General features: G+C 66.8%; 52 protein-coding genes and 1 tRNA gene. 26 read left to right on the top strand and 27 right to left on the bottom strand.

Translation table 11 applies throughout. The annotated features are described in order from the left end of the window. On the top strand, positions 1-198 hold a 198-nt coding region (locus MKK75_RS19290; RefSeq protein WP_244044142.1), incomplete at its 5' end, for a hypothetical protein. A gap of 125 nt (positions 199-323) precedes the next feature. Here MKK75_RS19290 and MKK75_RS19285 read toward each other — a convergent pair. Genes MKK75_RS19285 through MKK75_RS19270 form a run of 4 tightly spaced genes read right to left on the bottom strand, consistent with a single transcriptional unit; the run spans position 324 to position 4,133 of the window. Then, complete coding sequence (locus MKK75_RS19285; RefSeq protein ID WP_244044141.1) at positions 324-1,352, bottom strand: SGNH/GDSL hydrolase family protein; 1,029 nt, start codon at positions 1,350-1,352, stop codon at positions 324-326. 41 nt (positions 1,353-1,393) lie between these two features. Next, positions 1,394-1,939 (bottom strand): hypothetical protein, encoded by a 546-nt coding sequence (locus tag MKK75_RS19280; RefSeq protein ID WP_244044140.1) that lies wholly within the window; start codon positions 1,937-1,939, stop codon positions 1,394-1,396. A gap of 12 nt (positions 1,940-1,951) precedes the next feature. Beyond that, a complete protein-coding gene (locus tag MKK75_RS19275; RefSeq protein WP_244044139.1) occupies positions 1,952-2,320 on the bottom strand; it encodes a hypothetical protein in 369 nt (122 codons plus the stop codon). Further along, positions 2,307-4,133 (bottom strand): carbamoyltransferase, encoded by a 1,827-nt coding sequence (locus MKK75_RS19270; RefSeq protein ID WP_244044138.1) that lies wholly within the window; start codon positions 4,131-4,133, stop codon positions 2,307-2,309. Before MKK75_RS19270 ends, MKK75_RS19275 begins: the two co-directional genes overlap by 14 nt. A gap of 476 nt (positions 4,134-4,609) precedes the next feature. Between MKK75_RS19270 and MKK75_RS19265 the strand changes: the two genes are divergently transcribed. The 3 genes from MKK75_RS19265 to MKK75_RS19255 all read left to right on the top strand — a co-directional run bounded on the left by MKK75_RS19265 (position 4,610) and on the right by MKK75_RS19255 (position 8,604). Beyond that, positions 4,610-5,035, top strand: a complete 426-nt coding sequence (locus tag MKK75_RS19265; protein ID WP_244044137.1) for a hypothetical protein — start codon at positions 4,610-4,612, stop codon at positions 5,033-5,035. A 604-nt stretch (positions 5,036-5,639) separates the two neighbouring features. After that, positions 5,640-6,539: an MBL fold metallo-hydrolase gene (locus tag MKK75_RS19260; protein ID WP_244044136.1), complete on the top strand. Its 900-nt coding sequence runs from the start codon at positions 5,640-5,642 to the stop codon at positions 6,537-6,539. A 1,051-nt stretch (positions 6,540-7,590) separates the two neighbouring features. Further along, on the top strand, positions 7,591-8,604 hold the full coding sequence (locus MKK75_RS19255; RefSeq protein WP_244044135.1) for a transporter: 1,014 nt from the start codon (positions 7,591-7,593) through the stop codon (positions 8,602-8,604). Between the two features lie 496 nt (positions 8,605-9,100). Here the strand turns inward: MKK75_RS19255 and MKK75_RS19250 are convergent, their stop codons facing one another. The 4 genes from MKK75_RS19250 to MKK75_RS19235 form a co-directional block, all read right to left on the bottom strand. Next, positions 9,101-9,247: a hypothetical protein gene (locus MKK75_RS19250; RefSeq protein ID WP_244044134.1), complete on the bottom strand. Its 147-nt coding sequence runs from the start codon at positions 9,245-9,247 to the stop codon at positions 9,101-9,103. Between the two features lie 1,936 nt (positions 9,248-11,183). After that, positions 11,184-12,182 (bottom strand): metallophosphoesterase family protein, encoded by a 999-nt coding sequence (locus tag MKK75_RS19245; RefSeq protein ID WP_244044133.1) that lies wholly within the window; start codon positions 12,180-12,182, stop codon positions 11,184-11,186. Positions 12,183-12,195: 13 nt separating this feature from the next. Continuing rightward, positions 12,196-13,098 carry a hypothetical protein gene (locus MKK75_RS19240; RefSeq protein WP_244044132.1) on the bottom strand — a complete coding sequence of 301 codons (903 nt, stop codon included), beginning with the start codon at positions 13,096-13,098 and terminating at the stop codon, positions 12,196-12,198. Next, on the bottom strand, positions 13,098-13,778 hold the full coding sequence (locus MKK75_RS19235; RefSeq protein ID WP_244044131.1) for a hypothetical protein: 681 nt from the start codon (positions 13,776-13,778) through the stop codon (positions 13,098-13,100). Before MKK75_RS19235 ends, MKK75_RS19240 begins: the two co-directional genes overlap by 1 nt. 493 nt (positions 13,779-14,271) lie before the next feature. Between MKK75_RS19235 and MKK75_RS19230 the strand changes: the two genes are divergently transcribed. From MKK75_RS19230 to MKK75_RS19220, 3 genes are read left to right on the top strand one after another with little or no spacing between them, the layout of a single operon-like run. Then, positions 14,272-14,904 carry a hypothetical protein gene (locus MKK75_RS19230; RefSeq protein ID WP_244044130.1) on the top strand — a complete coding sequence of 211 codons (633 nt, stop codon included), beginning with the start codon at positions 14,272-14,274 and terminating at the stop codon, positions 14,902-14,904. Next, positions 14,901-15,398 (top strand): hypothetical protein, encoded by a 498-nt coding sequence (locus tag MKK75_RS19225; RefSeq protein ID WP_244044129.1) that lies wholly within the window; start codon positions 14,901-14,903, stop codon positions 15,396-15,398. Before MKK75_RS19230 ends, MKK75_RS19225 begins: the two co-directional genes overlap by 4 nt. Beyond that, entirely contained in the window at positions 15,389-15,577 is a 189-nt protein-coding gene (locus MKK75_RS19220; protein WP_244044128.1) for a hypothetical protein, read from the top strand. Before MKK75_RS19225 ends, MKK75_RS19220 begins: the two co-directional genes overlap by 10 nt. Positions 15,578-15,869: 292 nt before the next feature. Here MKK75_RS19220 and MKK75_RS19215 read toward each other — a convergent pair. The 4 genes from MKK75_RS19215 to MKK75_RS19200 all read right to left on the bottom strand — a co-directional run bounded on the left by MKK75_RS19215 (position 15,870) and on the right by MKK75_RS19200 (position 20,223). After that, positions 15,870-15,959: transfer RNA gene (locus MKK75_RS19215), tRNA-Ser, on the bottom strand. Positions 15,960-16,100: 141 nt separating this feature from the next. Further along, on the bottom strand, positions 16,101-18,359 hold the full coding sequence (glgX, locus tag MKK75_RS19210) for a glycogen debranching protein GlgX (protein WP_244044127.1): 2,259 nt from the start codon (positions 18,357-18,359) through the stop codon (positions 16,101-16,103). Between the two features lie 276 nt (positions 18,360-18,635). Further along, positions 18,636-19,346, bottom strand: coding sequence for an NUDIX hydrolase (locus tag MKK75_RS19205; RefSeq protein WP_244044126.1), 711 nt, complete (start codon positions 19,344-19,346; stop codon positions 18,636-18,638). Next, a complete protein-coding gene (locus MKK75_RS19200) occupies positions 19,339-20,223 on the bottom strand; it encodes a PhzF family phenazine biosynthesis protein (protein WP_244044125.1) in 885 nt (294 codons plus the stop codon). The genes MKK75_RS19205 and MKK75_RS19200 overlap by 8 nt, the downstream gene beginning before the upstream one ends. Before the next feature lie 148 nt (positions 20,224-20,371). Here MKK75_RS19200 and MKK75_RS19195 point away from each other — a divergent pair, with 148 nt between their 5' ends. After that, positions 20,372-20,860 carry an OsmC family protein gene (locus tag MKK75_RS19195; protein ID WP_244044124.1) on the top strand — a complete coding sequence of 163 codons (489 nt, stop codon included), beginning with the start codon at positions 20,372-20,374 and terminating at the stop codon, positions 20,858-20,860. Positions 20,861-20,864: 4 nt separating this feature from the next. Here MKK75_RS19195 and pdxY read toward each other — a convergent pair whose 3' ends face one another. The 3 genes from pdxY to MKK75_RS19180 form a co-directional block, all read right to left on the bottom strand. Beyond that, a complete protein-coding gene (gene pdxY, locus MKK75_RS19190) occupies positions 20,865-21,713 on the bottom strand; it encodes a pyridoxal kinase PdxY (protein ID WP_244044123.1) in 849 nt (282 codons plus the stop codon). Between the two features lie 89 nt (positions 21,714-21,802). Then, entirely contained in the window at positions 21,803-22,228 is a 426-nt protein-coding gene (locus MKK75_RS19185) for a hypothetical protein (protein ID WP_244044122.1), read from the bottom strand. A 185-nt stretch (positions 22,229-22,413) separates the two neighbouring features. Beyond that, a complete protein-coding gene (locus MKK75_RS19180) occupies positions 22,414-22,722 on the bottom strand; it encodes a helix-turn-helix domain-containing protein (RefSeq protein WP_244044121.1) in 309 nt (102 codons plus the stop codon). Positions 22,723-22,946: 224 nt separating this feature from the next. Here MKK75_RS19180 and MKK75_RS19175 point away from each other — a divergent pair, with 224 nt between their 5' ends. The 4 genes from MKK75_RS19175 to MKK75_RS19160 all read left to right on the top strand — a co-directional run bounded on the left by MKK75_RS19175 (position 22,947) and on the right by MKK75_RS19160 (position 26,611). After that, positions 22,947-23,468 carry a DedA family protein gene (locus MKK75_RS19175; RefSeq protein ID WP_244044120.1) on the top strand — a complete coding sequence of 174 codons (522 nt, stop codon included), beginning with the start codon at positions 22,947-22,949 and terminating at the stop codon, positions 23,466-23,468. Then, entirely contained in the window at positions 23,468-24,244 is a 777-nt protein-coding gene (locus tag MKK75_RS19170; RefSeq protein ID WP_244044119.1) for a cobalamin-binding protein, read from the top strand. Before MKK75_RS19175 ends, MKK75_RS19170 begins: the two co-directional genes overlap by 1 nt. Positions 24,245-24,333: 89 nt before the next feature. After that, entirely contained in the window at positions 24,334-24,846 is a 513-nt protein-coding gene (locus MKK75_RS19165) for an MmcB family DNA repair protein (RefSeq protein WP_244044118.1), read from the top strand. A gap of 160 nt (positions 24,847-25,006) precedes the next feature. Next, on the top strand, positions 25,007-26,611 hold the full coding sequence (locus MKK75_RS19160) for a Na+/H+ antiporter (RefSeq protein ID WP_244044117.1): 1,605 nt from the start codon (positions 25,007-25,009) through the stop codon (positions 26,609-26,611). Positions 26,612-26,625: 14 nt separating this feature from the next. Here MKK75_RS19160 and MKK75_RS19155 read toward each other — a convergent pair whose 3' ends face one another. Both MKK75_RS19155 and MKK75_RS19150 read right to left on the bottom strand, forming a co-directional pair. After that, positions 26,626-26,901 (bottom strand): hypothetical protein, encoded by a 276-nt coding sequence (locus MKK75_RS19155; RefSeq protein ID WP_244044116.1) that lies wholly within the window; start codon positions 26,899-26,901, stop codon positions 26,626-26,628. Between the two features lie 147 nt (positions 26,902-27,048). After that, positions 27,049-27,507, bottom strand: coding sequence for a GNAT family N-acetyltransferase (locus MKK75_RS19150; protein WP_244044115.1), 459 nt, complete (start codon positions 27,505-27,507; stop codon positions 27,049-27,051). Between the two features lie 144 nt (positions 27,508-27,651). On the opposite strand from MKK75_RS19150, the gene MKK75_RS19145 reads away from it, so the two are divergent. The 4 genes from MKK75_RS19145 to glyS all read left to right on the top strand — a co-directional run bounded on the left by MKK75_RS19145 (position 27,652) and on the right by glyS (position 32,517). Then, positions 27,652-28,560: a glycine--tRNA ligase subunit alpha gene (locus MKK75_RS19145; protein ID WP_244044114.1), complete on the top strand. Its 909-nt coding sequence runs from the start codon at positions 27,652-27,654 to the stop codon at positions 28,558-28,560. A gap of 96 nt (positions 28,561-28,656) precedes the next feature. Then, a complete protein-coding gene (locus MKK75_RS19140) occupies positions 28,657-29,829 on the top strand; it encodes a Fic family protein (protein WP_244044113.1) in 1,173 nt (390 codons plus the stop codon). 101 nt (positions 29,830-29,930) lie between these two features. Then, positions 29,931-30,374 (top strand): hypothetical protein, encoded by a 444-nt coding sequence (locus MKK75_RS19135; RefSeq protein ID WP_244044112.1) that lies wholly within the window; start codon positions 29,931-29,933, stop codon positions 30,372-30,374. Between the two features lie 43 nt (positions 30,375-30,417). After that, positions 30,418-32,517 (top strand): glycine--tRNA ligase subunit beta, encoded by a 2,100-nt coding sequence (glyS, locus tag MKK75_RS19130; protein ID WP_244044111.1) that lies wholly within the window; start codon positions 30,418-30,420, stop codon positions 32,515-32,517. Between the two features lie 169 nt (positions 32,518-32,686). On the opposite strand, the gene MKK75_RS19125 is transcribed toward glyS, so the two are convergent. Both MKK75_RS19125 and MKK75_RS19120 read right to left on the bottom strand, forming a co-directional pair. Continuing rightward, the gene (locus tag MKK75_RS19125) at positions 32,687-33,367 is read right to left on the bottom strand and encodes an aldolase (protein WP_244044110.1); all 681 of its coding nucleotides are present in this window, start codon (positions 33,365-33,367) and stop codon (positions 32,687-32,689) included. Next, positions 33,364-34,371 (bottom strand): LacI family DNA-binding transcriptional regulator, encoded by a 1,008-nt coding sequence (locus MKK75_RS19120; RefSeq protein ID WP_244044109.1) that lies wholly within the window; start codon positions 34,369-34,371, stop codon positions 33,364-33,366. The genes MKK75_RS19125 and MKK75_RS19120 overlap by 4 nt, the downstream gene beginning before the upstream one ends. A gap of 352 nt (positions 34,372-34,723) precedes the next feature. Between MKK75_RS19120 and MKK75_RS19115 the strand changes: the two genes are divergently transcribed. From MKK75_RS19115 to denD, 5 genes are all read left to right on the top strand, one after another. Then, positions 34,724-36,046, top strand: a complete 1,323-nt coding sequence (locus MKK75_RS19115; protein ID WP_244044108.1) for an MFS transporter — start codon at positions 34,724-34,726, stop codon at positions 36,044-36,046. Positions 36,047-36,170: 124 nt separating this feature from the next. Further along, positions 36,171-37,073, top strand: a complete 903-nt coding sequence (ltnD, locus tag MKK75_RS19110) for an L-threonate dehydrogenase (protein WP_244044107.1) — start codon at positions 36,171-36,173, stop codon at positions 37,071-37,073. A 204-nt stretch (positions 37,074-37,277) separates the two neighbouring features. Further along, complete coding sequence (gene otnI, locus MKK75_RS19105; protein ID WP_244044106.1) at positions 37,278-38,060, top strand: 2-oxo-tetronate isomerase; 783 nt, start codon at positions 37,278-37,280, stop codon at positions 38,058-38,060. Beyond that, entirely contained in the window at positions 38,057-39,331 is a 1,275-nt protein-coding gene (gene otnK, locus MKK75_RS19100) for a 3-oxo-tetronate kinase (protein WP_244044105.1), read from the top strand. Before otnI ends, otnK begins: the two co-directional genes overlap by 4 nt. A gap of 171 nt (positions 39,332-39,502) precedes the next feature. After that, complete coding sequence (gene denD, locus MKK75_RS19095; RefSeq protein ID WP_244044104.1) at positions 39,503-40,480, top strand: D-erythronate dehydrogenase; 978 nt, start codon at positions 39,503-39,505, stop codon at positions 40,478-40,480. Positions 40,481-40,506: 26 nt separating this feature from the next. Here the strand turns inward: denD and rlmN are convergent, their stop codons facing one another. Beyond that, the gene (rlmN, locus tag MKK75_RS19090; RefSeq protein ID WP_244044103.1) at positions 40,507-41,781 is read right to left on the bottom strand and encodes a 23S rRNA (adenine(2503)-C(2))-methyltransferase RlmN; all 1,275 of its coding nucleotides are present in this window, start codon (positions 41,779-41,781) and stop codon (positions 40,507-40,509) included. Between the two features lie 99 nt (positions 41,782-41,880). Here rlmN and MKK75_RS19085 point away from each other — a divergent pair, with 99 nt between their 5' ends. Then, positions 41,881-42,537, top strand: coding sequence for a class I SAM-dependent methyltransferase (locus tag MKK75_RS19085; protein ID WP_244044102.1), 657 nt, complete (start codon positions 41,881-41,883; stop codon positions 42,535-42,537). A 153-nt stretch (positions 42,538-42,690) separates the two neighbouring features. On the opposite strand, the gene grxD is transcribed toward MKK75_RS19085, so the two are convergent. The 6 genes from grxD to recQ all read right to left on the bottom strand — a co-directional run bounded on the left by grxD (position 42,691) and on the right by recQ (position 49,453). Further along, complete coding sequence (grxD, locus tag MKK75_RS19080; RefSeq protein ID WP_243939722.1) at positions 42,691-43,029, bottom strand: Grx4 family monothiol glutaredoxin; 339 nt, start codon at positions 43,027-43,029, stop codon at positions 42,691-42,693. A gap of 39 nt (positions 43,030-43,068) precedes the next feature. Further along, on the bottom strand, positions 43,069-43,563 hold the full coding sequence (locus tag MKK75_RS19075; protein WP_244044101.1) for a DUF29 domain-containing protein: 495 nt from the start codon (positions 43,561-43,563) through the stop codon (positions 43,069-43,071). Between the two features lie 23 nt (positions 43,564-43,586). Continuing rightward, entirely contained in the window at positions 43,587-43,823 is a 237-nt protein-coding gene (locus tag MKK75_RS19070) for a BolA family protein (protein WP_007568343.1), read from the bottom strand. A 24-nt stretch (positions 43,824-43,847) separates the two neighbouring features. Continuing rightward, positions 43,848-46,073, bottom strand: a complete 2,226-nt coding sequence (purL, locus tag MKK75_RS19065; protein ID WP_244044100.1) for a phosphoribosylformylglycinamidine synthase subunit PurL — start codon at positions 46,071-46,073, stop codon at positions 43,848-43,850. A gap of 184 nt (positions 46,074-46,257) precedes the next feature. Further along, positions 46,258-47,436, bottom strand: coding sequence for a hydrolase (locus tag MKK75_RS19060; RefSeq protein WP_244044099.1), 1,179 nt, complete (start codon positions 47,434-47,436; stop codon positions 46,258-46,260). A gap of 175 nt (positions 47,437-47,611) precedes the next feature. Next, on the bottom strand, positions 47,612-49,453 hold the full coding sequence (gene recQ / locus MKK75_RS19055; RefSeq protein ID WP_244044098.1) for a DNA helicase RecQ: 1,842 nt from the start codon (positions 49,451-49,453) through the stop codon (positions 47,612-47,614). Between the two features lie 80 nt (positions 49,454-49,533). On the opposite strand from recQ, the gene MKK75_RS19050 reads away from it, so the two are divergent. Both MKK75_RS19050 and MKK75_RS19045 read left to right on the top strand, forming a co-directional pair. Continuing rightward, positions 49,534-49,773: a type II toxin-antitoxin system VapB family antitoxin gene (locus tag MKK75_RS19050; protein ID WP_244044097.1), complete on the top strand. Its 240-nt coding sequence runs from the start codon at positions 49,534-49,536 to the stop codon at positions 49,771-49,773. Then, a complete protein-coding gene (locus MKK75_RS19045; protein WP_244044096.1) occupies positions 49,773-50,174 on the top strand; it encodes a type II toxin-antitoxin system VapC family toxin in 402 nt (133 codons plus the stop codon). Before MKK75_RS19050 ends, MKK75_RS19045 begins: the two co-directional genes overlap by 1 nt. A gap of 512 nt (positions 50,175-50,686) precedes the next feature. Here MKK75_RS19045 and MKK75_RS19040 read toward each other — a convergent pair. After that, positions 50,687-51,121, bottom strand: a complete 435-nt coding sequence (locus MKK75_RS19040) for an RNA polymerase subunit sigma-70 (protein ID WP_244044095.1) — start codon at positions 51,119-51,121, stop codon at positions 50,687-50,689. A 196-nt stretch (positions 51,122-51,317) separates the two neighbouring features. Here MKK75_RS19040 and MKK75_RS19035 point away from each other — a divergent pair, with 196 nt between their 5' ends. Together MKK75_RS19035 and MKK75_RS19030 are read left to right on the top strand one after the other, a co-directional pair. Then, complete coding sequence (locus tag MKK75_RS19035) at positions 51,318-52,190, top strand: Kdo hydroxylase family protein (RefSeq protein ID WP_244044094.1); 873 nt, start codon at positions 51,318-51,320, stop codon at positions 52,188-52,190. Between the two features lie 16 nt (positions 52,191-52,206). After that, positions 52,207-52,506 carry an antibiotic biosynthesis monooxygenase family protein gene (locus MKK75_RS19030; protein ID WP_244044093.1) on the top strand — a complete coding sequence of 100 codons (300 nt, stop codon included), beginning with the start codon at positions 52,207-52,209 and terminating at the stop codon, positions 52,504-52,506. Positions 52,507-52,941 lie beyond the last annotated feature (435 nt).

The following is a 52,941-nucleotide window of genomic DNA, read 5'->3' as shown; positions in this document are numbered from 1 at the left end:
CAGCCGGCGCCGGTCGGGGCCAGCCCCGTGACGAACAACAGCACGTCGAGCAGCAGCCGGTCCCTGACCCAGCACAACAGCTTCAAAGTTGACATCACCGGCAGCCAGACGCCGCGGGAGCACGCCGACGCCTTCACCAAGCAGGCGGACGGGCTGTACGCGCTGGCCCTCAGGAACATGCAGACGGCGACGGTGTAGGTGGTCTTGTTGTCGGTGCTCCCCGACCTGCTGAAGCGGGCCTGATGCTAGGTCTGCTGGGGGTGGGGAGCGGAAGTTGGCTAGGCACTAGAAAGCAGATCTTTAACTCCCCGCCTGTTAGAATTTCATGAACGGGCATCCTGACAACTGAGAAGCAACTTCTGGACAATTGGTTTGAGCCGATCTGCTAAAAGTTCGTGCGCGGATACAGAGAGATGACCTGACCAGTTTGACCATAACTGTTGACGATCATCAACTGACCTGGGAAGATCAGATAAAAAGTCGTAAAGATGACAGTCCGTAGCATCAGCTAGTTCACGAAATCGTTTGCGATAACGGGTCGGATCGCGCGACGAAACAAATGAGATGTAGTGGGGAATTGTAACGAGTACTACTGGAACAGCACTCAGAGTTATCCATTCCTGCAAGATCGTACGCAACAATACCCAGCCCGAACTGCGCTGATCGTTGTACTCTGGCAACATACTAAAGCTTGGTAATTGAAGCACAAATTTTTTCGCAAATTCACGAAGCGGCGAGAGAGCCTTCGGTACCCGGGGCGCCGTGGCTTTTCTTCCAGTAACCTGAGAGAATAGATTGGTTTCATGAGGCGAATAGACGTAAGATTTGTACTCGTCTGGCAGCGTCTGCTCTGACCAGATCTGTTTCGGAACCGGAATATTCCGGACTTCTAATTTTCCATCCAAGTATTCGAAATATGGTTTTGCGTAAAATGCCGGCGACCCGCTCCCATCCTGTATCTCGATTACCCTGCGACATACGCGACGTATGTTTTCCACATATACCACAATGATGACTAGATCGTGCTCAACATTACAGTGTCTCTTGTAACTCAGGAAATGCTGATCAGGGCCCGTGCCACTAACCCCGTAGTTATACACCTCAAGATTGGGTATCTTTGACTCAATCCGATCACTAAATCTCTGCGAATTCGTTACTCCGTCCCCCGCCGTTTGCGAGTCACCGAACACAAGTGCCCTTAACTTCTTTGGCGTGCGTCCAGGTAGAAATTCGCGCTCTGATCGAAAGCCTGCGATGTTGGTCCGGACGAGACAGCCGCCCTTCTCTCCCGTCACACGAACTTTCAGACTCGGAATATAACGGGTCCCAATCTCGGGATCGTACTTCATCATCGTGCGCGTTTCGCGCGGATCACACTTAACTTGTTTGATTGTCATTCGCGCGCATCTTTCGATCGGCCATAACGCTTTGCCATATCGGCACGGCGATCGACGACGATCTTGCGGTGCGACGCCGGCCATTTGTCGTAATAATTGGTCTTCTGCAGCGACTTCGCGCCGCGCAAGACGGCGGTCAAGCTATTGACGACGACGATGAAATAGGGCTGCTCCGCAGAGCCGGGATATAAGCTCGTCGTCGTTTTCGCGATGCCCGTATTCAGGAAGGTATCACTGGAGATCAGCTCGGTATTGAGCGTATCGACATAATCGCTGATGCCGAGAGACCACTGGACCCGTGGGGGAAAGACGATGACACGCGTCTGGATCCCGGCGGAGTCGCGCATGGACGAGGCCTGCTCGCGGATGAAGCGGCGCGGGTCACCGGACTGCCACACGGCCACATCGACCGCGCGCGCCAGCATGGCGGCCTGGGCATAGGGACAGGGGGCGAATTTACCGTCGTAGAAATCATTCGGAACGACGATGAACTCCTTGATCCATTGTACGATCTCCTGCTCGATCTGCTCATGAAGCGTCATGATGAGAACCTACTAAAACATGGCGTAGCAGAAGACGCTGACCGACCCGTCGTGTTCGGCGGCTTCTTCCTGAAGAGCGGCGGCGATCTTTCTCATCATGGGGACGAGGGAGCACAGGTCTGCGTCACCTGAAGCCTCCCAATACGCGTTCAATCCATCGATGAGCTGTTCGGGTGAGCTAAACACCGACCGCTCGAAGTCGGCCGCCGCCATCGAGGCGCTGGATGGCCGTGAAAAGTAGGAACCCTGGTCTTCCTCGGGACCCCGTGGGTAATAGGCGGGCTCACCACGCATCTTGCGGGCTTTTGCGAGTGGGGCGAGGCTGCGATCGAATAACTCGGCGCTCAGGCGCTGGGAGGGGGTCGGGTCAGTCGAGTTCATACTGCGTCTGCCACTCGCTATCATCGCTGAATGCGGGCTGCTCCGATTTCCAAAGCAGCCTGTCTTCTAGAACGAGGAGGTCCACGTCGGTGCGCATAAAGCAGCGGTAAGCATCCTGCGGGCTGCAGACGATCGGTTCGCCGCGCACGTTAAAAGATGTATTGATCAGCACCGGACAGTCGGTACCCTTGTAGAACGCTTCCAGGATGCGTCGGAATTCGGGGTTTGCATTGTCGCCGACGGTCTGCACACGCGCCGTGAAGTCGACATGCGTGACGGCCGGTATGTCGCTCCGGACTTGGTTGACGATCGCGAGCATGTTTTCGTCATCGCCGAGGTTCGGCTCGACGGTCTGCTGCCGCTCCGTGCGGACCGGCGCCACGAGCAGCATGTAGGGACTTTCGCCCTCCAACTCGAAATAGTCCGCCGCGTGTTCTGCGAGCACCGCAGGAGCAAATGGACGGAAGCTTTCCCTGAATTTGATCTTGATGTTCATACGGCTCTGCATGTCGGGCACACGCGGGTCTCCCAGGAGGGACCGCGCACCCAAGGCGCGTGGGCCGAACTCCATGCGGCCGCTGAAGAGCGCCACGATTTGGCCCGCCGCGAGCGCGTCGGCGATCTTGTGCGCGCGCCCGACTGGATCGACGACGAGGTGGCTTGGGGCGTCCGTGCGATCGACGAAGGCGGCGATTTCCTGCGACGAGAAGGCCGGGCCGAGCAAGCTGCCCTTAAGCGTGTCGTGGGATCGTCCGGGGGTCCGTGGCACGCCGAATACGGTATGTGAGGCCAGCAGGGCTGAACCTAGTGCGCCCCCGGCATCACCGGCCGCGGGTTGGATGAACAATCCGTCCAGCCCGGCCTCGCGCCAGACGCGTCCGTTCGCCACGCAATTGAGGGCGACGCCGCCGGCCAAGGCCAGGTTTCTTGACTTCGTCTGGCGCTTCACGTGCTTGACGAGCTTGAGAACGATTTCTTCGGCGACGTGTTGAATGGACGCGGCCAAATCCATTTCGCGCCGGGTAATCATTGTATCCGGCTTGCGAGCCAGGCCGCCGAAGAGGTTTTCAAACCGCGCGTTGGTCATGACCAGCGAGTCGACATACCCGAACGCGCTCGTATCAAGCCGGAAAGATCCGTCCTCGCGAATGTCGACGAGTTCGTCGCGGATCAAGTCTGCGTAACGAGGCTCGCCATAGGGAGCCAAACCCATCAGCTTGTATTCGCCGGAGTTGACCTTGAACCCACAGTGGTAAGTGAATGCGCTGTACAGCAGGCCGAGGGAATGTGGGTATCGTAGTTCTTGGAGAAGCTCGATGTTCGAACCCTTGCCGAGCCCGAGCGTACAGGTGGCCCATTCTCCGACCCCGTCGATCGTTAGAATGCCCGCTTGGTCGAACGGCGAGGGGAAGAAGCTGCTAGCGGCGTGAGCCAGATGGTGCTGAGTAGCGAGCAGGCGCGGGACCTCCCCGAGGACCAGTTCCAGATCCCGTGCGAGCCAAGCTTTGGGACCTAGCAGGGCACGGGAGGATGCCATGAACTGATCGCGTCCCGCCGGCGCCACCGCCAGTGCACTCTTCATCGCGCGATCCAGCGTGAGCATCGAGTTGTCGTAAAACACTACGCCGTCCAGCTCAGACGGGTCGATGAAAGCTTCGCTCAGGCAGTAATCGACAGCCCGTCGAGGGAACTTCGAGTCGTGTTTTATGCGGGAGAAGCGCTCTTCTTGTGCCGCGGCAATAATCTCTCCGTCGCACACCAGCGCAGCAGCTGAGTCATGGTAATATGCAGATATTCCAAGTACTCTTGCCATGAAATATTTATCCCTGGCCTGAAATATCCCTACTTTAGGAGACTGACTGCAGTTTATTTCTTAAAACATCATCATCTCGATATCTAGTTATATAATATTTAATTATTGTAGTTTCCTAGTGGCAATCAAATGCCATTCCGAATGTAAACTTATTTGAATTTTGCTTCCAGATATGTCCTCACCGATTAAAAACCTGCATATTGTGGTGAGTACGGTGAGGGTTTTGCCAGGTATCAATCCTTCACCTATATCAGTATTGAAGGAAAAACTGCCGAATTTGACAATTTGCCACACCGTTTGACAGAAACCGCTCTCGATTGCGTGAACGCTTTTATCAGTAAACAGCCTTATTGAAGGTCTGACGAGAGTCGCAAGCTGCCCCTAATGATGAGCGGTCCACGTAAGAATTCGGCCGTCGGACGAGCAAGCGCCTTACCGCTACGCTTTCTTCATGCCCGGTGGCACAGTGCGATCCCATGCCGACCCGGCCCGAGCACCGCTTCTTCTACCCGATCGACCGGGCGCAGCTCTCGGCCCTGATTCGGTTCGGGCGGGTGCAGGGCTGCTGCGAAGGCTGCGGGCGACCGCATGGGCAGATAGTCTACCACCTCGGCGACGGGCGCTGGTGGGATGCGGATGCCGACCGGTGGCGCGATGGGTGGGGGCGTCGGATCCGGATCGCATCAGGGGCGGACATCCTCAGCCAGGTCCGCCGGACCTGGGTCGTTCTGGCTGCTGCCCATAGGGATCACGACACCTCGAACAACACCGACAGCAACCTCGCGGCCTTCTGCCAGCGATGCCACATGACTCACGATCGGCCGGAGCATCAGAGGCGTCGATGGCGCACGCTGTTCCGGCGCAAGGTGCTGGGCGACCTGTTCGGTGGTCCATACGGGTGAACTGTAGAATAGATGCGGAACACGGCGAGGAAGGCACCGTGAACGCCGGCATATGCCAGCCGCGTGTCACCGGCACCCAAGAACAGAGAGGGTCGCGGTAACCGACTGTTAGCCATACGGAGGCAGGATGGCCGCAGCGATCGGCCTGTGGGCCGAGCGCCGGAAGAGCAGCGCCGAGGCCTATTCCCCCCTGGCCTCGGTGCGGCCTCGCCGGAGCAGTCGCGCTTTCGGCAGCCGATCAGAGCTGCTTAACCCGCTTGGACGAGTCGCGGTGCCGGTAAAAATCCCAGAGTAAGAACGCAGGGAATGGGATCATGATAGCGAAGAAGATCCAATCGAACATCTGCGGCACAGTGTGAGTCTCCTGCGGTCTTAAATCGTAAACCCGCATTAGGCCTCGGCAGATCCGACTCCATTTTCTAATGGCCAACATCGCCCGAGCGTAGCGACCCGATCACGTGTGCGTTCGCTTCATCAGCTTTTGCCGCCACGACGCGCCTTCGACGACCTTGAGTGTTTGTGCGGGGCACGGCGGGGAACATGCTTTCAGGACTTAGGTTGCCGAAGGACGCGTATGGCGGGCTGAGTTGAGGACGCGGCGCTCATGGTCCAGCAGATCCCGGTCGACCCAAGAGTCCGCGCTGACGATACCGAGCGCGACGCATCACGCGACGACGCGACCCACGAGATCGCCCCGGACCTCGCCTATCGACGCCTGGCGATCGTCAACGTCGTCTTCCTTGGCCCTCCGAATGCGGGAGATCGCGGCTGGGTTCTAATCGATGCTGGTATCCCGGGAACGAAGGATCTGATCAAAGACGCGGCCGCGGCCCGTTTCGGCCCGGGCGCCCGACCCTCTGCGATCGTTATGACACACGGCCACTTCGACCACGTCGGGGGGCTGGAGGATCTGGCAGAGGATTGGGATGCGCCGATCTACGCGCACTCCCTGGAGCGCCCGTACTTGGATGGGAGCGCCTCCTACCCGCCGGCTGACCCGAGCGTCGGAGGTGGGGCGATGGCGCGGCTTTCCCCCCTATACCCGACCAAACCCGTCGACGTGTCGTCCCGTCTTTTGATGTTTCCAGCTGACGGTAGCATTCCGCCGATGGCCGGATGGCGTTGGATTCATACGCCAGGCCACGCCCCGGGGCACGTCTCGTTCTGGCGTGAGGCTGACCGCACTCTGATCGTCGGCGATGCCTTCGTGACGACAGCACAGGAATCGGCCTACGCCGTGGCGACGCAGGAACCGGAACTGCACGGCCCTCCGATGTATCTGACGATCGATTGGACAGCAGCGCGCGATTCGGTACGAACGCTTGCCGCCCTGGAACCTGAGCGCGTCATCACCGGCCACGGCAGGCCACTGCGGGGTCCTGAAATGCGCCGCGCGCTAAACATCCTCGCTGAGGACTTTGATCGCGTCGCGGTGCCGGAGCACGGTCGCTACGTGACAGACCCAGCTCGCCCTGAAGACGGATCCGCCTACCGGCGCCCGTGAAAAAGCGGGCGCACCTGCCGAACGCCCGCAGACTGTCACCGCATAGCTCGGCCCGTCCTACCGCCCGCGCGGATTCTCGATCATGCAGATCCGTCAAGGTCGATCATTGCCCCTCGGCAGCCGATCTCAAACTCCCGCCCGAGGCCTACAACGGCATGGGGCAGATCCAGGGCGGCGGCGTGCCGGATGGCGTGTACGGCAAGGGGACGTGAGAGTTGGCGTTTCCCCAAGTGTGAGCTAGTGGTCGAAATCTGACGCTTGGTACCCACCTGCGGGGTCTGCAACGGGTGGTTTTCCGCCGGTCCGCTTTCGGACAGCAATACATAGAAGCGGACGTCACTACCGCGCCCGCTAGCGACCCTCCTCTGACCTTCGGAAGGTCTGCTTTCAGGCAGTCCGGTGAATTGGCTTTGGTAGCTTGAGACCGAAAGCCGCTGCTGCGCACAAAGGTCGCGAAGCGTCTGGCCGTCCAGGCGGCGCTTCGCAGACCGGGCGCCGATTGACCGAATTTGTGTGACCTCTCCGAGAGGCCGGGGTTCGTCCAAAGCGGTCCGGGCCTTGAAGTACTCGATGAGCTAAAGGTTCAATCCGGCACTCAGCATCCAACCAGCCCCTGCGTTCCAGCTTGGTGCTGCCACATTCAATTCGCGCACGCGGCTACCTGCAGCTCAAACGCGCAAGCTCTCCATTGCCTATCACACGGGGGTATCAGCGAAATTCAGCACCTTTAAGGTTTTAGTAATAACTTCGAAACGATTGCGCAGCGCTCTACAGCTAGTGTTGGGGAGGTCTGGTCTGAAAGTGAGCAGGAACATACTGCAGCGCGAGAAGAATGGTGCATTTCTGCCACTACAGTCCACCGTCGCCTGTAACCTGAGCTGTTCCCGCTATCCATCAACCGCTAACTGTAGGATATTTCCTGCGTTGAGACGGGCAGGCTCTGTGGGGGCGCTCGGCAGGTCCAAAGCCGGCAGCCGCGATGGGCGAGCAGACCGGCAGGAAGTGCCGAATGCGGGACGCACGCCTTGGGACCTTGGGAAGGAATGAAAAAATGATGAAGCACTGGCTCGCGGCCGGCGCAGCTGCGCTGACGATGGGAATGACAGCCACGGCGTCGTACGCCCAATCGACTACGGTCCCGGGCGAGCAGGTCGGTCTCGCCGTCGGCGCGCCGCTGCCGGAAGGCCTATACGCCATCAACACGTTCACCTACCGCCGCACCGACGGCCGGAACGACGCCGACACGGCCGTCAACATCCCGGTCCTGGTCTACTCGACCCCGCTGGTGCCGCTCGGTGGCCGCATCGAGCTGCTCGTAGCGCCTCCGACCGTGTTCGTCTTCACCCGCAACGCGGCGGGCTCGCCCAATAAGGACATCTCGATCAACGTCGGCACCTTCGTCGGCGGCATCTGGGCGTTCGATCTAGGCAGCAACTTTGGCGTCAGCTTGCTCGGCGGCGTGTACCTGAACGACCTCGACGGCGACCGCGGCTCGCTGTTCAACGGCACTACCGCGGCCAACCCGATCTCTGGAGCGGGTCGGATCCCGGTCGGTACGCCCGTGCTGCCGCAGCTTGCCTCCAACACCTACCGCTTCGGCGTTGCCGGCAGCTATACCGGCGACGGCTACAACATCACCGCCAACCTGACCGCCAACATCTATGATTCACCCGGTCGCTTCGGTGGCTCGGTCGGAAACTTCATCGGCCCGATCCGCATCTCGGATGCCCTGAACTTCGACCTTACGGCGACGAAAAAGTTTGGCAACTTTGAGATTGGTGCCGTCGGCTACGGTACCTACAACTTCGACATTAGCCAGTTCAGCGCGGCAGCCGGGAACCGCGGCCGCTTCGCCCTCGGTGGTCTGGTTGGCTACGACTTCAAAATCTTCACCGTTCAGGCCTACGTCGCCCGCGACGTCGTGACCGGCGCGACTCTCACCAACGCGTTCGGCCGCACCCGCAGCGACTACTCCACGGACGGCTGGATCCGGTTCGTCGTGCCGCTGTACTCGCCGACTCCCGCCGCTTCGCCGATCCCGGCTCCGCTAGTCCGCAAGTACTGAGCGTTACTGAACAATAGTTCGGATCTACCCACGTTCGGCCCGCACTGGTGACAGTGTGGGCCGTTTACATTTCTAGTAGCAAGATTCATTTTGCTGTATGGAAAAGTGGCGGAAGGCTCGAATCGAGCGAGCAGCTCGGATTTCTTTCATAATGCAGGAGATCCGGTTGGCCGGGATTTCGGACCCGGCGGAAATCGCAAACCTCCTCAACGTGCGAGGGATGACAGACTTGCGCGGTAACGCATGGACATGGATCGAGGTACTTCGGTTCGATAAGCGTCCAAAGGAACGTCCAGAGCCCTCTAAACGAGCCGATTGGACTCAACGCTAGATCCGGGCTTAATTGCCTTGTTCTTGAGTGCGGCTTTGAGGCCCGCTTCGGAGAAACGCATTCGGCGTTCCTGGCGACTGGTATGGGTCGAAAACGGCTGGCGCGGCGGGTATCAAGCGTCAGATTTCGACCACTAGGTCGAGCAGGGCCGACGCTTGATCGCCGTCACTTCTTCGGAGTCTTGGCCGGATCGTCACCGCCGGGCTGGTCGGTGCCCTGGCCCGGCCGCTCCGTCTTCTCGCTGTCGCCCGTCGTCTTCCGGGCATCCTCGATCAGGTCTTCGTCCACGTCGCGATCGCGCTCACGGTCCATCGGTGCGTCTCCCTATCGTGGCGGATGACATGGCGCGCAGAGATCGAGCGGGAAGAGCCGGGACATGAGACCAATGTCCGCATCACGAGCGCAGGCAACCCGTTTAAGGACGTCGTTCAGCGCAGCGGCGCAGATGCGGCGGGCGGACTGAGGCTCGGAACCGCCCGCCCACTCACGCGTCTATCAGCACCCCAAGTGCAATCACCTTCAGCCCCGGCAGCCACGCGCTGACCGGGGCTTTTTCTTGCGCCGTCCCGGAAGCTCAGCCATGCGCTCGGCGCGCTGGTATGCCAAGCTCGGCCGCCGTAGGGTCGCGGCCTCCTCCCAAGGACTCCTTCAGCCCCGCCGGCTCAGCCGCGCGGGGCTTTTCTGATCGCGCGACGCATCACTCAAATGAGGGACGCGAATCGTGCCTGCTCGACCTACTCAAGAGCCTTCGAAACCCCAATGGCCACTGCGCCCGCCCGGTTCGCCGCGGCGGGCTTTTTCCTGGTTGGCTGGATGTCGGCGCAACCGCATCCGAGCGCAGCCACATCGGCCGCAGCGGTGGCGCATTGATCTGAAGCGGCCCCGCTACAGTTTCTTGGGACCCGATGCCATTTCTCGCGTCGCGGCAAGGAGATGTCTTATGCGTGTCCTGACACTAGCCGTACTTGCCGCTGCCGGTTCGGCAATGCTGTCTCTTCCGGCCGCCGCGGTGCCGGCCAGTCCAGTCGTCGGTCTCTCGTCACCATCCGACATGCTGACCACAGTGAGGATGAAGCGCCATCGCAAGAGGCGCTCGATGATGTCGAACTCCCAGATGATGAAGCCTGGTGCCAGCGGGGTAGCTAACAAGACCTCTGGTGCGCCGGCCGGAAGTGGCGGCGGCAACGGTGCAACGGGCAGCTATGCTGCGCCGAGCGGGAAGTGACCTTCTAGACCCAGTTAGGGAACAGACCTTGCTACAACGCAGGCCAGTTCGTTCCTGAGACCACGAACCTACTCAAGCCCGCTCAGTTCGCCGGCGCGGGCTTTTTCATGGCCCGGTTGCTGCTTCGTCGCCGACAGCCTCGGGTCCGCCGTGACAGTCTGCCCCGAGGCTGAGAGCCCGCCCGGCACAAGCCGCGGCGGGCTTTTTCGTGTCGCGATTCCCAGCGCGGGACGACTGAAGCGCTGACCCTGCACGGCCCAGTAATGGCCGGCTGCCATCTTACCCCCGAGCCGCGTTGCGTATCGGTTCGGCTCACGCGCTGGTTAGATCGGACGCTCCCCCGCCCCGTGAGCAGACTGCGACGCGGCTGATCGTCAGTTGTCCTCAGATCCAGGCGAAGACGGCCCGTATCGCTCTCGAAGCTCGGCACGGCCCCTGTCTGTGATCTCGTACTCGACGCTGTCGGCTGCCGGATCCGATCGGCCAGTGGACATGACTAGCCCGAGGGTCTCCAGCCGTCGCATGTAGGCGGAGACCTGGTAGAAGCGTGGCCCCAGCGTCGAGAGGGATCGTAGGCGAGAAAGGCTGCTGGGCGCGAGTTTGTGCATCGTCCACCAGTGTACCGATGGCTGCCTGCAACGTCATGCTCTGCCGACTGTCTGCGCCCCACCGGCAGCGACGACGAGAGCGAGGTCGGCGAGGGCTGTGCGCATGGGGAGAGGATAGCCGCCGGAAGGGCGTTATCGAAAGAGGGCGTCGCGGATACCCACGGCAACTGGCGCGCGCCCGGCACGCCCGTCACGGACGCGGCTTGACAAAGCACACAGCGTCGGCGGCACGGACAGCTACGGCAACTGGCACGGGCCGGGGACGGCCGGGACGATGGTGGCGTGAGAAGCGGCTATCCTCAATCTCGTGCAGGACCACGGGCGGCAGATGGCGAAGGCGGGATGATCCTACAGCCTCTCCGCGTCTAAACTGCAGGAGTCTTGCCAGAAGTTATCACGGAAATGCCCAAGCTATTTAGGACAAGATTTGTATAGATGATCCCACCGGAGAAAACTCACCGTTCCTCCAATCCCACTTATAATCGGTTTTTCTGATAGATGCGATCAAATCGTCTTCAATTTTTAAGTCCAGTAAATGTATCCAGCAATTCGGCGCTTCATCCGCGGCACAGGCGGTGCCAGCGCGAATAATAGTAGTTCCATACGACGTCTTTGAAATACTTGCATTGTGCAAATGTCCGCTCAGCACGAACGAAACGTTATATTTCTTTGCTAGCGATGCGACGTCATCAAAATTTAAAAGCTGCTCGGCAGATCCCGCGCCATCAGCAGGAGGGAAATGAATTACCCAAATAAAGTTCAAACATTTATCATTATCGACTAACTCAGTCATCAAATCATTTAGCCGCAATATGGTGTCACTATATACTTTGCCGCGGCCGTATCTATTCAATTGATATGGAGCGCCCGCATCTCTATTTGCTCTCAAACAAAAATCAATTGCTAAAATACAGATTTTTCGATCATCTTTGTTGACATATCTGTACGTTATATCAAGTCTCTGGGTAAGCCATATTTTTCTAAACTGTAGATTAAAATTTGCCGACCAAGGTTTTGCGAAGTTGTTCTTGTACCTATCATGGTTGCCTGGGCAGATAAAAAGCTTCTCGACGTGATCGCCAATAGAAGGTTTGCCATCTGCAGTAGAGCCATTGCAATTGGAAGCGGATAGAAAATGGAATGCGGCACCTAAATCATCCGGCCGGCCAGTCGTCGCTAGGTCACCGCTATGAACTATCAAGCTGAGGTCGGGAGCAACATCGCAAACAAAAGCAGCTAGCGCCTGCGCTGCATTGCTATCGAAGCTAGACGGAAAGAAACTACGTGAAATTCTCTTGCCTTGATTCGTGAGCGAAAGGGCGGGTGGGTTCTGCCACAGCTTTAAATGGTTATTCCTGTTTGGAAACTCACAGAAATGAGTATCTGATATGTGTAGCAACCGCCGATAGGGCATGCGGCGATCCGCTTTAGAAATCTAGCGCAGGGAGTACTATCGCGACACGGGGAGTGGTCAAAATTTCGATCGATAGATTGGTCATTACAACTTCTCCCCATTTCCCAGAGATAGAGCCCCCTTCGGATAGATAATCTCGAAGCTCTTGATGCAACCCAAACAAAAACGCAGTTTGGAATTTCGGTCGGATGGAAAATTGGGAAAACAGTTCGTGCTCAAACGCCAGCACGAACGACCCATCTCTTGAAAGAGTCGATGGAAATTTTTCGCCACGTTTGTGAAGATTAGCTATTTTTGCTATAGTCGAATGCAACTTTTCCGAAAATGCAATCTTCAAGTCGTCTACTGACTCAGAACGCAATGAACTGTGTATTAGCTCAGCTTGCGTCGAGTCTTCAATATAAGCAGTTATGCTATCGACTAAGAGAGATATGATATAATTGGACGGAATAAAATTTTCATGGTCAGCGTACCGGCGTGCTTGAAATTCCAATCGTTCGTAATGGTTATTAAATTTGCCTTCTATATCATCAAATGAAAATGAATACTGAACCGGAACCAAGTTTTCTGGGAAAGTTTCTGGATCATGAAAAATATTTACGCCAATGCCATCTCCGCTTTCTATAGTTTGATCAATACCAATCTCAATTAGATCGAGGCTGACTGATTTAATATTTATGATATCGGCAAGAACTTTTTCCAAGGTTGAATGGCGAGCCCGCAATCCATGACTCCACCTCAACGCGCGGTTTACATTCGGCCAATCAAAAGGATCTGAGTGCCCCCGCAGTTCCGCGGTAGCACGGACTTGACCCATCACTTCAGATTTCCATCCTGTGGGTGTTAGAAACTCATTCGCAGTATAGCTATCGCCAGTCGGCGCGCTTGCAGGTGCTTCCTCAGAGAAATGCGTCATTATTCTTGGACTTTATAAACAGGGGCAACAAGCGCGTCACCGCGCCGAAGGGTCTTTATCTTTTTTTCTGCGGCCTCTAGCGCTTGTCTAAGAGACCCCAACCCCTCCTCATCCACCTGAAATGTATGTTCCTTCTTACCGTCGCCCGCGCCATCTGTACTGACACGAAACTGCACCATCACTACAAAGCCCCGGATATGTTCGCCGTTATCCCCGAAATCCGGGCGCGCATCGACAAAGGATGAAAAGGCCGTAGCATTTTGTAAAAATCCACTCTTAAGCCGACGAATTTTGCGGGATTGCTCAATTTCGGGACTTATTACTAGCAGTTGCTTTAAACGATATGTCGCCTCGGCGCGTTTGTCTTTTTCTAATTCCTCCTCAGAGAACGTGGATATAAATCTTTCCACTATATCATCTAGCTTTACCTCACCGGCAACGATGGAATTTACCCTAGAATACAGGTATGAAAGCGCGCTCAATATTATAGAAATATTTTCAGCAGAGATTGGTATTTTTCGCGCAAGGGCATCACATCGAGTTTTATCGGACTCGAACCCTCTTAAACTTTGGATATCTGCCCTAAGAACATCATACGCATTGAGTGGTAGATCAGCTATCTGTGCGACCACCTCTTCAATGGTTGAGGGCAGGAAGATCGATTGGGGTTTCTCCGGCATGGAGTTAGGGAGCCTTATCGGAGCAAGGGGCGCACCCAATGGAGATGGTGTTATCCACGGTTGGTAAGAGATACGCGTGAAAGGTGGCCTTTACGTGTGACGCCTGCCAGACTGGATTGACCAATAATTTCAGATGGCTCTTCGCAGTCAAGCGCTCGGTTGATGGCCTCAGTCCGCATCCTCCAGATCCTCGCCGTGCCGCACGTGGCCTTGTCCGCTTAGCCAGTCCGTGAGGGCATGCCGCACCGCTTCTGGACGCGTAGGCTTGGGCTCGGGCTGAGCTTCGATCCAAGCATCAAGCGGTTGTAACTGCTCAGGCTGAATTCTGACCCCAATGAGGGTCCCCGTCTGCTTGGGCCGAGGCTTTCGCTGCATTTTCATGTTATCACGAGTTGACGCGTTCACACGCTAGTGATAACACGAGATCGGTCCGGCGGGAAGGTGGAAGCTCCCGCACCGGACCTAACCCCACCACTCTGTTGAGGAGAGCGGCATGGCTAGCCACGCCCATAGCACACGCACGCCCTTATTACGCCCGGTCCAAACCGCCCCTACCTTATTAGGCCAGGGGCTCGACCGGCAGCCGGGCCCCGTCACCGAGGCCATTCGCACCATGCGGGAGGCCGAAGCCGCTATCGCTGCGATTGAGGATGGCCTGGACCGGCATTTCGCCGCGGTCGATGCCGCCGACCCCACCACGCGGCCCGCCCTGGCAAAGCGCGCGGCCGCTCTGCGTCGGCGCTTGGAAGCTCGGAGCAGCCGCAAGTCAGCCGATCCGCACATCCCGCACCGGGATCGCCTGATCGCCGCCCACGCTGCCGCCATGGCCGTACGTTCGGTCTTCCAGGAGGAGCATCCCGATAGCCCGACCTACAAGGCGGCGCTCGCCGTCGACAACCGCATGTGGGCCCTGATCGCCGATGTGCTGTCCCTGCCGGCTCCTAAGACTGCGGCCGGCCTCGCTGTTGTTGGCCTCGCGTTGGCCTTCCAAGTCGAGGGCGCGCTCGCCGGCAGGCCCTGGGAGAACGAGGACAAGATCGCGGCCGCGGCCCGGGCGATCCTCGCGGTGACCGGCACGGTGCTGCCGCCGGCCTTTACTGGCTTCGGTGACGAGGTGGCGGCATGACCGCTTCCACTCGCCGCGCCGCACTCGGCGCCCTCCTCGCTGCCCCGCTGGCATCCGTGCCGGCTGTGGCTGCGGTGTCCCCACTTGGAGGCGGCCTGCCGGACCACGAGGTCCAGTTCCTCGCCCTCATCCCCCAACTTCGTAAGTTGGTCCTGCCTATCGAACGCGCCAAGGCGTTCGCCAAGGCTCTGTACGAGGACGGCGATCACAGCGCCGGAGAGCATCCTGGTTGGGACGATCCACCAGCCGCGAAGGCTTGGCGGCTGCGGGCCGAGGCTGCCCGTGCCCGCAACGGCTACCACGAAGCTTGGGAGGCATGGGCGAAGCACATCGATGCTGTCGACAAGCTCGTCACCGACTTCATGACGGAGCGCATGACCACGCTGCTGGCCATCGGCTGGAAGGCCCGTGTCGCCGACCTGCTGGACTGCTGGGAGGAGCAGGTCGGCTACGATCTTGCGGCGTGGGCTCGGGAGGACGCGCTATGCGCCTGATCCTCGGCTTCCTCGCCCTCGCGCAACTGCGCCTCGCCCGCCTCGACTATGCGCGAGGCGACATGCTGATGGACGACGCCGAAGCGGCCCTAAACCGGGCTCGCGAACGCATCGCTCTCGGCCATCGTCTCGCTGATCGCGCCGGCCAACCGCTGGCACGATTGCTCTCGCGCCGCTGATACCCCAGCCTGGCTGCTCGCGCGGTCGAAAGCGGACACGGTGTCCGTTTTGCCGAGCCTGGCCTGAGCATCCACGCCCGCCCTAGTGAATCTGAGGGGACACGACGGGCGGGCGTGGGTCGTCAGCGGTACCATCTCGACCCGCCGGCGGACACGATCGTGATCCGTCTCTCTTGAGAAACGATGACTTACGCTCGCACGTCCAGTGCGAGTGGATTGTAGGTTTTATTGTTGGTAGGCTGAGTATGCAAACCGCTAGCTTGTTGTTATTTAACGGTTTTTTCGGTCCAAATGGCGGAGGGAGCGGGATTCGAACCCGCGATACCGTTTCCGGTATACACACTTTCCAGGCGTGCGCCTTCAACCACTCGGCCACCCCTCCGTCCGCGGACCGGGCACCCAGGCGCGCAAGCGGGACCCGGGCGCAGCCAGGGCCGCGCGGTGCCGTGCTGTTAGCCGGGTGCGCCGCCGGGCGCAAGGCGCACGGGGCCGGGGTTTGAGAAAACCGCCCGGCCCACGTGCCTCACCCCTCCGCGTCGAGGTGGAAGCGGACGGTCTCGACATTCGCCCGCTCGAAGGCCTGCATCACGTGCTGGTATGAGCGCTCCATGGCGTTGTCGCCGTCGCCGGGGCTGTCTTCGGGCTTCAGGACGAACATCAGCAGCGACCGCCCGGTCACGGCGTAGCCCATGCCGAACTTGAAGCTCTCCACATCCTGGCTGTCGGGCAGGTTGGTGTCGAGGAGCCGCGTCCAGGCCATGCCGCCGACCGACTCGGGGAGCGTGAACGTCACGAGATCGTGGTAGGCGTTGAACATGATCAGCAGCGTCGCGTCGCCGCCGCGGCGGTGAAGCCCCGTCGCCTGAGCGCGGCCGTCGAGCTGGACCGCGAAGGCGCGGGCACCCCCGTCGGTCCAGTTCTCGGGGGTCATCTCGCTCCCGTCCGGGCGCAGCCACGCCACGTCCTTGACGCCGAACTCCTCGTCGTACTGGCCGGTCAGGAACCGCCCGCGGTTCAGGATCGGCAGGGCATTGCGCAGGAGGATCAGGCGCTGCGTGAACTCGGCGAGGTCCCGCTCCTCGTCGCCGATCGCCCCCCAGTCGAGCCAGGAGACTTCGTTGTCCTGGCAATAGGCGTTGTTGTTGCCCTTCTGGGTGCGGGCGAACTCGTCGCCCGCGAGCAGCATCGGCGTGCCGCGGGACAGGAACAGCGTCGCCAGCATGTTGCGCATCTGGCGCAGGCGCGTGGCCCGGATCTCGGGATCGTCGGTCGGGCCCTCGACCCCGTAATTGTACGACAGGTTGTGCGAGTGCCCGTCGCGATTGCCCTCGCCGTTCGCCTCGTTGTGCTTGTCGTTATACGAGACCGTGTCGTGCAGGGTGAAGCCGTCATGCGCGGTGAGGAAGTTCACCGAGGCCCAGGGCTTGCGCCCGCGCTTGTTGAACTTGTCGGCCGAGCCGGCGAGGCGCGCGGCGACGTCCGGCAGCAGGCCGGCATCGCCCTTCCAGTAGGCGCGGACATCATCCCGGAACCGGTCGTTCCACTCGGCCCAGCCGGGGGGGAAGCCGCCGACCTGATAGCCGCCGGGTCCGCAATCCCACGGCTCGGCGATGAGCTTCACGTTGTTGAGCACCGGATCCTGGCGGCAGGTATCGAGGAAGCCGCCGCCCTCGTCGAAGCCGTAGGGCTCGCGGCCCAGGATCGTGGCGAGGTCGAAGCGGAACCCGTCGACCTGCATCTCCTGCGCCCAGTAGCGCAGGGAATCGGTGACGAGCTGCAGCACCCGCGGATGCGACAGGTTGAAGGTGTTCCCGGTACCGGTATCGTTGATGTAGTAGCGCGGCTCGTTCGGCAGCAGCCGGTAGTAGGAGGCGTTGTCGACGCCCTTGAACGACAGGGTCGGGCCCTTCTCGTTGCCTTCGGCGGTGTGGTTGTAGACCACGTCGAGGATCACCTCGAGGCCGGCGCCGTGGAAGCGCGAGACCATCTCCTTGAACTCGGAGAAGGCGAAGTCCGGCACCGCGGCGTAGCGCCGGGCGGGGGTGAAGAACGAGATCGTGTTGTAGCCCCAGTAATTCACCAGGTCCTTCTGCTCAAGATAGTCATCCTGCACGAAGGAATGGACCGGCAGCAGCTCCACCGAGGTGACGCCCAGGCTCTTGATGTAGTCGAGCACGTCCCGGGTGCCGAGGCCGGCGTAGGTGCCGCGCAGTTTTTCCGGGACCCGCGGGTCGAGCTTGGTCATGCCCTTGACGTGGGCCTCGTAGAAGATGGTCTTCTCCCACGGGACGTGCGGCTTCTGATGCCGGCCCCAGGTGAAGGCCGGGTCGATGACGCGGGAGCGGCGGGTGTAGGGGGCACTGTCCCGCTCATCGAAGGTCAGGTCGTCGCCGGATTCCATCTGGTAGCCGAACAGGGCCGGGTTCCAGGTGATCGAGCCGACGAGCCCCTTGGCGTAGGGGTCGATCAGCAGCTTGTTGTGGTTGAACCGGTGGCCGGCCTTCGGCTCGTAGGGGCCGTGGACGCGGTAGCCGTAGATCGTGCCCGGGCGGGCGTCGGGCAGGTAGCCGTGCCAGATCTCGTCGGTGTACTCCGGCAGCTCGATCCGCTCGATCTCCCGCTCACCCAGGTCGTCGAACAGGCAGAGTTCGACCTTGGTGGCGTGGGCCGAGAACAGCGCGAAATTCACCCCGAGCCCGTCCCAGTTGGCGCCGAGCGGATAGGGTTGGCCTTCCTCGATGCGCGAGCGGGACTGCGACGAGGGACGTCGGGAATCGGACATGGACACTCCGGGACTCCACCCGCCCGGCGGGCGCCGCGTCGGGGGATGTCCCGGGTGAACGTGCCGGCCACGGCGAAGCTCCCCGGAGCTGGTAAAATTTGCTCAGGCTGGGGACGGGGCCGAGGCCCCCCGCCGCCCAGACCGCGCGGAGCCGGCGCAACTGCCCAACGCGGCCATTGCCAGGGGTGTTCAGGTCCGGCGCCGTTGCCGCGGCCCGCAGGCCTCGCGGGGGCGCCGAAGAAACGGCTTCGCCGAGCGCGACGCGCCGACGCGGTTTTAGGCCCGCGTCGGAAACGCGTCCCCCAGATAGGCCCGCACGAAGCCCGGCATCCGGGCCGGGTCGATCTCCGCCGCGCCCCGCACGCTGCGCATCCCGGCGAGTTCCGGCGCGGCCTCGCGCCGGAGATGGTCCGCGATGCGCGCCTCCAGCGCCGCCGCCGTCTCCGGGAAGCGCACCGGCCGCAGGAAGGCGAGCTGGTCCTCGCCCGCGAGCATGACCCACTCCGTTGCCGCATCCGCCGGCAGCGCGAGGCCGGTCTCCTCGGCGAGTTCCCGGGCGGCGCTGCCGGTGAGGTCGACGCTGGTGCCGCGCACGTCGTCCGGGTCCGGGGTGCCGCAGGGGAAGTAGAGCTGGCCGGCATTGGCTGTGTGGGCGCCCATCTCGCCCAGCAGAACGGCGCCGTCCGCCGTCCAGGGGACGATCGCCGCGAAGGCGTTGCGGATCCGCGGGTCGGCGTGCCGGACATGCCGGTAGTAGGTGAAGATGGAGTAGCGCGTCGCGAACAGGTCGAGCCGGGCGATCCCGTCCACGACATCGTGGGCGCAGCACAGCAGCACGGTGCCGTCGAACAGGCCGGGGCTGCGGGCGATCCGCGCCCGCCAATGGGCCGCGATGGCGGCTTCGTGCATGCGCGGGAACGCCCAGTCGTGCTCCACGAACCGCGCCGTCACGTCGGCCAGCTTCGTGCTGCGGAACCCCTCAGACATGGAGGCTGCCCTCCGAGACGATCACGGCTGCGCCGCCGATCTCGACGCTGCGCAGGGCACCCGACTCGATGGTGAGCTGAAGCGCGATCGCGCTCGGCCGGCCCATGACTTGGCCCTGGCGGATCGCCACGTCGTGGGTGCCCTCCCCCAGGGTCTCGAACTGCATCAGCACCCCCGCGAAGGCGGAGGCCGCCGAGCCGGTGGCCGGATCCTCCGGGATGCCGAACTCAGGCGCGAACATCCGCACGCGCCAGCTCTGGCCGGTCCCCTCGGGATCGGGCGTGTAGAGGTAGAGGCCGTCCCCCGGCTCGGGGGCCTGGGCCGGCCGGGCGGCGTCGAGGGCCGCCACGGACGCGATAGGCACGCAGGTGAAGCGGGGACCGATCCCGTGGCGGCTCGGCGCGTGCCGGCCGGTGCCGATGTCGCCGGGCTCCAGGCCCAGGATCGGCGCCAGGATCTCGGGTTCGGGCCCGGGGCCGAGGTATTCCGGCAGGATCGGCAGCCGGAACCGCGCCCGGCCGCCGCTGCCGTCGACGAGGGTCTCGACCACGCAGGGGACGATCCCGATCCCCTCCTCCAGGCCGAAGGCGCGGGCATCGCCCCGGGTGGGTTCCTGCAGCGCCAGCAGCACCGCGGTGCCCACCGTCGGGTGCCCCGCGAAGGGCAGCTCCCGGCCGGGGGTGAAGATGCGCACGCGCGCCCGGTGCCGGGCCTCTGTGGGCGGCAGCACGAACACCGTCTCGGACAGGTTGAACTCCCGGGCGATGGCCTGCATGGCGGCCGTGTCGAGACCCTCCGAATCCAGCACGACGGCGAGGGGGTTGCCGGCGAGCTGCTGCTCGGTGAACACGTCGAGGGTGACGAAGCGGCGTGCCATCGGGTCGGACCTTCCTGCTCGCGCGCCCGGCGGCGGAACGGCCGCGAGTCGGTGGCGAAGCGAAAGACTGGTACACGGTGCGGCGTGTCCGATCGACTCGCCCGGAGGACGCGGCGGCGGGTGGACCGGACGTGTCGCGGAGAGATCCATGGCCGAGACGCAGCACCGCTACGCCGTCACGGTGACCTGGACGGGCAACACCGGCACCGGAACCAGCAGCTATCGCGGCTATGACCGCGCCCACACCCTGTCGGCGCCCGGCAAGCCGCTGATCGCGGGCTCGTCCGACCCGGCCTTCCGGGGCGATGCCGCGCGCTGGAACCCCGAGGAGCTGCTGGTTGCCTCGCTCGCGGCCTGCCACAAGCTCTGGTATCTGGGCCTGTGCGCCCAGGCCGGCATCGTCGTTACGGCCTACGAAGACGCCGCCGAGGGGCATATGACCGAGGAGGCGGGCGGCGCGGGCCAGTTCACCGCGGTCACCCTCCGGCCCCGTGTGACGATCGCGGCCGGGTCAGACGCGGCGCGGGCCGAGGCGCTTCACCGCGACGCCCATGCCTTCTGCTTCATCGCGCGGTCGGTGAATTTTCCGGTCACCGCCGAGCCGACCTTCCTCTGCGAGGTGACCGGCGCGGACTGAACGCTCAGACCGCCTCGACCGGAAACCGCTCGCTCGGGATCACGTATTCCTCCTGCGCCGCCACGGTCAGGATCTCGCGGGACCCGGCTTCCGCGGTGCGCTTCAGCAGCCCGTAGACCGAGGCTGCGGCCGCCTCCAGGGCCGCCGCGGCCGAGCCGGTGCGGGCGTAGTGAACGAGGAACAGGGCCGCGATGCAGTCGCCCGCCCCGTTGACCCGGATGGCTAGCCGCGGGGTGCGGACCCGGAACAATTGCCCCTCCGCCCCGGCGAGCATGTCGATGCGGTCGGCGGGTGTGTCGGCGCAGAGCGCCGAGGTGACCAGCACCACCCGGGGGCCGCGCGCCCGCAGCGCCGCGACCGCCGCCCCGGCCTCCGCCACGGTGCCGCTCGGCAGGCCGGTGAGGAGACCGAGCTCGAACTGGTTGGGGGTGAGGATATCGGCCTCCGGCACCGCGCGCTCGCGCAGGAACGCCTCGATGCCCGGCCGCACGTAGACGCCCTCCTCGACGTCGCCGATCACCGGATCGCAGCAATAGAGCGCCTGGCGGTTCGCCGCCCGCACGGCGGCCACCGCCTCCAGGATCGCGGTGCCGATCTCGGCCGAGCCCATGTAGCCCGACAGCACCGCGTCGCAGGTGGGCAGCACCCCGCGCTCGCCGATGCCCTGCACCACGTCGCGGATCATCGCGGCCTCGAAGACCGGGCCGCGCCACGCCCCGTAGCCGGTATGGTTGGAGAACTGCACCGTGTGGACCGGCCAGACCTCGACGCCGAGCCGCTGCATCGGGAACACCGCCGAGGCGTTGCCGACATGGCCGTAGGCGACGTGGGACTGGATCGACAGGACGTTCAACGCGGGTGATTCCGGTTCGGCTGCGCCGGCCCGATGCTGTCGGCGATCCGGGGCGCGGGCGCAAGCGCGGGGGCATCACCCGTGTCCGGTCAGTCGAAGCGGCTGCCGTTCCAGCGGACGAAGCCGCGCCGCCCGCCATGGGCATACATGTGCACCTTCGGAATCCGCTCGGACCCGACGCTGAGTCCGGCGCCGAGCATCTCGTGGACCTTCTGCAACAGAGGGCCGCGGCGCAGGTAGAACGTCACCGAACACACCTGCATGCCGCAATTGACGCTGCGCGGTGATGGGCCGGAGCAGCGTAACCCGTCATCGGCGATGATCAGGTCCGGGGCACCATCGCCATCCAGATCCCGCTCGATGGCGCCGGACGCGTCCATCGTTCCGCGATGGCTCTCGCAGCCCTCCGAGATCGCCTGCTGAATGAGGTAACTGGCCGCCTTCGATTGCGCGCCGGCCGGCGATGTCGCGAGGATGGCGACGAACGGCGCCCAAAACAGTCCCGTCCGGATCACGGGCGGCCTCCTGGCGGATCACATCAGGCATCTTGTTGAATCAACTGGACGGTTTGCAATACATCGTTGCATGGATCGCCACGAAATCGGCCACGAAGACATGCGGATGTCAGGTGCGCGTGCGGCCGATGGAGACGCATCGGCTGGCGCAGCAACTTCGGGGCGCGGGCGCGCCATCCCGAGCCTCAGCCCTCCCCCACCAGCAGCTCCTGCACCACCCGCGGATTCGGGTCCAGCAGCGCCAGCAGCACCCGGGCCGGCCCCTCGGGACGCCTACGGCCCTGCTCCCAGTTGCGCAGGGTCGAGACCGCGATCCCGATGCTCTGCGCAAAGCGGGCCTGCGAGGCGCCGGTGCGCCGCCGGATCGCGGCCACGTCGAGATCGGCGGCCACGCGGGGCGCGTGCACCACGAGGCCGGGGACGTCCTCGCCGCGGGCATGGGCCGCCGCCTGGCTCAGAGCTGACATGATCGTCTCGAACGCGTCGTCGGTCATCGCACCCTCGTCCGTTGGCGATCTTGCCGCGTACCGGCGAGATTCGCCAAGCTCGCCTTCGACGCCCTGAACGACCGGGCGGGACGGTGGCACCGAAAGGAGCTGTTTTATTGGGAAGCGGAGCATTTTCCGGATGCGACGGCTTTGCTCGCAATCGCCCTCCCTTGTCCCCCACCCGCCCCCACCTCAGATGGGTCCGGTCGCCCCGCTGCACCCCGAGCCCCATGGACATCGAAGCCCTGCGCACCACGACCCTCGCCTTCGTGGAGGCGCACAAGGTCTGGACGCCGCTGATCGCGGGCGCCCTCGCCTTCTGCGAATCCATCGCGGTGCTGTCGCTGTTCGTGCCGGCCACCGTGATCCTGATCGCCATCGGCGCCCTGGTGGGCGGCGCCGACATCCCGTTCTGGCCGGTGCTCCTGGGGGCCGCCCTCGGCGCCGCTCTGGGCGACTGGGTCTCCTACGAGGTCGGGCACTGGCTCGGGCCGGGGGCGAAGACCCAATGGCCGCTGCGGCGCTACCCCGACCTCACCGCGAAGGCCGAGGCCTTCATCGGCCGCTGGGGCATCGCCGCGGTGGCGCTGGGGCGGTTCTTCGGGCCGGCCCGGGCCCTGGTGCCGCTGCTCGCCGGCATTTTGGGCCTGTCGCGGCTGCCGTTCCAACTGGCCAACGTCGCCTCGGCCCTGGTCTGGGCCTTCGTGCTGCTCGCCCCCGGGGCGGGCCTTCTCACGTGGCTCGACCGCTGATGCGCCGCTTCCCGCCGGAGCGCATCGTCTGCCTCACCGAGGAGACCGTCGAGACCCTGTACCTGCTGGGGCAGGAGGACAGGATCGTCGGCGTCTCGGGCTACGCGGTGCGCCCGCCCCGGGTCCGGAGGGAGAAGCCCCGGGTCTCCGCCTTCACCAGCGCCGACATCCCGAAAATCCTGGCGCTGGCGCCGGACCTCGTCCTCGCCTTCTCGGACCTCCAGGCCGACATCGTCGCCGACCTCGCCCGCGCGGGCGTAGCGGTCCACCTGTTCAACCAGCGGGATCTCGCCGGATGCCTCGCCATGGTGCGCACCGTCGGCGCGCTCGTGGGCGTGCCCGAACGGGCCGAGGCCCTGGCGGCCGGCTTCGCGGCGCGGCTCGCGGAGGCGGCGCGCGCCGCGCAGGCTCGGCCGCCCCTGCGGGTCTATTTCGAGGAATGGGACGCGCCGATGATCTCCGGCATCGGCTGGGTCTCGGACCTAATCGCCCAGGCCGGCGGCCGGGACGTGTTTCCGGAGCTGAGCCGTCAGGCGGCCGCGAGGGACCGGATCGTGACGCCCGAGCAGGTGATCGCGGCCGCGCCCGAGGTGATCCTCGCCTCCTGGTGCGGGAAGCGGGTCAACATTGACCGGATCCGGGCGCGGCCGGGTTTTTCCGGCATCCCGGCAGTGCGGGACGGGCGCATCCACGAGATCAAGTCGCCGCTGATCCTCCAGCCCGGCCCGGCCGCGCTCACCGACGGGTTCGACGCGATCCGCGCCTGCCTCGGATGACCGACGCGGGGCGATCCCGCGCCGCAGGTGACGGATCGCGTCCGGATTGGCAGGATGTCCCGATTCGGTACAGACACGCCCGTTGATTGATGTCCGCTTCCCTCGGCCTTCCCGCTTCCGCCCCCGCGGTCGTCGACGCGCTCCTGCCGCCCGACCGGCGGCAATCGCCCACGGCCCTGCGGATCCAGCGGGGCGTGCGCCGGCTGTTTTCCGAGATGGGCTGCGTCACACTGCCGGAATTCTCCCTCGTGAACGGCCGCCGGGCCGACGTGATCGCGCTCTGCGGGGCCGGCAAGCTCACGATCGTGGAGATCAAGTCGAGCGTGGCCGATTTCCGCGCCGACCGGAAATGGCCGGATTACCGGGACTTCTGCGACCGGTTCTTCTTCGCGATCCCCGAGGAGGTGCCGGAATCGCTGATCCCGGAGGAATGCGGCCTGATCGTCGCCGACGCCTACGGCGCCGGCATCCTGCGCGAGCCCCCGGAGCATCCGCTGAGCGGCGCGCGCCGCAAGGCCGTGACCCTGCGCTTCGCCCACAGCGCCGCGCGCATCCTCCATGCGCTGGCCGATCCGGGCGCGGTGCGGGAGGGGGCGCTGTAGATTGGGTTTCCAAAGGGCTTAAGCCCTTTGGCGGGTGATCAGGGCGGAGCCCTGATGCGTCGGGCCGCGAGCAAGAGCAGGGCTTTGCCCTGCACCCACACAAGGTCATTGACCTTTTGAAACCATGACTTTGCGGCGGCAAGTGCGGTATGGCCGCGCGATGACATCCGTCGCCCTGTTCGAGCTGATCCTGAGCCTTTTGGGCGCCGCCCTGCTGGTGTCGCTGGTGGCCGGGCGGCTCGGCTTCCCGCCGGCGGCCGCCCTCGTGCTCGGCGGCATGGCGCTCGCCGTGGTGCCGGGCCTGCCGGCCTTCGATCTCGATCCGGACCTGATCATGGTCCTGTTCCTGCCGCCGCTCCTGCTCGAATCGGCCTACTTCACCGTCTGGCGCGACGTTCGGGCGAGCCTCGGCCCGATCCTGTCGCTGTCGCTCGGGGCGGTGGTGTTCACGACCCTGGTGGTCGGGCTCGTCGCCCACGTGGTGGTGCCGGGCCTGCCCTGGGCGGCCTGCTTCGCGCTCGGCGCCATCGTGTCGCCGCCGGATGCGGTCGCCGCCAAGGCGGTGCTGGCCCGGGTCGCCCTGCCCCGCCGGATGATCACGGTGCTGGAGGGCGAGAGCCTCGTGAACGACGCGTCCGGCCTCGTGCTCTACCGGTTCGCCGTGGCGGCGGCGCTCACCGGCAGCTTCAGCGCCTGGGCGGCGGCCGGCAGCTTCGCGTGGCTCGCCGTGGCGGGCGTCGCGGTGGGGCTCGCCGGCGGGCTGGCGGTGAACGCCCTGGTGCGGCGGCTGCACGATGCCAACGCCATCACGGTGCTGAGTTTCCTCGCTGCCTACGCCGCCTACCTCGCGGCCGAGGAGGTCCACGCCTCCGGGGTGCTGGCCGTGGTGGCCTGCGGCCTGATGCTGGGCGGGCGGGAGCACGAGACCTTCGACGCCCAGGCGCGGCGCCACGCCGTAGCGGTGTGGCAATTCGTGGTCTTCGTGCTGGAGGCGCTGGTCTTCGTGCTGATCGGCCTCGCGCTGCGCGGCGTGCTGGTCCGGAATGGGGGTGAGTTCGGCTCGCTGTCGGCGGGGCTGCCCCTGGCGCTCGCCGTGACGGTGGCCTGCGTGATCGCCCGCCTGCTCTGGGTGTTCCCCGCCGTCTACCTGCGGCGGACCCTGTCGGCCCGGCTGCGCGCGGCGGAGCCGCCGCCGAACCCGGCCGTACCGCTGATCATCGGCTGGGCGGGCATGCGCGGGGTGGTGACCCTGGCGGCCGCGCTGGCGCTGCCGGTGGATTTTCCGGGCCGCGACCCGATCCTGCTGGCGGCCTTCGCGGTGATCCTGTTCACCGTGCTGGTGCAGGGAACCACGCTGGGGCCGCTGATCCGCCGGCTGCGCCTCGATCCCACCACGCACCTGCCCGACGGCCATCTCGACGCGCCCATGGCCCGGGTGGTGGTCAACGAAGCCGGCCTCGCCGCCCTGGAGGGGCTGGTCTTTCCCGAGACCGGGGCGCTGCAGCACCCGCGCCTCGTCGAGGAGTACCGCCGCCGGGTCCGGGCCACCTCCCGGGACCGCGACGAGCGGACGGCGCTGGAGGCCGAGAAATCCGAACACTTCGCCGCCGCACTGCTCGCGGTGCGGTCAGGCCGGTCGGCGCTGATCGGCCTGCACCGGGAGAACCGCATCCACAACGCGGTGCTGCGGCAACTGGAGGCGGAGATCGATCTGGAGGAACTCCACCTCAAGCGTCTGGCCGGGACCGCGCCGGCCCACGGCTGAGCCGGCTCCGTCCATCAATGGGCCGCGCAGCCATCCGCCGGCTGGCCGTAGCCGCTGTAGACCACCCGCACCTTGCGGGCGCAGCCCTCGGCCTTGGGAGCAACGGCGACGGGGGCGACCTCCACGGGCTCGACCCGCAGGGTCGCGGCCACCGGCTGGTCCTCGGCGGTGGCCAGCGCGCGGCTGGCGCTCATCACGAAGGGCGTGGCGACGAGCGACGACACCGCAAGCGCGGCGAGGACGGCGATGTTCTTGCGGCCGAAAGTGTTAACGGTGCGAGCATTGCGCATGGCTGGTGGTCCGACGTATTCGATTCGGCAGCACTGAGGTGCCGAGATCCCCTGTTGCGCTGATAACTTGACCGTCAGCTCGGCGGTTCCAGGTTATTGTCCAAAAACCGCCGCGCTTGGGTGTCGCCGCGCACGTCGGTGCTGACGTCAGAACAGCTTGCGGTACTGCACGAAGCCGGATTTTTCCGCGATCCGGTCGTAGAGCTGCATCGCGTCGGTGTTGGTCTCGTGCGTGAGCCAATGGACGCGCGAACACCCGGCGGCCTTCGCGGCCGCGTAGACGTGCTCGATCAGCCGCCGGCCGATCCCGAGACCGCGGATGCCGTCCGCCACGAACAGGTCCTGCAGGTAGCAGTAATCGCCCACCGTCCAGGCCGAACGGTGGCGGATGTGGTGGACGAGGCCGACCGCCTCGGCGCCGTGCCACGCCAGGGCGCCGTCGACCGGCTCGGCCCGGTCGTTGAGGCGCGCCCAGGTCGTGTCCGTGACGGCCTCCGACAGGTCGACCTTGTAGAAGGCCTGATAGCCGCGCCAGAGCGGCAGCCAGGCGTCCCGGTCGCCGGGGCCGATCGGGCGGATCGCGAGGGCTGCCGTGTCAGCGGTCATGAGATTCTCCGGTGCAAGCCGGCGGGATCGGACCATCGATCGGCCCGGACGCGCAAGCGGTGCCGCCTTGCACCCCCGCCCGCCCGCACCTAAACCGGCCCGCCGGCGGCCCGAACCGCCGCACGAGCCCGAGTCCCCGCCCCCATGCCCCACAAGAAATCGTTCCAGGGTCTGATCCTGACGCTGCAGGAATTCTGGGCGGCGCAGGGCTGCGTGATCCTCCAGCCCTACGACATGGAGGTCGGCGCCGGTACGTTCCATCCGGCCACGACCCTGCGGGCGCTCGGCCCGAAGCCCTGGAAGGCGGCCTATGTCCAGCCCTCGCGCCGGCCCAAGGACGGGCGCTACGGCGAGAACCCCAACCGGCTCCAGCACTATTATCAGTTCCAGGTGATCCTGAAGCCGAACCCGCCCAACCTCCAGGAGCTCTACCTCGCCTCGCTCGCGGCCATCGGGGTCGACCTGACGCTCCACGACATCCGCTTCGTCGAGGACGATTGGGAGAGCCCGACGCTCGGGGCCTGGGGGCTCGGCTGGGAATGCTGGTGCGACGGGATGGAGGTCTCCCAGTTCACCTACTTCCAGCAGGTGGCGGGCTTCGAGTGCGCGCCGGTGGCGGGCGAGCTGACCTACGGGTTGGAACGGCTGGCCATGTACGTCCAGGGCGTCGAGAACGTCTACGATCTGGACTTCAACGGTGCCGAGGGCCCGGACCGGATCACCTATGGCGACGTCTTCCTCCAGGCCGAGCAGGAATATTCCCGCCACAACTTCGAGGCGGCCGACACCGCGATGCTGTTCCGCCAGTTCACCGACGCGGAAGCCGCCTGCCGGACCTATCTCGACGCGGGGGCGCCGGCCTCGGACGGCGAGCGTCACCGCATGGCGCAACCGGCCTACGACCAGTGCATCAAGGCGAGCCACGTGTTCAACCTGCTCGACGCACGCGGGGTGATCTCGGTGACCGAGCGCCAGAGCTACATCCTGCGAGTGCGGGAGCTGGCCAAGGCCTGCGGGGCGGCCTGGCTGAGGACGGCGGCCGGGGGGGCGTGAGGCGGGACCGCGGATTGTCAGAACCGACAATCCGCCGCCGCCGGATTATCACAAAAGGAGTGTTTGTGATAATCCGGCGGCGGCGGATTGCACTTTATGAAACGCGCTGACTTCCTCGGATCGCCGAGCGGTAAACTGGTCCCGACCGTCGAGGACCAATGGGCCTTCGTGCCCCATCCCCTCCCGCCGCCGGATCTGGACCTGGCCCGGCTTGCGAACCTGATCGCGCGCGTTTCGCAGTTGCTGGGCGAGTTGAACGGCATCAGCCGGACCTTGCCCGATCCCGACCTGCTGATCCGTCCCCTCCAGGTGCGCGAGGCGCTGACCTCGTCCAGCATGGAGGGCACGTTCACGACTCTCGACGATCTGTTGCTTCTCGAGGCCGGCGCGGAAGAACGCGGCGGCGTCGGTGACACAAGAGAGGTCCGCAACTATCGCCGTGCCCTGTCGGCAGCGATCGATAGCCTGGATCGGGTTCCTCTCTGCCTACGCACGCTGCGCGACGCACATCGCGAGCTTCTGAGCGGCGTTGCTCGCCACCGCGGATCGAGGGCTGCCCCTGGTGAGCTGAAACGGAACCAGAATTTCATCGGCGCCTACGAGATTGCCAATGCCCGCTACGTGCCGCCACCGCCACGGGAAGCTCAGGCCGCCCTGGAGGCGCTGGAACTCTACATCCAGCGGGATGAGCGCGGCCTGATTCCCGATATCGTAGACGCGGCTCTGATCCACTACCAGTTCGAGGCGATCCACCCGTTCTCCGACGGCAACGGGCGGGTCGGCCGCATGCTCATCACGCTGCATCTGTTCATGCGGCAGGTCATCCGGCAGCCGATCCTGTATCTCAGCCCGGTCTTCGAGCGCCGTAAGGACGAGTACATCGACCGTATGTACGACGTCTCTCGAACCGGGGCATGGCATGCATGGGTCGCCTTCTTCCTAGAGGTCGTCGCGAAGGCCTGCGAGGTAACGATCGCCACGGCTGACGCGCTTCTGGCGCTTCAGGCCGAGTACCGCACGCGGATCCGAGCGGTCGGGCGTTCCGCCAACCTTGTCGCGGTTCTCGACCTTCTGTTCCAGCGTCAGGTCGTGACGATTCCCCAGGTCGCCGAGTATCTCCAGGTCCAGTATCGGTCGGCACAGCTGAACGTGGAAGCGCTGGTCCGGGCCGGCATCCTGGACGAGGTGAGCGACACCGCGAACCCGCGCTTCTTCATCGCCCGCGGCATTCGCGATCTGATCGACCAGCCGCCGCACCGCGGCCCCTGACTCCGTCGCCGCCTCTGCGGCGGAGCCCCTGGCGCCCTCGCGCGTTGCAACCCCCGCCAACCGGCGCGCCCCGGCGCGTCCGCAGACGCGGGAATCGTGTGATGAAACAGACCCTCCTCGCCCTCAGCCTGATCGGGCTCAGCCTCGCCCCCGCGCTGGCGGCCGATCCCGGACCGGAGGCCGTCGTCAAGAAGCTCTACGCCGAGCCGCACCCGAATCACTCCGCGGTATACTCGAAGCGCCTCCAGGGCCTGTTCGACGCCGACGCCAAGCAGGCCAACGGCGCCACGGGCAATCTCGATTTCGACTTCCGCCTCAACGGCGAGCCGATGAAGCCCGACACGGTGAAGAACCTCACCTTCAAGGAGGCCACCGAGGGCAAGGACCAGGCGAAGGTCACGGTGGAGCGCAAGGGCGGGGACGGCTCCAAGTCGATCGTCTACGACCTCGTGCGCGAGGATGGCGGCTGGAAGGTCTCCGACGCCCACGCGATCGGCGACCGGAAGTGGCAGCTCTCGACCATCCTCAAGGGCGAGGCGCACTGAACCGGCCCTCGACAGGTGTGCGGCGCGGCGATATGGCCGCCCCATGCCCGACCTCCTGCTCGAACTCCGCTCGGAAGAGATCCCCGCCCGCATGCAGCGGCGCGCGGCGGAGGATCTGAAGAAGCTCGTCACCGACGCCCTGGTGGCGCGGGGTTTCCTGTACGAGGGCGCCAAGGCGTTCTCGACCCCCCGCCGGCTGGCGCTCCACATCGCCGGCCTGCCCGCCCGGGGCGAAGCGGTGCGTGAGGAGCGCCGCGGCCCGCGGGTCGGCGCCCCCGAGGCCGCCGTCCAGGGTTTTTTGAAGGGCGCAGGGCTCACGAGCCTGGATCAGGCCACGACCGTCACCGATCCGAAGAAGGGTGAATTCTACCTCGCGGTGATCGAGCGCCCCGGCCGCGCGACGCTGGACGTTTTGGCCGAGCTTCTGCCGGAGATCATCAAGAGCTTCCCCTGGCCGAAATCCATGCGCTGGGGCGCGGCCTCGGCCGAGCCTGGCGCCTTGCGCTGGGTGCGCCCGCTGCAATCGATTGTCGCGACCTTCGGGCCGGAGACCGAGACGCCGGAGGTGGTGCCGTTCGCGGTCGGCGGGATCGCGGCCGGGACCACGACCTACGGCCACCGCTTCCTGGCGCCCGATGCGATCGAGGTGCGCCGGTTCGACGACTACATTCAGGCCCTGGAGCGGGCGAAGGTCATCCTCGACCCGGAGCGGCGCAAGGACGTGATCCTGCACGACGCCCGCGACCTCGCCTTCGCCCGCGGTCTCGACCTCGTGGAGGACGAGGGCCTGCTGGAGGAGGTGTCGGGCCTCGTGGAATGGCCGGTGGTGCTGATGGGCTCGTTCGACGAAGCCTTCCTCGACATCCCCGCCGAGGCGATCCGGGCGACCATCCGGGCGAACCAGAAGTGTTTTGTGCTGCGCAAAGGCGGCTCGGAGGATCTGGCCCCGGCCTTCATCCTGGTCTCGAATCTCGTGGCCTCGGATGGCGGGCAGGCGATCACCGCCGGCAACGAGCGGGTGGTCCGGGCGCGCCTCTCGGACGCGAAGTTTTTTTGGGAGACCGACAAGGCGGTGCGCCTGGAGGACCGGCTGCCGAAGCTCGATGCAATTGTCTTTCACGAGAAGCTCGGGACACAGGGGCAGCGGATCGCGCGCATCGCCGCGCTGGCGAAGGAGCTAGCGCCGCTGGTGGGGGCCGACCCGGCGCTCGCCGAGCGCGCGACGCGCCTCGCCAAGGCCGATCTCGTCACCGAGATGGTCGGCGAGTTCCCCGAGCTTCAGGGGCTGATGGGACGCAAATACGCGACGCTTCAGGGGGAACACGCGAGCGTATGCGCGGCCCTGGAGGAGCACTACAAGCCGGTCGGCCCCTCCGATCGGGTACCGAGCGATCCGGTCTCGATCGCGGTGGCGCTTGCCGACAAGCTCGATACGCTGGTGGGCTTCTGGGCGATCGACGAGAAGCCTACGGGGAGCAAGGATCCGTTCGCGCTGCGCCGGGCGGCTCTGGGCGTGATCCGGCTGATCCTCGACCGCGGCCTGCGCCTGCGCCTGCTGGAGCAGGTCGGCGCGGCGGATCGCGGCCTCGCGGGGCGGGCCGGCGCCGACGCGCAGGATCTGCTCGGCTTTTTCGCCGACCGCCTGAAAGTCTACCTCCGCGACCAGGGCGCCCGCCACGATCTGATCGACGCCGTCTTCGCCCTCCTCGGCCAGGACGACCTGCTGATGGTGGTCCGCCGGGTCGAGGCGCTCAGACAATTCCTCGACACCGAGGACGGAAAGAACCTGCTCGCAGGCTACAAGCGCGCGGCCAACATCCTGCGGATCGAGGAGAAGAAGGACGGCCGCGCCTACGCTTCCGAGCCCGACGCCGCCCTGGCCGCCGCGGGCGAGCCGGCCGAGCGGGCGCTCGCCGAGGCCCTGGCGAAGGCGCGGGAGACCGCCTCGGCTTCCGTCGCCCGGGAGGCTTTTGCGGAGGCCATGCAGGCGCTCTCGACGCTCCGCGCGCCGGTGGATGCCTTCTTCCAGGACGTGACCGTCAACGCCCCCGATCCAAAACTCCGCGAGAACCGCCTGCTGCTGCTCAACGCGCTCCGCGCCGCGACGCGCGAGGTGGCGGATTTCTCGAAGATCGAGGGGTGAGGCGCACGACGTACTCAATCCCACCCGCGCCCTCATCCTGAGGTGCCGGAGCGAAGCGGAGGCCTCGAAGGAGCCCTCCAGCCAGCCACGCGATCCCTGGAGCCCTCCTTCGAGGCTCGCTGCGCTCGCACCTCAGGATGAGGGGGTTTGGCGGGAGGGAGCGTCGCGCTCACCCGTGATCGTGCCCGGCATGATCTTCCAGCTCCGGCAGGCTCAAGCCGAAATGACTCACCAGATCGGCCACCTGCCCCGGGCTGAGCTGTCGCGGGTTGAGGTTGCGAAGTAGCAAATAAAGCTTGGCGGTCTCCTCCAGCTCCTCCGTGGCGAAGACCGCGCCCTCCAGGCTGTCGCCGGCCACGACAGGTCCGTGATTGGCGAGCAGCACCGAGCTGTACTGCCCCGCCAAGCCCCGGATCGCATCCGCCACCGCCGGGTCGCCGGGGCGGTAATAGGGCACCAGCGCCGTCCCGCCGGTGCGCATCAGGTAGTAGGGCGTCAGCGGCGGCAGCACCTGAAGCGGGTCGATCTCCGGCAGCATCGAGACCGCCACCGCGTGGGTCGAGTGCAGGTGGACGATCGCCTTGGCGCCGCTCCGGCTCTCGTACAGCGCCGCGTGCAGCGGGATCTCCTTAGTGGGCTTGTCGCCCGAGACGAGGCGCCCCGCATCGTCCAGCCGCGCGATCCGCGCCGGGTCGAGGAAACCGAGCGACGCGTTGGTCGGCGTCACCAGCCAGCCGCCATCGGGCAGGCGCAGGGAGATGTTGCCCGACGAGCCCGGCGTCAGGCCGCGCTCGAACAGCGAGCGGCCGTAGCGGCAGATATCTTCGCGCAGCCGGCTTTCGTCGCTCATGCGGTCGCTCCTTCGATCAGCTCGAATCCCAGATCGATCCGTTTGGGGCTCTCACCGGTCAGGCAGGCGGCGGCCTGCCGGCCGATCTCCAGGCGCGGCGTGCGCACCGTCGACAGGGGCTGGGGCATCGCGGCGGCGAAGTCGAGCCCGTTGAAGCCGAACAGCGCGAGCCGCCCCGGCACCGCCACCCCCGCCGCGAGGCACGCGAAGTAGCCGCCAAGCGCCATGTCGTCGTTGGAGAAGTAGACCGCGTCGAGGTCCGAATAACGCGCCAGCAGCACTTCGAGCCCCGCCCGGCCCGAGGCCGGCGAGGACGGCCCTGGCCGGATTTCCTTGGCCTGGACCGCCAACCCCGCCTCCCCCAGCGCTGCCTCGAACCCGGCGAGCCGCTTGCCCGCCCGGAGGTCGACCGCGAGATCGTGCCCGAGATAGGCGATCCGGCGGTAGCCCCGCGCCACGAGGTGGCGGGCGCTCGCCGCCCCCACCGCCCGGTTGGAGAAGCCGACGACCGCGTCGATCCCCTCCCCGTCCGTGTCGATCATCTCGACCACCCGCACCCCCCCGGTCTTCGCCAGGGCGACAGTGCCGGGATTGTGCTCCAGTCCGGTGAGCAGCAGCGCCGCCGGGCGCCAGGACAGGAGCGCGGCGACCAGCGCCTCCTCCCGGTCCGGATCGTAGTCGCTGACCCCGATCACGCAGGGGATGCCCGCGGCGTCCAGCGCCGCGGTCAGCCCGCGCAGCAGATCGGGGAAGACCACGTTGGCCAGCGACGGGATCACGACCCCGACGAGCCGCGCGCTCGCCCCCTGCCCCGCGAGGCTGCCGGCGAGCCGGTTCGGCACGTAGCCGAGGCGGGCGACGGCCTCGGCGACCCGCTCCCCGGCGCGCTTCGAATAGGAGCCGTGATTGCGCAGCACCCGCGAGACCGTGCTCTCGCCCACCCCCGCCGCGCGGGCGACGTCGGTGAGGGTCACGAGCCGCCCCGGCGGCTGGAATTCGTCCATGGCCCCGCTCTCTCCCGGCGCGGTTTTTCTTGCGACGCCAGTCGCTTCTCCCACTCACCCCCCTCATCCTGAGGTGCCCGCGTCAGCGGGCCTCGAAGGAGGGCTCCAGGGGTCGCGCGGCTGGCTGGAGGGTTCCTTCGAGGCCTGCGCTGCGCGCCGGCACCTCAGGATGAGGGGGGTTGATGGGACGACCGTCTTCAGCGCTCCGACGCCTGACATAGCGGCCTGCATTATCTCGCACAACCGGATTGGCAGCGCTGCCAAAAGGCGATATGGCACCGACCCAGCGCCGCCTGAGAGTGGCGAACATCATCGTCCGGCGGCCCCATGGCCCGGACCCGGGAGAGCGCCCATGCCGGTCCAAGCCGCCCCGCTCGGGGGCGCCACCGCACAAGCGGACCAAGAATCCTTCGCCGACCGCACCTATGCCAAGGTGTTCTGGCGCCTCGTGCCGTTCCTGATGCTCTGCTACGTGGTGGCGTATCTCGACCGGGTGAATGTCGGCTTCGCCAAGCTCCAGATGTCCCAGGAGCTGAAATTCTCCGAGACGGTCTACGGCCTCGGCGCCGGGATCTTCTTCCTCGGCTACTTCCTGTTCGAGGTGCCCTCGAACGTGATCCTGCACCGGGTCGGCGCCCGGGTCTGGATCGCCCGGATCATGATCACCTGGGGGCTGATCTCCGGGGCGTTCCTGTTCGTGAACTCCGAGTGGAGCTTCTACGGGATGCGCTTCCTCCTTGGGCTGGCCGAGGCCGGGTTCTACCCGGGGGTGATCCTGTACACGACGCAGTGGTTCCCGGCCCATCGCCGGGCCAAGGTCATCGCGGTGTTCATGGCGGCGATCCCGATCTCCGGCATCTTCGGCAACCCCCTCTCTGGCTGGATCATGGACGCGCTCAACGGCGCCCACGGCCTGTCCGGCTGGCAGTGGATGTTCCTCATCGAGGCGGTGCCGGCGGTGCTGGTCGGCGTCGCGGTGTTCCTCTACCTCGACAACCGCCCCGCCGCGGCGAAGTGGCTGACCGAGCGCGAGAAGCGGCTCCTCGAGCACGACATCGCCGCCGACAACCAGGGTAAGGAGGCGAGCCCGCACTCGATCGCCACCGTGTTTCGGAACGGGCGCGTGTGGTTCATGAGCCTGATCTACTTCGCCTTCGTCACCGGCCAGTACGGGTTGACCTTCTGGATGCCGACGATCGTCAAGGCGTCGGGTGTGCAGGGCAACTTCAACATCGGCCTGATCAGCGCGATCCCCTTCCTGTGCGCGGCGATCGTGATGGTCCTGCTGGGCCTCTCCGCCGACCGGATGCGCGAGCGCCGCTGGCACCTGATCATTCCGGCGCTTATCGGCGCGATCGGCTTCGTGGTCTCGGCCAATGCCGGCTCGACGGTGCTGGCCGTCGCGGCGCTCTCGGTGGCGGCGGCCGGGGTGCTGACCTGCTCGCCCCTGTTCTGGTCCCTGCCGACGGCGTTCCTGAGCGGCGCGGGGGCGGCGGCCGGGATCGCGCTGATCAACTCGGTGGGGAACCTCGCGGGCTTCGCCAGCCCCTACGTGATCGGGGCTTTGCGCGACGCCACCGGCAGCACCGCCGCCGGCCTCTACGCGCTCGCCGTCATGCTGGTGGTCGGCGCGGTCTGCGTGTTCGTCACGCCGGCCCGGATGGTCAACCGCTGAGGTCTGATTGAGGCGCGACGGTCTCCCTCCCCCGCAGAGGGGGGAGGGAGAGATGTGGCTCCGGATGCGCCCCACACATCGATGTACCGACCCCCTCCCCTCGTCCAGACAGGAGCCGCCCCCGATGACCAATCCAACAAACCGCGCCGCGGTGATCGGCCTGGGCTCCATGGGCTCCGGCATGGCCGGCTCGCTGCTGCGGGCGGGCTTTTCCGTTGCCGCCTGCGATGTGAACCCGGAGGCGGTGGCGCGCTTCGCGACCGCCGGCGGGCGGGCTGCCGCCAACCCGGCCGAAGCCGCGCGGGACGCCGACGTGGTGGTGAGCGTCGTCGTCAACGCCGTCCAGACCGAGGCGGTGCTGTTCGGCGAGGCCGGCGCGGCCGCCGCGATGCCGGAGGGGGCGGTGTTCGTCTCCTCCGCCACCATGGATCCGGCCATCGCCCGCGCCCTGGCGGCGCGGCTGGAGGCCACCGGCCGCCATTACCTCGACGCCCCCATGAGCGGCGGCGCCGCCCGCGCGGCCGACGGTGGGCTGACCTTCCTGGCCTCGGGCTCGGCGGCGGCCTTCGCCAAGGCGCGCCCTGCCCTCGATGCCATGGCGGGCACGCTCTACGAACTCGGCGATGAGCCCGGCCAGGGCGCGGCGTTCAAGATGATCAACCAGCTGCTCGCGGGCGTCCACATCGCGGCCGCCTGCGAGGCGATGGCCTTCGCGGCCAAGCAGGGGCTCGACCTGCGGCGCGTCTACGAGGTGATCACCAAGTCGGCGGGCAATTCCTGGATGTTCGAGAACCGGGTGCCGCACATCCTCGACGCCGACTACAGCCCGAAGAGCGCGGTCGACATCTTCGTCAAGGATCTCGGCATCGTGCAGGATATGGCCCGGGCGGAGAAGTACCCGGTCCCGGTGGCGGCGGCGGCGTTGCAGATGTTCCTGATGGCGTCCGGCGCCGGCATGGGCCGGGACGACGACGCCTCCGTGGCGCGGCTCTACGCGCGAGTCTCGGGGGCGAAGCTGCCGGGGTAGTCATGAAGGCCGATCCCATCCGCCACCTCATCCGGAGGCGCCCGCGTCAGCGGGCCTCGACGGAGGGCTCCAGGGATCGCGCGGCCGGCTGGAGGCCTCCTTCGAGGCGGCTTCGCCGCACCTCAGGATGAGGGATTTGGTTGGATGACGGTCCGCTGCGCGGATCGGACGGGATCGAAAACCGGGCGAGGAGTCCCAAAAACAATGCCGCGCTTTGCCGCCAACCTGAGCCTGATGTTCAACGAGGTGCCGTTCCTCGACCGGTTCGAGGCCGCCGCCCGAGCCGGCTTCGACGCCGTCGAATTCCTGTTCCCCTACGAGCATCCCGCCGAGGCCATCGGCGAGCGACTTCGGGCGAACGGCCTAACCCAGGCGCTGTTCAACCTGCCGCCGGGCGATTTCACGAAGGGCGAGCGCGGCTTGGCGGCGTTTCCTGAGCGGTTCGATGAACTGAAGGCCGGGGTCGAGACGGCTTTGCGCTACGCCGAGGCGACGGGCGTCGACCGCCTCCACCTGATGGCGGGCCTCGCCCCCTGGGACGACCCGCGCGCCATCGAATCCTACCGCCGGGCGGTGACCTGGACGGCAGAGCGGCTGGCGCCCGCCGGCCTCGACCTCGTGCTGGAGCCGATCAACGGCCGGAACATGCCGGGCTACTTCCTCAACGATTTCGGCCGCGCTGCCGACCTGATCGGCGAACTGGCGCTGCCGAACCTGAAGCTTCAGTTCGACCTCTACCACTGCCAGATCCTGCACGGCGACGTGACCATGCGGCTGCGCGCCCTGATGCCGATCATCGGTCATGTCCAGACCGCGAGCGTGCCCGAGCGGCACGAGCCCGGCACCGGCGAGATGAACGATGCCTTCCTGTTCGACGAGCTGGACCGGCTCGGCTACGCCGGCTTCGTCGGCTGCGAGTACATCCCGGCCGCCGACACCGTCGCGGGCCTCGGCTGGCTCGCCGCCTACAGAGGGAACGCCCGATGAGCCTCGCCCTGGGATGCGTCGCCGACGACTACACGGGGGCCTCGGACCTCGCCAACACCCTGACCAAGGCGGGCCTGCGCACGATCCAGACCATCGGCGTGCCGGCGGATGATCGCGCGCTGCCGGAGGCCGACGCCGTGGTGGTGGCTCTGAAGAGCCGCTCGATCCCGGCCGATCAGGCCGTGGCGCGTGCCCGCGAGGCTGAAAGCTGGCTGCGTGCCCGAGGCGCCGCCCACGTGATGTTCAAGGTCTGCTCGACCTTCGATTCGACCGATGCGGGCAATATCGGCCCCGTGATGGACGCCCTGCGAGCGGAGGCCGGCGAGCCGATCGCGCTCGTCACCCCTGCCTTCCCGGAGACGGGGCGCAGCGTCTATCAGGGCAACCTGTTCGTCGGTTCGGTGCCCCTGAACGAGAGCCCGCTCAAGGACCATCCGCTCAACCCCATGCACGACGCCAACCTCGTGCGCGTGCTCAACCGCCAGAGTGCGAGCCCGGTCGGCCTGATCGACACCGCCACGGTCGCGAGGGGGCCGGAGGCCGTGGCGGCTCGGCTCGGCGCGCTGGCCCAAGAGGGCAAGGGCGCCGCCATCGCGGATGCGATTTTCGACAGCGACCTCGAAGTCCTCGGCCGGGCGGTCATCGGCCAAAAGTTCTCGGTCGGTGCCTCCGGCCTCGGCCTCGGCCTCGCCCGGGCGCTGGCAGCCGACGGGCGCGGCACGACGGACGCCGCCGGGGCCGCCCTGGGCGAGCCGGTCGGCGGAACCTCGGCCTGCCTTGCCGGAAGCTGCTCGCAGGCGACGCTCCAGCAGGTCGCTGCCGCGGAGGCGATCATGCCGGTGCTCCGCCTCGACCCGGCGCGGCTGCTCGCTGGCGCCGACATGGTGGCGGAGGCCCTGGCGTTCGCGGCGGACCGCCTCGCCGCCGGCCCGGTGCTGATCGCCACCTCGGCTCCCCCCGAGGCGGTCCGCGCGCTGCAGTCCACCCACGGCGTCGATGCGGCCGGCCACGCCATCGAGGCGGCGCTGGCGGCGATCGCCGAGGGCCTCGTCGACCGCGGTGTCCGCCGGCTCGTGGTGGCCGGGGGCGAGACCTCTGGGGCGGTGGTCGACCGGTTGGGCCTCACCGCCTTCCTGCTCGGCCCCGAGATCGCCGCGGGCGTGCCCGTCCTGCGGACCGCCGGCCGGCCCGAACCGATGCTGCTGGCCCTGAAATCCGGCAATTTCGGCGGCCCGGATTTCTTCGGCCGCGCCCTCGACATGATGGCGTGAAGGGGCTTCCAAAGGGACCAAGTCCCTTTGGTGGGGTGTCGGGGTGAAACCCCGGCATACGGATCCTGGCCCCCCGAAAGGGGGCCCAGGATCCGTTCAGCAGGGCTCTGCCCTGCACCCGCCAAAGGACTCGTCCTTTGGGATCCCATGACTGTTCTCGGGAGGATTTCCATGCACGCCTTGATTCTCGGCGCCGCCGGCATGATCGGCCGCCGCCTCGTGGACGCCCTGGTGAAGGACGGCCGCATCGGCGGTGAGCCGCTCACTGCTCTCACCCTGCTCGACGTGGTGCCGCCGTCAGCGCCCGAAGGCTTCTCCGGCCCGGTGCGGGCCGAGGCCGCCGACCTCACGGCGCCCGGGGCCGCCGAGGCCGCCGTCGCCGGGCGGCCGGAGGTGATCTTCCACCTCGCCGCGGTGGTCTCGGGGGAGGCCGAAGCGAATCTGGAACTCGGCTACCGGGTCAATCTCGACGGCACGCGCCTGCTCCTCGACGCGATCCGGGCGGCCAACGCGGCGGACGGCTACCGGCCGAAGCTTGTCTTCACCTCCTCGCTCGCCGTGTTCGGGCCGCCCTTCCCCAAGGTCATCCCGGACGACCACATCCTGCGCCCCGCCTCCTCGTACGGGGTGCAGAAGGCGATGGGCGAGTTGATGCTCGCCGACTACGCCCGGCGCGGCTTCCTCGACGGGATCGGCCTGCGGCTGCCGACGATCTGCGTGCGGCCGGGCAAGCCCAACAAGGCGGCCTCGGGCTTCTTCTCGGGGATCATCCGTGAGCCGCTGGCCGGCCAGGAGGCGATCCTGCCGGTGCCCGACACGGTGCGGCACTGGTTCGCGAGCCCCGATGCGGCGGTGGGCTTCCTGATCCACGCGGCCGGGCTCGACCTTGCGGCGATCGGGCCGCGGATCAGCCTGACCATGCCGGGTGTCTCGGCCACGGTGGCGGAGGAGATCGAGGCCCTGCGCCGCGCCGCGGGCGACAAGGCGGTCGCGCTGATCCGGCGGGAGCCCGACGCTGCCATCGCGCGGATCGTCGGCTCCTGGCCGGAGGCGTTCGCGCCGGAGGCGGCGCTGTCCCTCGGCTTCCGGGCGGACGCGTCCTTCGACGCGATCGTGGCCCAGCACGTGGCCGCGTTCCACGGCGGCTGAGCCTCAGGGCCGGTTCGACCGAACCCTCAATCGTCGGCGCCGGCGTAGAAGCTTTCCACGCCGATGCCCTCCTCCTGCATCAGCCGGGCGCGGGCGCGCAGCTTCTCGGTCTCGCTCTTGAGTTGGCCGCAGGCCGCCAGGATGTCCCGGCCCCGGGGCGTGCGCACCGGCGAGGCGTAGCCGGCATTGAACACGATCTCCGAGAAGCGCTCGATCCGGTCCCAGTCGGAGCATGCGTAGCGGCTGCCCGGCCAGGGGTTGAACGGGATCAGGTTGATCTTGGCCGCGATGCCCTTCAGCAGGCGGACCAGTTCCCGCGCATCCGCGTCCGAATCGTTGACGCCTTTGAGCATCACGTACTCGAAGGTGATCCGGCGGGCGTTGCTCAGGCCCGGATAGGTGCGGCAGGCGGCCAGCAGCTCGGCGATCGGGTACTTGCGGTTGAGCGGCACCAGCTCGTCGCGCAGGTCGTCGCGCACCGCGTGCAGCGAGATCGCCAGCATGGCGTTGGCCCGCTCGCCGAGCCGCGGGATCTGCGGCACGACCCCCGAGGTCGAGACCGTGATCCGCCGCCGGGACAGGCCGAGCCCCTCCTGGTCCGACATCACCCCAACCGCGTCCACCACGGCATCGAGGTTGTAGAGGGGCTCGCCCATGCCCATGAACACGATGTTGGTCACGAGCCGGCCGACCTCGCCGGAGCCGCCCGCGTCGCGGCTCGGCATCTGGCCGGGCCAGTCGCCGAGCTCATCCCGGGCGGTGACGAGCTGCTGCACGATCTCAGGGCCCGAGAGGTTGCGCACGAGGCGCTGCGTGCCGGTGTGACAGAACGAGCACGTCAGCGTGCAGCCGACCTGGCTCGACACGCACAGCGTGCCCCGGTCAGGTCCCGGGATGTAGACGCACTCGATCTCGGCGCCGCGGTTGTGCTCCTGCGGGTTGGTCGGCGCCATGCGCAGCAGCCATTTGCGGGTGCCGTCCCGGGAGACCTGACGGCTCGCGACCTCCGGCCGCTCCAGGGTGAAGTGCTCGGCGAGCTGCGCCTTCAGGGCCTTGCCGACATTGGTCATCGCGCCGAAGTCGGCCGCGCCCCGGAAGTTGACCCAGTGCCAGATCTGGCCGGCGCGCATCCGGCTCTCGCGCTCGGGCACACCCATTCCGACGAGCTGTGCCTTGAGGGCGTCGCGGGTCAGGCCGACCAGCGAGGGGCGGCGGCCGGGCAGCGCCTCGGGGAGGAGATCGGGCGCCTTCTCGATCGCGGCATCGGCCGCGCGGGCGCTGTCGAGCGACGGGCTCGCCATGACGGTCAAACGATCCATACGATTGGAAAGTGTCTGATATAGGCGATTGCGCCGGTGAATGCGAATGCGCGGCGGCCACGGGTGACCCGACGGAGTTCGATGGCGACCGACACGCAAGCTGGACAGGCGATCTACAATCCACGGACGCTGCAGCTCTACGACCTCGTCGTGCTGCGCCTGTCGAACCCCCTGATCTGGCGCTGCCCCACGGCGCGGATCCTGGACCTCTACGACCGGCACGCCGGCTTGGCGCATCTCGATGTTGGGGTCGGGACCGGGTGGTACCTCGACCGATGCCGCTTCCCCGCGCCTGCGCCCCGCGTCGGCCTGATGGATCTCAACGCCGACAGCCTCTCCTTCGCGGCCCACCGGATCGTGCGTTACCGGCCGGAGACCTACCGGATCGACGTGCTCGGCACCCCCGTCGGCGGCATCGCCCCCTTCGACTCGGTCGGGATGACCTACCTGCTGCACTGCCTGCCGGGCGACATCGGCGCGAAGGCCAAGGCCTTCGACACGGTGCGTCCGTGCCTCGCCGACGACGGCGTGGTGTTCGGCGCCACGATCCTGTCGGGCGGCGTGCCGACCACAGCCGCGGCGCGGGCGCTGATGTGGATCTACAACCGCAAGGGGGTGTTCTCGAACGCCGCCGATTCGCTGCCGGCTTTGCGCTCGGCGCTGGACCAGCGCTTCCGGGCGGTGGAGATCACGGTCGTGGGCTGCGTCGCGCTGTTCGTCGCGCGGGAGCCGCGCTGATCGGGTTGTCGTCTTTGCGAGGGGAGCGAAGCGATCCAGCGGCGCCACGCTAACGGAAGTCGCGCTGCCCTGGGTTGCTTCGCTCCGCTCGCAAAGACGAGCACGAAAAAGGGCGCCCGCAGGCGCCCCGGGCCGTTCATCCGATCCAAAAAATCAGGCGGCGGCGGTCTTCACCGGCACGCCCTTCTCGGCCAGGAAGGTCTGCAGCTCGCCCGACTGGAACATCTCGCGGGTGATGTCGCAGCCGCCGACGAACTCGCCCTTCACGTAGATCTGCGGGATGGTCGGCCAGTTCGAGAAGGCCTTGATGCCCTCGCGGATGCCCTGATCGGCCAGGACGTTCACGCCCTTGAACGGCACTTCGAGGTAATTGAGGATCTGCACCACCTGCCCCGAGAAGCCGCATTGCGGCATCTGCGGCGTGCCCTTCATGAACACCACCACGTCCTGGGAGGCGATCTCGTTCTGGATGGTCGTGTTGGCGTCGGTCATCGCTCTGTCCTCGTTCGTTGGCCGTATGTGTGGTCTTATTCAGCGGTGCGCAACCGATGTCGCGATCGTGCGGAGTGCGCGCTCCATATCGAAAGTCTCGGTCAGAAGATCCTCAGGACAGATCGGGCAGGCTTCCGGTAGCCCTGGAAGCAGCGCGTTCCCATAGGCGCCGAGACCGGCCTCGGCGGCCGTCACGGCAGATTTCCAGATCCTGTTCCAGTTCAACCTCTGTCGCATCGACGCCTCGTAGGCGTTCCATGCGCTGATCTGGAAGGTCGTGATCTCCTCCCGCCAGTGCACGCTCGCCGGCGCGAGCGGGGCGGACGCGCGTTTGAGGAGATGAGCGAGCGTCTGGATCAGGAGGCCCTCCACCGCCCGCAGATGCGCACGACCCACGCCCTCGATCTCCTCGGCGACGTTCTCCCAATCGACCACGTTCGACAGGTCCGGCCGCTCGGCGAGCGCACGCAGGGCCGCCGCCTGCTCCTCGGCCCAGGTCACGATGTCGTCGTCGTAGAGACTCGGTCGGTCCATCGGGAGAACTCCCGCGAGAAGGCTCAATCCTGCGGCACGCCCGTGGTCAGCGCAAGGGCGTGGAGCACGCCGCCCATCCGGCCCTGGAGGGCGCCGTAGACCATCTGGTGCTGCGCCACCCGGGTCTTGCCCTTGAAGGCCGCCGAGAGGACGGTGGCGGCGTAATGGTCGCCGTCGCCCGCGAGGTCGCGGATCTCCACCTGCGCGTCCGGCAGGGCCTCGCGGATCATGCGCTCGATCTCGCCCGCATCCATCGGCATCGGGACATTCCTTGGGTCGGAGGTTCAGGACGCCGGAGCCGCCGGCTGGCTCGCCATGTAGGCGGGCAGCCAGCCCTCGTGCGCCGCGTTCAGGTCGGCGAGCGGTATGGTCTCGCCGCCGGGCAGGGTCAAACGGTCGGAACCCGCGACGCCGATCGAGGCCGCCGCCACGCCCTGGGCCGCGGCGGCCGCGAGGAGATCGGTGGCCGCCTCCGGCCGCACCGACAGCAGGTAGCGACCCTGGTCCTCGCCGAACAGGTAGGCGTGGGGCGGCAGGTCCACCGGCACGTCGGAGAGCGCCGCGCCGAGGCCGCCCGCCATTGCCATCTCGGTAAGCGCGACGGCAAGCCCGCCATCCGCGAGGTCGTGGACCGTGTCGACGGTGCCGGCCTGGATCAGGTTGCGGACGAAATCGCCGTTGCGGCGCTCCAAAGCGAGGTCGACCGGCGGCGGCGCGCCCTCCTCGCGGCCCGCGATCACCGACAGGTAGGCCGACTGGCCGAGCCAGCCCTCGCTGGCGCCGATCAGCACCAGCACGTCGCCTTCGCGCTTCAGGGCGATGGTGGCGTGGCGCGCCACGTCGTCGAGCACGCCGACGCCGCCGATGGTCGGGGTCGGCAGGATGCCCACGCCGTTGGTCTCGTTGTAGAGCGAGACGTTGCCCGACACGACCGGGAAGTCCAGCGCCCGGCAGGCCTCGCCGATGCCTTGGAGACAGCCGACGAGCTGGCCCATCACCTCGGGCTTCTCCGGGTTGCCGAAGTTCAGGTTGTCGGTGATGGCGAGGGGCTTTCCGCCCACCGCCGTGATGTTGCGCCACGCCTCGGCGACCGCCTGCCGGCCGCCCTCGACCGGGTCGGCCTCGCAGTAGCGCGGGGTGACGTCGCAGGTGAGCGCGAGGCCCTTCGGCCCGTCCTCGACGCGGACGATCGCGGCATCGCCCCCGGGCTTCTGGACGGTGTTGCCCAGGATGAAGTGGTCGTACTGCTCGAACACCCAGCGCTTGGACGACAGGTCGGGGGAGCCGACGAGGCGCTTCAGCGCGTCGGTCAGCGAGGCCGGGGCCGGGACCTCGGAGGCCGCGAGCACCGGCAGATGGGTGTTGGCCAGATGCGGCCGGTCGTAGAGCGGCGCCTCGTCGCCGAGCTCCTTGATCGGCAGGTCGGCCACGGTCTCGCCGTGCCACTTGATCACGAAGCGCAGCGTGTCGGTGGTCCGGCCGATCACCGCGAAGTCGAGGCCCCACTTCACGAAGATGGCTTCCGCCTCGGCCTCCATGCCCGGCTTGAGCACCATCAGCATGCGCTCCTGGCTCTCGGAGAGCATCATCTCGTAGGGCGTCATGCCCTCCTCGCGGGCCGGCACCCTGTCGATGTCGAGCTCGACGCCGAGGTCGCCCTTGGCGCCCATCTCCACCGCCGAGCAGGTGAGGCCCGCCGCGCCCATATCCTGGATGGCGATCACCGCGCCGGAGGCCATCAGCTCCAGGCAGGCTTCGAGCAGCAGCTTCTCGGCGAAGGGGTCGCCGACCTGCACGGTCGGGCGCTTCGACTCGGAGGCCTCGTCGAACTCGGCCGACGCCATGGTGGCGCCGTGGATGCCGTCGCGGCCGGTCTTGGAGCCGAGATAGACGATCGGGTTCCCGACGCCCGCGGCGGCCGCGTAGAAGATCCCGTCGGTGCGGGCGAGGCCCACCGCCATGGCGTTGACCAGGATGTTGCCGTCGTAGCGCTTGTGGAAGCCGGTCAGGCCGCCGACGGTCGGCACGCCGAAGGAATTGCCGTAGCCGCCGACGCCAGCGACCACGCCCGAGACGAGGCTGCGGGTGCGCGGATGGTCGGGGGAGCCGAAGCGGAGCGCATTGAGGGCGGCGATGGGCCTTGCCCCCATCGTGAAGACATCCCGAAGAATGCCGCCCACGCCGGTCGCCGCGCCCTGGTAGGGCTCGATGTAGCTCGGGTGGTTGTGGCTCTCCATCTTGAACACGCAGGCGTGGCCGTCGCCGATGTCGATCACGCCCGCGTTCTCGCCCGGCCCCTGGATCACGTGAGGGCCCGAGGTCGGCAGCCCGCGCAGGTGCTTGCGGGAGGATTTGTAGGAACAGTGCTCGTTCCACATCGCCGAGACGATGCCGAGTTCGGTCAGCGTCGGGTCGCGCCCGATCAGGCTGCGGAAGCGCGCGTACTCGTCCGGCGTCAGGCCGTGCTGGGCCACGAGTTCGGGGGTGATCGGAACGTCGTTGCGGAACATGCGAAGGGTCTCGGCAGAGGGCGGCCCGTCTGGGGAGACGCGCGCCGCGGCGAGCCCGAACCGGGCGGGGATCCAGGCTGCCCCGGCTCTAGAGCGGAAGCGCCCGCCCTGGCAACATCGGCCGGTATTCCCGCGCGGGGGCTCGGCCGCTGCCTGACCGGGCGCCGGTCTCCGATCCTGACGGTCAGAGACCAGGTTGGCGAACCAGCTCCCGGAAGAGGCCGCACTCCCGCCCCGCGGACGCGAGGGCGTGGATCGGCTCCGGTCCGGTCATCAGGTCGAGATAGTCGAAGCCGCCCGCGCTCTGGCTCGCCATGAGCAGCTGGAAATGCATCTGGAACAGGTTCCACTGGCGTCGGCGCACGTCAGTGCCCGTGATCAGGTCGCTGATCATCACCCCGAGCACGGCCGGGCGTTCGGGGTCCGGCGGGGTGAGCCCGCAGGCGGCGAGGGGATTCTGCCCATGGATCGACAGCCAGTCCCACGGGGCGCGCACGTCGAGCCAGCCGATCTCCCGCGCCCGCCCGAAGCGCAGGAGCGCATCGCGAAACCCTTGGGCGGCGCGGTCCAGGCCGAGCCAGGGGATGACGCTGCCGATACTCACGAACGTGACCGGCGTCCCGCGGGTGCCGAAGCCGGGATCGCGGGCGAGCACCCGATCCAGCACCTCGATCCCGAGGAAGCTCGACGAGGAATGCCCGACCACCACCACCTCGTCGGCCTCGCCCTCGGCGGCGCGGATGCGGGCCGCGAAGGCGTCGAGGCGGGGCGCGATCTCGGGCGCCTCGCCGGCCGCGTAGGCGTGGGTGAAGGCGGTGTCGTCCACGAGGTGGGGCACGTAGAGGGGCTTGCCGCGGGTCGCCCGCACCAGCCCGACGAGGAGCGCGTAGGCTACGGGCGGCACCGCCAGCAGAGGCCAGGGCTGCAGCGCGGCCGGCGCCAGGTCGGCAAGAGCCCCCGCCAGGGCGAGGCTGAGCAGGATGAGCGCCAGATAGATCGCGTGGACGCCGAAGATCACCGTGGAGAAGCGCCATCCCTCCCGCCGCAGATCGGACGCGTAGCCCGAGCGCCACAGCCGCCAGAGCAGGGCCGGGACGCCCTGTAGGCGCGCCCAGTCGGGTTGCGGGAAGCGCGCGCGGACGATGTCCTCCCAGCGCAGGAGGACATACCGCGTGGCGACGCCGCGCGACCGCGCGGTCCAGGCGAGTTCGAGCCCGTCGTCCGAGCGGACCGGATCGTCCACCGCGATGTCCAGCCCGCGCCGGGCCGCCGTGAGCCGGGCCTCGCGGCGGAACAGGCCCCAGTAGACCTCGGGATCCCGCGGGTCGAAGCCCGGCAGGTAGAACACGATGCGGGAGGTCACGGCCCGCGAACGCGATGCGCCGGATCGGGGCGTCCTCGCGTCCGCAAGATCCTGGGGCGGGGTGTCGGCGGTCGGCGCGGAAACGGAAATGATGTGTCCGATCGGTTCGGATGGGGGGCTCTCCCTACACGAACCGGTCCGCTGCGCCGAGGACGAGAATGACCCGGTGATCCGCTCACCGGGCCGGAGGATGCGCCAGGAACTCGGCGATCGCCCCCACGAACCGCTCGCCATAGGCCTCGCGCTTGCGCTCGCCGACCCCATGGATGGTGCGCAGGGCCCAGAGATCGACGGGCTTCTGCCGGGCCATCTCGATCAGCGTCCGGTCGGGGAACACCATGAAGGCCGCGATCCCCTCGGCCCGGGCGAGCGTGGCGCGCAGGCCGCGCAGGTGCTGGAACAGCGCCTCGTCGGTCTCCGACAGGGCGATCTCCCCGTCCTCCCGGGGCGCGGCGCGGCGGCGCTCGCGGGATTCGGCCTTCGGCTCCGGATCGGGCCGGAACTGGACCGGCTCCCGCCCGTACAGGATCGCCTCGCCCTTCGCGGTCATCGACAGGCCGCCGTAGCCGTCGGCGTTCTCGGCGATCGCCCCGGCGGCGAAGAGCTGGCGCAGGATCGCCCGCCACGCCGCCACCGGCTTGTCGGCGCCGACCCCGAAGGTCTTGAGCGTCGCGTGGCCGTTGCGGCGGATCGGCTCGCTCTCCTTGCCGTGGACCACGTCGCAGATATAGGCCGCGCCGAAGCGCTGCCCGGTGCGCACGATCGCCGAGAGGATCTTCTGGGCCGGGACCGTCCCGTCCACCAGGGTGACGCCGCCCCGGCACAGGTCGCAGCGGCCGCAGGGTTCGCTGATCTCGCCGAAATAGGCGAGCAGCGACTGGCGCCGGCAGGTGGCGCCCTCGCACAGGGTGATCATCGCCTCGAGCTTGCGGCGCTCGACCCGGCGGCGCTCGTCGGAGATCTCCTTCTCGTCGATCTGGCGGCGGCGCAGCGCCATGTCGTCGAGGCCGTAGAGGGTGAGCGTGTCGGCCGGCAGCCCGTCGCGGCCGGCGCGGCCGATCTCCTGGTAGTAGCCCTCGACGTTGTTGGGCATGTCGGCGTGGCAGACGAAGCGCACGTCCGGCTTGTTGATGCCCATGCCGAAGGCGATGGTGGCGGTCATCACCACCCCGTCCTCCTGCAGGAACCGGTCCTGGTTCCGCATGCGCGTCGCCTGGTCGAGGCCGGCATGGTAGGGCAGCGCGTCGAACCCGTCCTTCTTGAGGGTCTCGGCCAGTTGCTCGGTCCGCTTGCGCGACGAGCAGTAGATGATCCCGCTCTCCGCCCGCCGGTGCTTGAGGAAGCGCTCGATCTGCTGGGCCGGGTTGTCCTTGGGCTGGAAGGTCAGCCGGATGTTCGGCCGGTCGAAGGAGTGGACGAAGGTCTTGGGCGGCCGGCCCTGCGGGAACAGGCGCTCGGCGATCTCGGCGCGGGTCGCGGCGTCGGCGGTGGCGGTGAGCGCGAGCGTCTGGACGTTGCCGAGCGTCGTCCTGGCCCGGGCGATCTCCCGGTATTCGGGGCGGAAATCGTGGCCCCATTGCGAGACGCAATGGGCCTCGTCGACGGCCAGCCGCCGGACGCCGGCGCCGCGCAGGGCCTCGATGCAGCCCTCCATCAGCAGGCGCTCGGGGGAGACGAACAGCAGCCGCAACTCGCCCGAGCGCAGGGCGCGCCAGGTCTCGCGCGAGTCGGCCTCAGCCACCGAGGAATTTAGGGTGGCGGCCTCGATGCCGACGCTCCTCATCTGCTGCACCTGATCGTGCATCAGGGCGATCAGCGGCGAGACCACCACGGTCAGCCCCGGCTCGACCAGCGCCGGAAGCTGATAGGTCATCGACTTGCCCGAGCCCGTGGGCATGACGGCGAACACGTCCTCGCCGTTCAGAACCGCGCCGATCACCTCGTCCTGCCCGGGCCGGAAATCCTCGTAGCCGAAGGTTTTTTTCAGCGCGGCGCGGGCCTCGTCGAGGCGGGTCATCGGGATCCTTGGGGAAGGCCTGGCCGTCTTGTGGCGGCGCTGTGTAGACACGAGCCTCCCGTGTCTACACGGAGGCCGCCATGCCGCTCAACATCCGCAGCGAAGAGGTGAATCAGCTCGCCGAGACGCTGGCATCGCGGGCCGGCGTGAGCAAGACCGAAGCGGTGCGACGCGCGCTCACGAACGAGCTGGCGCGGCAGACCTCGGAGTGCGGGTCTTTCATAGACCGGGTCAAGGAAATCCAGGACCGGTTGGCATCGTATCCGGCGACGGGCCTCAAGGCGGACAAGGCGTTCTACGACAGTCTGAACGACGAGTGATGTTCAGCGACGCATCCGCCCTCGTCGCGATCGTCGCCTGCGCGCCGGGGCATCGGCCGCTGCTGGATCGGCTACGCGACGGTCCCGTGCGGCGCACGAGCGGCGTGGCCGTCTACGAGGCGGCGCTTGCCATCGCGCGGCTCAGGTCCGTCCCACCCGGAGTCGCTGAAGAGATCGTGGATGATTTTCTGGACTCCACCGGTGTCACCCGGATCCCCATTGCGGCTGCGGAGGCACGACTCGCCATCACAGCACACGCCCGCTACGGCAAGGGCCGTCATCCCGCCCGCCTGACCCTCGGCGACCGCTTCGCCTGTGCCTGCGCGCCGGTGCATGGCGTCCCGCTGCTCTATGTCGGCGGCGACTTCCCGCAGACCGATATCCGCCCGGCCCTCATCTGAGCGTCCGGCCGCTCGGAACGGCTCCCGCCGCCCGTCCGCCCGGCGCAGGTTCGGGCTCGGGGCGCGTTGCGGGTGCTGACCAGCATCCGGATCTCGCTGGTCGATTCCTTACGCGTCCGAGACTGACCACCCGGCCGTCCCAGAGCGGCGAAGCCCCGGCGACTTCGGTGAGCTTCTCGCGCATGGCCGCCACCGGCGCCCGGTGGTCGACGTCGAGCGTGTTATTGACTGCGATCGATGCCCGGATGTGTTTTCGAAAGGCATGGTTCCAAAAGGTCTGAGACCTTTTGCGGGTGCGGGCGGAGCCAGCGAACGGCCAGGGCTTCGCCCGCGCGACCCACCAAAGGGATCATCCCTCTGGAAACCCTTCACAGACGTTCAAACCAACCGATATCGACAAGCAACCCTATCGGATGACTCGATGACACGCTGCCGATCAGCGACGCGCCGCCCCGGGTCCGGAACGGCTTCCGGATGAGATAGGTCAGCGGCAGGACCAACCGGCCGCGTCCTCACAAATCCCCCAGCGCCAGCTGGCCCTGGTTGCGCGCCTTCGGCGGCGCGGCCTTGCGCTCCTTGGGGCGTGCGACCGCTGGCTTCTTCGGCTTCGGATCGCCGCGCATCCGGGCCACCGCCTTGTCGCGGGCGACCGCCTCGGGGGCGGCCGGGTCGTCGGACAGCCACTTGCCGCGCTTGATCACCTCGTTCACCCGGCCCTGATTCACCCCGACCTTGAAGGCGATCTCCTGCTGGGTCATGCCGGTCGTGGCATGCAGGTCCAGGATCGCCCGGGCGAGGTCCGGGGTCATCTTCTGGCCCGTGAGCCGCCGGGCGGGTTTGACCGTGCGGGTCGCGCGGTCGCGCTCGCGCAGGCGCTCGAGAAGCGCCAGCGCCATGTTCATGCCGTGCTCGCGCAGGGCTTCCTCGAATTCCTTCAGGGTCGCCATCGGCGCCATCCTCCGCCGGGCACTGAGGCCGGTCACTGGCGGGAGAACGTGCCGGGAACGGCTGGGTTTCGCAAGACGGGCCGGACCGGCCTCCCGGATGCGCCGGAATCATCCACCGGAAATGCGGGCCCTGGCCTCCCCGCGGCCGCTCCGCTACAGCGGACGGCATCCGACACGGCAGGGCCAGCCCGGCACGATGATCAGTCCGATCCGCAGAATCGCCCCCGGCGAGACGCCCGCCTCGATCGCCGGTTCCCTGGCCCGGGAGCTGGAGGCCGGGGCGGTGCTGCTGTTCCCCGATCTGCCGTTCCCGTTCACCGACTTCGAGCGCCGCTTCACCGAGCGGCCCTTCGCGGATGGCAAGGCCAAGAACGTCAACATCCGCGGCGAGGCGGCGCATCTGCGCGGCGCGGCCGGCACCCCGGAGGAGCAGGAGGCCCTGCGCCAGCTCCTGATCCGCTACCGCGCCTTCGCCCGGGACCTGATCGGCACCTACCTGCCCGACTATGCCGACCGGGTGAGCCTCGCCGGCACCTCGTATCGTCCGTTCGACGTCGATCGGCGCAAGCTGAGCTGGCGGCGCGACGACACCCGGCTGCACGTCGATGCCTTCCCGTCGAACCCGATCGGCGAGAAGCGGATCCTGCGGGTCTTTCGCAACATCAACCCCGCGGGGGAGTCGCGCCGCTGGCGGGTCGGCGAGGATTTCGGCTCGATGGCGGACAAGTTCCTGCCGCGGCTGCCGGGCTACTCGCCGCTCTCGGCGCGCCTGCTGGCGGCGCTCCGCCTCACCAAGGCCCGGCGCTCGGAATACGACCACCTGATGCTGCACCTGCACGACGCGCTCAAGCAGGACGAGACCTACCAAGCCTCGGCCCCCCAGGCCGACGTCGCGTTCCGCCCCGGCGAGACCTGGGTGACCTTCTCCGACCTCGTGATGCACGGGGCGATGGGCGGCCGCTACATGCTGGAGCAGACCGCCTACCTGCCCGTCGCCGCCCAGGCCGACCCGTCCTTGAGCCCGCACCACATCCTGGCGGCCAAGCTCGGCCGCGCCCTTCGGACCTGAGAGGGATTTGACGACCATGATCCTCGAAATCGCGCAGATCGAGATCAAGCCCGGCCTGGAGGCCGCGTTCGAGAACGGCATCACGGAGGCCTCGGCCATCTTCAAGCAGGCCAAGGGCTGCCGCCACTTCGAGGTGCGGCGCTCGATCGAGCATCCGCAGCGCTACCGCCTGCTGATCCACTGGGACACGCTGGAGGCCCACACCAAGGACTTCACCGGCTCCCAACCCTGGCAGGATTACCGCGCCCTGGTCTCGCACTGCTTCGCCGGGCCGGTCTCCGTGGAGCACGCCGAGCAGGTGCTGAAGGCGTTCTGAGCGCAGCCGCGATCGACGGGCACAGGTCCGAAGCGTTGCGGCCAGCCCCTTCGAGGTGTTTGGCTGGACGCGCGGCGCGAGATCGGTCCCCCAGGGTGATGATACGCTCCTCTTCCCCGGACAGGTGAAGCGAAGCGGAACCTGATCCGGGACCCCGCACGAAGAGCGCCGCGCCAGCGGCACAGGTTGATCCGGATCGACGCTTCGCGACACTCTGTGCTGGGTCCCTGTATCTCGGTGTGGCTGCTGTAAGGTAGCTGAGCAGGCGTAGCTCGGTTGGTCCCCGATCCGTCGTGCGATCGCGAGTCCGTCGCGGGCGCGCCTGCTCGAGAGCCCTCGATCGAACAGTCGCTGTGGCCCCGCCCGGCTGGCGGCGAGCCCGCATACAGGACCGGTCCCATGGCTGCCCTTCTCGCTTCCGGCATCGATGGCGGC

Origin of the sequence: Methylobacterium sp. J-030, assembly GCF_022829545.1 — a bacterium.
In the GTDB taxonomy this organism is placed as follows: domain Bacteria; phylum Pseudomonadota; class Alphaproteobacteria; order Rhizobiales; family Beijerinckiaceae; genus Methylobacterium.
Note: the sequence above shows the minus strand (reverse complement) of the source record. Positions and strands in the feature narration are given on the sequence as shown.

Excerpts from the sequence above, each read along its gene's own strand:
- denD (WP_244044104.1), top strand. The coding sequence starts at position 39,503 with ATGCACGCCTTGATTCTCGGCGCCGCCGGCATGATCGGCCGCCGCCTC.
- MKK75_RS19140 (WP_244044113.1), top strand. The coding sequence starts at position 28,657 with ATGAAACGCGCTGACTTCCTCGGATCGCCGAGCGGTAAACTGGTCCCG.
- MKK75_RS19200 (WP_244044125.1), bottom strand. The coding sequence starts at position 20,223 with ATGGCACGCCGCTTCGTCACCCTCGACGTGTTCACCGAGCAGCAGCTC.
- MKK75_RS19170 (WP_244044119.1), top strand. The coding sequence starts at position 23,468 with ATGCGCCGCTTCCCGCCGGAGCGCATCGTCTGCCTCACCGAGGAGACC.
- MKK75_RS19250 (WP_244044134.1), bottom strand. The coding sequence starts at position 9,247 with ATGGACCGTGAGCGCGATCGCGACGTGGACGAAGACCTGATCGAGGAT.
- MKK75_RS19280 (WP_244044140.1), bottom strand. The coding sequence starts at position 1,939 with ATGACGCTTCATGAGCAGATCGAGCAGGAGATCGTACAATGGATCAAG.
- MKK75_RS19270 (WP_244044138.1), bottom strand. The coding sequence starts at position 4,133 with ATGGCAAGAGTACTTGGAATATCTGCATATTACCATGACTCAGCTGCT.
- MKK75_RS19145 (WP_244044114.1), top strand. The coding sequence starts at position 27,652 with ATGCCCCACAAGAAATCGTTCCAGGGTCTGATCCTGACGCTGCAGGAA.
- MKK75_RS19155 (WP_244044116.1), bottom strand. The coding sequence starts at position 26,901 with ATGCGCAATGCTCGCACCGTTAACACTTTCGGCCGCAAGAACATCGCC.
- MKK75_RS19045 (WP_244044096.1), top strand. The coding sequence starts at position 49,773 with ATGTTCAGCGACGCATCCGCCCTCGTCGCGATCGTCGCCTGCGCGCCG.
- MKK75_RS19160 (WP_244044117.1), top strand. The coding sequence starts at position 25,007 with ATGACATCCGTCGCCCTGTTCGAGCTGATCCTGAGCCTTTTGGGCGCC.
- purL (WP_244044100.1), bottom strand. The coding sequence starts at position 46,073 with ATGTTCCGCAACGACGTTCCGATCACCCCCGAACTCGTGGCCCAGCAC.
- MKK75_RS19260 (WP_244044136.1), top strand. The coding sequence starts at position 5,640 with ATGGTCCAGCAGATCCCGGTCGACCCAAGAGTCCGCGCTGACGATACC.
- MKK75_RS19070 (WP_007568343.1), bottom strand. The coding sequence starts at position 43,823 with ATGCCGATGGATGCGGGCGAGATCGAGCGCATGATCCGCGAGGCCCTG.
- MKK75_RS19245 (WP_244044133.1), bottom strand. The coding sequence starts at position 12,182 with ATGCCCTATCGGCGGTTGCTACACATATCAGATACTCATTTCTGTGAG.
- otnK (WP_244044105.1), top strand. The coding sequence starts at position 38,057 with ATGAGCCTCGCCCTGGGATGCGTCGCCGACGACTACACGGGGGCCTCG.
- MKK75_RS19220 (WP_244044128.1), top strand. The coding sequence starts at position 15,389 with ATGCGCCTGATCCTCGGCTTCCTCGCCCTCGCGCAACTGCGCCTCGCC.
- MKK75_RS19075 (WP_244044101.1), bottom strand. The coding sequence starts at position 43,563 with ATGGACCGACCGAGTCTCTACGACGACGACATCGTGACCTGGGCCGAG.
- MKK75_RS19040 (WP_244044095.1), bottom strand. The coding sequence starts at position 51,121 with ATGGCGACCCTGAAGGAATTCGAGGAAGCCCTGCGCGAGCACGGCATG.
- MKK75_RS19085 (WP_244044102.1), top strand. The coding sequence starts at position 41,881 with ATGGCGACCGACACGCAAGCTGGACAGGCGATCTACAATCCACGGACG.
- MKK75_RS19175 (WP_244044120.1), top strand. The coding sequence starts at position 22,947 with ATGGACATCGAAGCCCTGCGCACCACGACCCTCGCCTTCGTGGAGGCG.
- MKK75_RS19230 (WP_244044130.1), top strand. The coding sequence starts at position 14,272 with ATGGCTAGCCACGCCCATAGCACACGCACGCCCTTATTACGCCCGGTC.
- MKK75_RS19195 (WP_244044124.1), top strand. The coding sequence starts at position 20,372 with ATGGCCGAGACGCAGCACCGCTACGCCGTCACGGTGACCTGGACGGGC.
- MKK75_RS19255 (WP_244044135.1), top strand. The coding sequence starts at position 7,591 with ATGATGAAGCACTGGCTCGCGGCCGGCGCAGCTGCGCTGACGATGGGA.
- MKK75_RS19035 (WP_244044094.1), top strand. The coding sequence starts at position 51,318 with ATGATCAGTCCGATCCGCAGAATCGCCCCCGGCGAGACGCCCGCCTCG.
- MKK75_RS19120 (WP_244044109.1), bottom strand. The coding sequence starts at position 34,371 with ATGGACGAATTCCAGCCGCCGGGGCGGCTCGTGACCCTCACCGACGTC.
- MKK75_RS19165 (WP_244044118.1), top strand. The coding sequence starts at position 24,334 with ATGTCCGCTTCCCTCGGCCTTCCCGCTTCCGCCCCCGCGGTCGTCGAC.
- MKK75_RS19135 (WP_244044112.1), top strand. The coding sequence starts at position 29,931 with ATGAAACAGACCCTCCTCGCCCTCAGCCTGATCGGGCTCAGCCTCGCC.
- MKK75_RS19275 (WP_244044139.1), bottom strand. The coding sequence starts at position 2,320 with ATGAACTCGACTGACCCGACCCCCTCCCAGCGCCTGAGCGCCGAGTTA.
- glgX (WP_244044127.1), bottom strand. The coding sequence starts at position 18,359 with ATGTCCGATTCCCGACGTCCCTCGTCGCAGTCCCGCTCGCGCATCGAG.
- MKK75_RS19030 (WP_244044093.1), top strand. The coding sequence starts at position 52,207 with ATGATCCTCGAAATCGCGCAGATCGAGATCAAGCCCGGCCTGGAGGCC.
- MKK75_RS19125 (WP_244044110.1), bottom strand. The coding sequence starts at position 33,367 with ATGAGCGACGAAAGCCGGCTGCGCGAAGATATCTGCCGCTACGGCCGC.
- MKK75_RS19265 (WP_244044137.1), top strand. The coding sequence starts at position 4,610 with ATGCCGACCCGGCCCGAGCACCGCTTCTTCTACCCGATCGACCGGGCG.
- MKK75_RS19235 (WP_244044131.1), bottom strand. The coding sequence starts at position 13,778 with ATGCCGGAGAAACCCCAATCGATCTTCCTGCCCTCAACCATTGAAGAG.
- MKK75_RS19285 (WP_244044141.1), bottom strand. The coding sequence starts at position 1,352 with ATGATGAAGTACGATCCCGAGATTGGGACCCGTTATATTCCGAGTCTG.
- otnI (WP_244044106.1), top strand. The coding sequence starts at position 37,278 with ATGCCGCGCTTTGCCGCCAACCTGAGCCTGATGTTCAACGAGGTGCCG.
- glyS (WP_244044111.1), top strand. The coding sequence starts at position 30,418 with ATGCCCGACCTCCTGCTCGAACTCCGCTCGGAAGAGATCCCCGCCCGC.
- ltnD (WP_244044107.1), top strand. The coding sequence starts at position 36,171 with ATGACCAATCCAACAAACCGCGCCGCGGTGATCGGCCTGGGCTCCATG.
- MKK75_RS19150 (WP_244044115.1), bottom strand. The coding sequence starts at position 27,507 with ATGACCGCTGACACGGCAGCCCTCGCGATCCGCCCGATCGGCCCCGGC.
- MKK75_RS19115 (WP_244044108.1), top strand. The coding sequence starts at position 34,724 with ATGCCGGTCCAAGCCGCCCCGCTCGGGGGCGCCACCGCACAAGCGGAC.
- MKK75_RS19240 (WP_244044132.1), bottom strand. The coding sequence starts at position 13,098 with ATGACGCATTTCTCTGAGGAAGCACCTGCAAGCGCGCCGACTGGCGAT.
- MKK75_RS19050 (WP_244044097.1), top strand. The coding sequence starts at position 49,534 with ATGCCGCTCAACATCCGCAGCGAAGAGGTGAATCAGCTCGCCGAGACG.
- MKK75_RS19225 (WP_244044129.1), top strand. The coding sequence starts at position 14,901 with ATGACCGCTTCCACTCGCCGCGCCGCACTCGGCGCCCTCCTCGCTGCC.
- grxD (WP_243939722.1), bottom strand. The coding sequence starts at position 43,029 with ATGACCGACGCCAACACGACCATCCAGAACGAGATCGCCTCCCAGGAC.
- MKK75_RS19180 (WP_244044121.1), bottom strand. The coding sequence starts at position 22,722 with ATGACCGACGACGCGTTCGAGACGATCATGTCAGCTCTGAGCCAGGCG.
- recQ (WP_244044098.1), bottom strand. The coding sequence starts at position 49,453 with ATGACCCGCCTCGACGAGGCCCGCGCCGCGCTGAAAAAAACCTTCGGC.
- MKK75_RS19205 (WP_244044126.1), bottom strand. The coding sequence starts at position 19,346 with ATGTCTGAGGGGTTCCGCAGCACGAAGCTGGCCGACGTGACGGCGCGG.
- rlmN (WP_244044103.1), bottom strand. The coding sequence starts at position 41,781 with ATGGCGAGCCCGTCGCTCGACAGCGCCCGCGCGGCCGATGCCGCGATC.